The following is a 42,336-nucleotide window of genomic DNA, read 5'->3' on the forward strand; positions in this document are numbered from 1 at the left end:
CGATCACGCCGCTCGCATCGATCCTCTGCTTGACCAGCGACCGGACATCAGGGTCGAAACCGCCCTGCCGCAGTTCCTCGCAACCGTCGAGAAGACTGGATCCCTTCCCAGCAGGCCTGCGCCCAGCACGAGCAAGCAGGCGACCTCGCGCGCATTGGACGTCATCACACGGTTGTCTGGTCGTCGGGGAAGAGCACCATGGCGATCGCGCGAGCACGAGACCGACGCGCGGATACGCCGGCTTGCCGGCCGGCTGCGTGATCCTGCCGCGGACCTCTCGGCACCGATTGATCCCTCTCACGCGTGGGTCGCAATTCGGGGTACGCAACTTCGGCACGTGACAGCAGTGGGTTGGGAGATCTCCGACCAACAGCAACGGACCGATCTGCATCGGTGGGAGTTCGTTCCAGCCGGCCGCTACGGCTTTGCGACCAGCGCAGTTCTGCAATTCGACAACGAGACCGGAACGGTCGTACCTCTTGTACCGGGTACAGTGGCCACTGTTGTCGTGGACGGTGGTCGCGTCACGGCAATGAACTACACCACCGTCACTTCCGGACGTGAAAATCTCGGCCTCAGACGTATGCTCGAGGACTCGCGGGAAAGACTCGCTGTCGTCACTGACGCTGCACAGAACGGCGACATGGCTCCCGCGCTGCAACGGCCCGCTCCCGAAAGAGATCCCAGGCGCAGTCTGGGACGCTCTCACAACCACACGACCGATTTCCTGGTTCACGACATGCTGGAAGCGTATGCGGCGTCCGAGCAAGGAAAGTTCGATGCGGACTTGATCCGCTTGGCTCTAGGCGATCGCATCGTCAGCTTCGACCTTGCACTGCTGGCGAGTCGACCGTCGGCCACGGGCGGTCGATCCCTTTCCTCGCCCTCGATCATTTTCAGCGAACACATTGTTCATCCGTTCACGCCCTTGATGACCAGAGGCTGGCTACTACTCGGGGACAATCCGGCACCGGCACGCCCGTATCACCGGCAACTGGCACGCCATCTCATACCGGCCCTCTACACCACCTTCGACACCGAAGGCGTTGACATCGCGCTCGATATCCTGCTGGGAGGAGCCGACTCATGAGACTCGTGTTCGTGCACGGTCGATCACAACAACGCAAGGACCCTGCCGTGCTGCGCGCGGAGTGGCTCGACGCACTGGGCATCGGTTTCCAGCGCGGTGGAGTGCACGCCTCGACTACCGAGATCAGACTCGCCTATTACGGCGATCTACTCGCCGACCTGGTAGATCGTGTCGAGCAGCACCTGCCGCCCGACATCGCCGCACGCGCAGCGGGCAGCGGCCCGCCGTCCTACGCGTCGACCCAGCGGGCGATTCTGCACGAACTGATAACCGGGGCGGGTATCTCCGATGCCCAGGTCGCTGCTGAGCTCAGTGATGCTCAGGCCCGTGACCCCCAGAACTGGGGGTGGGTGCTCGCGGCGGTGCGCGCCTTGTCCCGGATCCCTGGGCTGGACGCCCGGTTGATCGACTCCTGGCTTCGGGACGTGTCGCTGTATGTGACCAACGCCGCCGTGCAAAGAGCGGTCGACCAAGTCGTGACCGCTGAACTCGACACCACACCATTCGTGCTGGTCGCGCACTCGCTCGGCACAGTGGTCTCCTACAACGTGCTCCGGTCACAGCAGGACACCACACCCTGCCGCGGCCTGGTTACCCTTGGTTCCCGCTGGGAATCGCCGCGATCCGCAACCGGCTCCGACCCCCGGTCACATATCCACCCCATGTCGCGAGCTGGTTCAACGCCTACGACAAAGCCGACATCGTGGCACTGCGCCCCCTCGATCAGCGTCACTTCCCGACCGATCCGGCCATCGAAAACTACCCGGACGTAACCAACTTCACCTCCAACCGACATGGCATTGCCGGCTACCTGGCCGACCCGACGGTCGCAACCAGAATCGCCATGCTGCTGGTTACCGAATGATCAGTTGACGCGGTCGCCAGGGACATGCTGCGCGTGCTCGTGCAGGCCCGGCCATCGACCACACCCCACTCGTGTCACAACTCCAAACCATCTGTCGGCGCGGCTTCGCCCGTCCGCTCCGGGGCGGTGATGTCTGTTGGTTCCGGCGCGTGGTCGTTCGATCGGCGACTCGCCTCTTCGCTGTCACGCTCGGCTTTCGGGGAGCACTGTGCGGCGGCGTTGTTCGGCGTGGAGCCTGGTCGGGAGGCCTGGTCTCGTTGACTGCGGTAGCAGCCAGTGGTGAGAACCGCACGGGGTGGGCGAGATCCTCGTCCCTGCGCTCGGACGGGCCCGCGACGAGTTCGGCATCGCGGCGGGCGTCCTCGGCTGTGTGCCGTGCAGCAACGCCTGCTTCGATCAGCTGCTGTTTGGTGCGTCGCAGTGCGTCGAGGGTGGTCTCGAGGCGCATGGGGTCGCTGGTGGCGATGCGTTACGTCCGCGCGGCGGCGATCTGGCGGCTGATGCTGTGTAGTTGCTTGCTCAGGTCCTCGGCGGCAGTAGCAGACGGATTTCGGCGGCGTGGAGGTGGAAAACCGGCCCGGGCCAGGCGAACCGCCGCGCAGTGATGCGGGCAGGTCCTACGCTGACTTGTCCGAGGATCAGTTGGGTTCGTCAGTTGGGGGAGCCATTGTCCGACACTGCGTTGTTGCTGATCGACCTGCAGAACAGCTATCTCGTCCAAGACGTCCGCGATGCGCTGGGCTGGCCGCCGATCTGGCGGTTGGACCAAGTGGTAACCGAGTGTCGTGAACTGGCCGAATCTGCCCGCTCGATGAGCGTCCCGGTGGTGTATTCCCGTCAACTTCCCAGCCCGGCGGGGTCGTTGGCGCTGAATCCTCGCTCCGCCCGGCATCGACGCTTGCGCGCCCCGCTGTTGCCGCGCCTGACGGCCGAGGATCGGCGCTGGCGATCACAGATCATCGATGCCGTGGCACCGCAGCCGAATGACCTGGTACTCGACAAAACCCGGCACAGCTTCTTCGCATACACCGAACTTGATCCGATCCTGCGCAGTATGGGCGTCCGTCGGCTGATCGTCGCCGGACTGCAGACCAATGTGTGTGTCGAGGCGACCGTCAGGGCAGGTCTGGAACGCAATTTCGAGGTTGCCGTCGCCGAGGACTCGGTCAGCACCGATGGACCCGCCCTGCATGTCGCGGCGCTCAATGCGATGCGGGTGCTCTACGTCGAAGTCGCTCCCTGGCGCGAACTCATCGTTCCCGGCGCGGCATGGGATCTGGCGTACCGGACACCGAACTACGGGCGCGATCCCGACTACTGGTCTGACCCGAACATGCCCATGCCCCGGTAGCCGCCAACTCGCATTCGGCATCCATGAACCACCGCGCATCCAGGGCACGGTCAGCGATCAGCGGCGTGGTGTTCGAGTCCGAGTCGAATTCGGCAGGATGCCGCAGCGCCGCGACGCCGTTTCGGCATGGCGCAGCAAGACGAGTAGACCCCGGCGTACCCGAGCGTGAGGATTTCGAGTACTGGATCGCGGATTCAAGGCGATGTCCGAGCCCGCATCCGCGCCTCGTCGGAGGTGCGCAGAAGGCACCTCAGAGACGACGCGCGATCAGTGACGCTGCCTACAGTCTCGAGCCGTGGACGTGCGAGTCTTCCAGGTGTGGCATAGTGGGACACGAGACCGGGCTCATCGAAGTGATCTGCGCGGCTCACCTACAGAAAAGAATTAGTACAGCATGGCTCAAGGCAGCGTGAAGTGGTTCAACGGCGAAAAAGGCTTCGGCTTTATCGCTCAAGACGGAGGCGGTCCTGACGTCTTCGTGCATTACTCGGCCATTGGTGGCTCGGGTTTCAAGACCCTCGATGAGGGTCAGCGTGTGGAGTTCGAGATCGGGCAGGGCCAGAAGGGTCCGCAGGCTCAGGACGTCCGCGCTATCTGACCCAGCGTGACTTGCAGGCTCCGCACCGAAACGGTGCGGAGCCTTTCTCGTTTCAGCCGCTCGGCTACCGTTGGTCGACACCGGAGGCGGGGACGGATCTGCTCTAACGCACGCGGGCGGGCCTATCGCGCGGAGCGCGCGTTCGTGGCCCCGAGGGCGGCAGCGAACAGAGGCCAGGAGTTGTGCAGGCCCTGCTGCCAGTAAACCCAGGAGTGGGTGCCGACGCCGCGGAAGTCGCATGCCGCGGGGATATCCAACTCCTGCAATCTTTTTCGCAGGTCGTGCGCGCCCTGGTTGGTGATGGCTTCGAGGACACCACCACTGACGATCTGGCTGATCAGCTTGCCGTCGATGCCCGGACCGTCGGATGTGTCCAGCGCTCCTGGTGTGCCGGTGCCGGTGGAGACGTAGAGGGTGGTGCCGCGGAGTTGTTCGGCATGGAGGTAGCGGTCGTTGGCGGCCCATTGGGGGTCGGTGGGCGGCCCCCACATGTTGAGGGTGTTGCCGCGCCATCGTGTGTCAGCGGCGGTGACCACGGTTGGCCTTGCGGATCGTTGGTGCGTACACATCCGCTGTAGCAGCCGTTGGCTTTTGGCGTCTACGGCACGACGGCCGGGCTCGCGGCGACTGCGGGGCCGGTACTCGGAGGCGCGCTCATCGCTTCCGACTGGGCGTGCAGAGGCGGGCTGGTGCGGGGTGGCACCTGCGGTCGATGTGGGTCGTCGGGAATCGACGCAAGGTGCGGTCGCCAGGGGGTGCTCGTGCGGACCCGGCCATTGACTACCTTCTCATCTCACAATTCCAAGCCGTCAGCCGGTGCGGGATGCTGCGGTTCGCCCGTGCGCTCGGGGGCGGTGATGTCTGTCGGTCGCGGCGCGCGTTCGGTCGAGCGGCGGTGGGCCTGTTCGCGGTCACGTTCGGTGTCGGAGAGGGATGCGCGGCGGCGTTGTTCGGCGCGCATCCGGTCGAGTTGCTGTTGCCAGTGTCGGTGGTCGGGAGAAGTAGTGGTCTCTCCGACCGGGGTGGTAGCCGGTGATGAGAACTTTTCGGGGTGGGCGAGGATGTCGTCCCAGTCCTCGGGCGGGCCAGCGAGGAGTTCTGCGTCGCGGAGGGCATTCTCGGCGGTGCGTTTCGCTGCCGCGCGGTCGGTGACCAGGCGCTGCTTTTCCTGACTCAGCGTTTCGCGATTTTCTTGAAGTTGGCGGGCAGTGTCTTTGGCTGCCGCGGCCGCGGTGCGGGCTTGCGAAATCTGCTGGGCGGAGGCACGGGTCTTCTTCGGGTCCTGTGTCAGCCAGGTGAGAGTTGCTTCCAGCCGCTGTGCGGTGTGCGTGGTGGACACGATGTCGGCGCGGTTGCGGGCGATCTTTCGGCTCAGCGTGCTCAGTTCGGCGTTGAGTTGATCAAGGGTGGCAGCGGTGGCGCGGGCGTGGGTGATCGCGGCCTCGATGCCGCGGTAGCGGTCGCTGGCTGCGTTGGGAAGTGCTCCCGCTGGGAGGGTTTCCGCTGCATTCATGTTGGCGCTCAACGCGATCTGACGGCGGATGTGCTGGATGCGGTCGCTCAATTCCGTATCCGACAGGGCACGCAGCGAGTCGGTTGCTTCGGCACGGGCGTGTTCGGCTTCGGTGTTGAGTCCCTGGTCGATCACCCAGGTGCGGATACGGTGGCGGTGAGCGAGAGGGACGCGGCGCCAGTCGCGGTGCAGGAACGCCAACGCGTCCGGCGCGGGCCGGGTTGCGGCGACGTGCGCGCACCTGGCCTCGATGTAGCGGTCGGGGTCGTGGGCAGGAATGCCGCGCACGCCCTGATCACGGCAATCACTGCACAGCCCGTCGTCGGGTTCGGTGTCTCCGGTGACGGGATCGAAGGCCGGTTGGTCGATGAGGGGGCGTTCGAATCCGCAGCCGACGCACGGCAGATCCCGCTGTGGTTCCAGCAGCGCATTCAGGTGCTCATCCCGGCCGGGGTTTTCGTTGCGGTGGCGGGTGCGGCTCGGGTCGGTGTCGTCATCGAATCGGTCATGGTCATCGCTTCGGTGCAGCGTGGGCCGATGGCCAGGGCGGTCGTCGCTATCCACGATCCGAACCGATCTCACGGTCCGGCCTGATGTGCGGGGAAGGTGTTCGTCGTCGCGGGTTCGGTCATCGGCGTCGGGTTGGATGATGTAGTCGATGTCGCGGGTGGTGTAGTTGAAGACGAGATCGGATTCCCCCTGCTGCTGATCGGCTGGAACGCGGCGGGCGGGGTCGATCCATCGGCGGGTGTTTCGGCGGTACTGGGGGTGGCGGGTGCTGTTATCGCGGCGAAAGATCCCAGGGTCGGTGTCGGGGATGCAGGCGCGGATGAGGTCGGCGCGGTCAGGGAATTGTGTGGCGGCGTGTTCCAGGCGTGCGCGGGCGACGGGGAAGGCGTAGCGGCGCAGAGTTTCCTCCACCCGTTGCAGGGTGTCGCGTTCCAGCGGGCTGGCATCCTCAGTGATCCGGGCGATGGCTTCAGCCGCGGAAGTGACCTGTCCGGCTTTGAACAGCTCGGCGACCGCGCGGACCTGCGCGGCCAGCGGCACACGCTCGCGAGGCGCGGTGGCCGGGGTAGAGCTGTCCGGCGGATGCGCGGCGGCGGGATCGGTCACTGGCTGGGGTGCGAGGTCGTCCATGGTGGGCTCCGGAGGCGCGGACAGGGTTTCGGCGATGTGGTCGGGGACCGGGGGGATGTCGGGTTCTGTGGCGGGGTATTCGCCGAGGTCGGGGGCGTCGGTGTAGGGAGGTGGGTCGGGGTAGGTGGGGTCGGCGCGGGTGAGGGCGTCGATGCGCCAGGCCAGGGCGGTGGCGAACTGGTCGGGGCGGAGCCGGTCGCGGTGGTCGGTGCGGCCGCCGACGAGTAGTTCGCTGGCGACTTCGAGTAGTTCGCGAGCGCTCCACCCGGATTCGGCGGCGCGGTCGATGGCGGCGACGACTTTCGGCCAGGCGGGGTCGGCCAGGATCCGGTCAGCGGCGGTGTCGCCGAGCACCGCCCGCAGTTCTGGTGTCCACGCCGGCGTCAGGGGTGTGTCGGGGTGAGGGGTGTCCAGGGCGCTGGGCCCGAGGGTGATGCGGGACCACAGCACAGCGGCGGGCATCTCATGGGGCAGCGGGCGTGCCGCGGCGGCGGTGTCCAGCAGTGCGGGGACGTCGATGCCGGCGCGGTCAGCGGTGTCGAGCCGTTCGGCGAGGAGGGGCCAGAACGGGTCGTCGGTGACGCCGACGGCGATGCGTTTCGCGGTCGCGGACCACTTGTTGGTGGCGAGGTTGACATCGCCGATCGCCTCGGCCGCGCGGGCGGTGAGCAGCTCGTGGTGGTGTCGTTCGGCGGCGACGAACCGGGACGGTCCGGCGGGGCGGCGGTCGAGATCATCGACATGCGCCGCGGCCCGCCACACCGCGAGATCACCCAGCAATCCAGGGTCGGCGCCGACGAGCGGACGCGCCCACAGCGGTGCGCTGGCCGGGGTGAAACCGCCAGCCGCCGCGCGGATTTTCTCGGCGAGTTCGGTGATGACCCGGGCGCGGGCGGCTAGGAACCCCCCGACATCCGGGTCGCTGCGCAGCCGCTCCGGGATGCCAGGGATCCACGGCAGCGGGCCCGGTGGCGCGGAGTGGGCGCCGGAGGCGTCCAGCCGCCAATCCAGTACCGCGGCGACATCGTCGGCGGAGCCGAGTTCGCGGGCTTTGATCGCGGCGGCGAGTTCGGCGATGGCGTCGCGGCCGGCCAGCAGCAGCCGACCCAGATGCTGACGCAACACCCCGTAGCCGGGGCTGCGGGCCAAACCTGGCCACAGCCTGTCGGCGTCGTGGTCGATGCGCGCCAACACCGACGGGCCGAGGACGTGATCGATGGCGACGGCCAGGGCGTCGAGGTAGATGTCGGTGGCGCGCCCGAGCCGCCGCCACGGGTCGAGCGCGTCTCGCAGTTCGGTGTGGGCGGATTTGTCGGTGTCGGCGCGACCGAGGATGCGGGTGAGGATCTCGAGGCCGGTGCGGGGCAAGACCGCTTCTTCGGTCCAGAACGAGGGTTCGTCGCCGTCGACGGTGGTGGTGAGATACAGGTGGTTTCCCGCGCGGCCGCGGGTGACCGCGACATACAGTTGCGGGCGAGTCTCGTGGCCGGTCAGCGCGGTGTGGCAGGTGTCGGCGGTGATGCCCTGAGCGGAGCCGATCGTGGCGGCGTACCCCAACCGCACGTGAGCGGCGACGTAGTCGCCTGGTAACCACACCGTCTCGCCGAGCTGCCGGTGTTCGAGCAACTGCACCGCGCTCAGCGAGCCGTCCGCGTGCACGTGGGTGACGATCCACCGGTAGCCGTTGCGGACATAGTCGTCGTCGCCCACGGTGATGCGGGGGTTGTTGAGTCCGGTGCGGATCGTGTCACCCACCGACGCGTGCAAGGTGTCGGCCAATTCCACCTGCGCGCCCGCCGCTTCGCCGGCGAGGCGGTGAGCGCGGGCGAGCCGGTTGAGGTCGGTGACTACCGCGTGGTTGGCGGCGAGCATAACGCTGTCGCGTCCGGCGGTGTGGTCGGCCAGCCAGCCGGTGAACGCGGCGTCGGCGACGGCGGCGGGGCTGCCGACATGGATGCGGCCGTGGTCGAGGTAATAGGCCAAGCCGGCCGGGTCACCTTCGCGCAGCAGCAGGCTGGCCTCGCCTTCGGCGTCGTCGGCGAAACGCACGATGTGGGTGAGGGTTTGGGTGCTGGGCCCGGCGGCGTGGATCATGTCCTGCACCGCGCCCCCGGCATCGATCGCGGGCAGCTGCTCGGTGTCACCGACCAACCGGATCGTCGCTTTGCGTGAGCGCAGGAACATCAACAACCGCAGCCGGGCGGCGTCGGCGATCTGCACGTGTTCATCGACGATGACCAGCGTGCGGTCATCGATATCCAGAACCCACTGCGGCAGCGACGGCGGCAGCCGGTCGGATTCGAACAGAAACCGCTCACGAGTCGGGGTGTGACGCGACAGGACGTGCAGCAGTTTGTCGACCGTCTCCACCCGCACCCGAATATCTCCGGCCAAGACGGCGGCCGCCCGCGCGGTCGGCGCCAGCCCCAGCACGGTGCCCCCGCTGGCCAGCCAGGCGCCGGTCAGCACCCGCATCGCCGTGGTCTTGCCCGACCCCGCAGGCGCGTTGGCCATCTGCACCCCGGCACCGGAGGTCGCGAACGCACGGACCGTCGCCAACTGGCCCTCGTTCAACCGCCGCTGCCGATTGGCGGGATCCGCACTGAACACCGCGATCGCCGCATCCACCAACGCCGGGGGAACCGCGCGGCCATCGCGGGTTTGGGCCATTTCGATCAGATCCGCTTCGCCGGCAAGCACCTTCGGTGCGGTGTAGAGCTGGGCGTCGGCGGTGTTGTAGACCGAGTGGCCGTCCGCGCGGCGGAACAACCCCGGCACCACCGCGAGTTCGGGATGGGCGGCCACGTCCGGGTCGCCGCGCGCGACCGACCGCGTCGGGGCGAGCGCTTGTTCCTCGATCGCGGCGCCGACACGTGCCCACTGTGCGAGCGGCACCACACCGCGTATGACCCGTTCGACTTCGGCGCGCACATGCGCGCGCCGCCACACCGACCGCTGCGCCGACACCGTCGCGATCACCCGGTCTGCGCACCGAGATATCCAGGCTGCGTCGACCACCGGCCGCACCGGCGCGCCCGGATGCAACGCGGCCGCGATCATCACCGCCAACCCAGCCGGCCCGCCGAGCACCGCCAGGGCTTGACGCCGCCACGCCGCGCGTTGTTCGGCCAAAGACCGCGCCGCCGGTTTGGGTCCGCGGGTATCGAGGATCGCGCGCTGCACCAGCTGATACATCTCCACCGGCAACGGTTCGCGCCCGTAGGTCGCCTGATGTTCGATGGTCAGCTCACCCAGCCGCGCGGTGATCGCGGCATCCCGCTGGGACCAGTGCTCGTTCAACGCCGGGTCCACCCCGACGATCTCCCGGATCGGGCGCTTCCCTGGATCCAGGCCCGCGCGTTCGGCGAACCGCAATCCCAGCAGCCGCTCCAGATGCACTTCCAAGCGGGTGTTGTAGATCTCAGAGGCGGTGACCGCCGCACGGTAGAACACCGCGCCATCCAGCGTGCGCCACTGCCCATCGGCGGCACGAACCTTGTTGGCGCACACCACATGTGAGTGCAGATCCGGGTCACCGGCACGTGATTCGCGGTGATCGAACACCGCGGCGATCAGCCCGTCGACCTCGACCTGGCGCACCCCGTTGCGGCCGATCCGAGTGAAGGTGGCGTGCTGCTCGAGGTAGCGCATGGCGTCACAGACAGCGAGGTGATGGGCCTGCTCGATCAGTTTCGACACGTCACGGGGCGCGACCGCCCACAGCGTCGATACCGACTTCACCGGCGAGAACGTCCAATCGAAACCCGCCACCGCCGTGGTGTGCAGGCGCGAATTACGCGCCACCCATCCCGACAGCTCCCGGGCATCCAATGGAGGGCGCGCGAAGGTCGCGATGAACATCTCCCGCGCCACGGCGGTACGGATCGCGGCCCGCTCCTGGTCCGGAATAGGCGCATAACGAGGAAGCCCGCGGCTGGTGTTGTAGTCGTTGAACGCGACCGCGCACCGTTTGCGGTACTCACTGGCGCCGTTGTAGATCCGGAACGGCGCACCCAACCTCGACGCCTGCGCCGCCGCCCGCTTCGCGTCCTTGCGTTTCGCGCCCCGGCGGATCTCCTCGGCGATCACCGCGGCTTCGATGGTATCGGCCTGTGGGTGGCGACCCAGCCCCAGCAGCGCCTTCATCTGCGACTCGGTCACCACGTCCTCGGCCCGAACCGCCGAGCCTTCCACCACCATGCCCCGGTAATGGACGGCCAACGAGGCCAGCCCCGCACCGAACCATCGCCCCGGCGATTCACCGCGCGCGGAGTAATAGTCCGCCAAGCTCGAACGCCCCCGCTCGGCCGCATCATGCGCCGCGACATGCCGCAGGTAGTACTGGTAGCCGTCGCCAGCGCTGATCTTGGCGAGGGTGACGGTCACCCCTCCATGACAGAACCCACTATGCTCTGTCGGCCAGCCGTTTCGGTGATGCAAACGGCATTAACGCATTCCAGCAATACATCCCCGTTATGAAAAAGTTATCCGGGATGCAAGAGGTATGACGGGCGAAATGGAGAAGAGAAGGGGGAGAAGGCTGTCAGGGGATGGAAGGAAAAAGGGGGGCTTAAAAGATAATCAGGGGAACAGTAGATGCGAGGAGGGCGTTCGTTGGATGCGCGGTGCTCAGGCGCATTGGTCGGCAGGTGACGTGAGCGGATGACAGCGCGAAGCGGTCGAGTTCACCCCTGCCGTCCGCTCGCCGCGCGACCTGTCGGCACGCCGTGGCGATCCGCTGACCGAGCGGATCGCCACGGCATGAGCGGCAGCGGTGTGCTCCACACGTGGAGCACACCTGACTGCTTCCGGCGCAGAACGGCGATCGAGATGGTTTCTCAGGCCGCGGTCTTGGGCGGTGTGAGGAGATTCTGTTCGCCGAGCTTGGTGGCGATGAAGTCGAGGACCGCGTCGCGGTATCGCGCCCCGTCGAACTCGCCGAGGCGAGTCAAGGGTGCGGTGATGGTGCTGGGTCCCCAGCCGGGGATGTCCACCGTGACCTCCGCGGTTTCTGGCGGGAGGTACTCCGACAGGCCGATAGCGCGGATGGACGCTTCCAAATCTCGGCAGTAATCCAACTGTTCGACGCCCACCTTGAGGATGGACCGGACCAACTCACGGCGTGAGGAGTCGACCTCGGTCGAACCGGCCTTCGGGTAGGGCGTGTCGATGCCGCCCCACTCTGCGAGCACCGCATCGACGTCGATCGCGCGGGACTCCCTCTCCACGGCCTCGGCGACGACGTCCCCACCGTAGACCAGGCCCATGTACTCCCTCACGGCCGAGTTGAGCTGCCGCTCGACCGTCTCGCCGACCTCATACCGGTTCGGGATCCCGTCGACCGCATACAGCTTGAACTCAGCCTGCTGCGGCAGCCTCTCCAGGAACCTCGACAGATCGACTGTAAACGGCAGCTCACGACTCGGCATGTACTCGCGCAGCCCCACCCCATCGAACAACCGCTGGACCCTGCTCTCGTTGCTGCGGTACTGCCGCCACCGGAGGGTGCGGGCGACGATGATCTGCTTGTCGGTTTCGATGGTCGGGACGGTCTTTTCGATGGTCACTGATGGTTCACTTCCTGGCCTCAACGGCCACGGTTTCGGGGGGTGTACCGGTCTGGCACACTCCGCAGGCCACAGACTCGGAAGCCTGTGGCCTGCGGGACGTGTCAGAGCACTGGTGGGTGGTCCGCCCATGCGGGACGGCGATGGGAATCGGCATGCCGAGCGGGGCTCCGCGGCCGGGATTCGGCCTCGCGATGGCGAGAGCGGCGTGTCGGCGGGAGGGGCCGACGTCGGTCCCACGGCTTCGAGGTCCGGGGCGAGATCCGCGTGCAGCGCTCGCCCCGGGACGCGTTCGTCAGCAGGGTGCTGGGATTTGCGTCCAGCCGCTGGAATCGCAGCGGTAGAAGCGGTCGTCGATTCCGACGCGATCGTCGACGGACAGTGATCGAAGCCACCGATCCCGATACCGTTCGGCGAAGTACGAAGTTCCGATGTTGAACCGCTCGAACTGCCGTTCAAGGATCACGTCGTCGGGGGTGCCGGGGGTGATATCGGAGTCGTGGTAGCTGAAGACCCGCTGCACGCACAGGCGGGCGGGGAAGCCGAGAAGAGCGTTGAGGAAGTCGTGGTGGTAGATGCGGATCAGCGGCCCGATGGGGCGGATGATGGCGGCGACCACATCGCGGGAAGCGCGAAAGAGGTCGAGCAAAGTGGCGAGGGTGTGGTGGATGAGCGATTTCGGCGACATGCCTAACTCCGTGAGAGGTTGTGAGACAGACAGCCGGGCCGCCACGATGTGCTGTGGCGGCCCGGCTGGTGGGCGGTGAGGATCGTCAGGCGGCGCGACGTGATGCGCGCTTCGCGGGTTTGACGATGCCGATCGTGACTCGGCATCCCTCGCACAAGTTGTCGGCGTTGTGGACCGGCTTGTAGGTGCGGCACGCCTCGCAGAATCCGTGGCGTTGCCCCGCGCCGAGCGCGGGTCCGCGGTTGCGGCGGCGGGTCACCGCGGGCTTGTCAGCCGGTTCGGCCTGCGGGAGGCAGACTCGCAGGTCGGCGTGCTGCTCCAAGAACCGCTGAATGTATTTCGCCTGCGGGTGATCGGGTGCGTTGCGGCGGACTCGATCGAGGAGGTCCCAGGCGATGCGCGGATAGTTGGTCGCGAAGTAGGTGCACCGGGCGAGCAGCAACTCGAGGTTGGTGAACCCGGGTTGCAGCGCAAGCAGTCCGGGGCGCTCATCGAGGCGGCAGGTCGAGCAGAGTCCGTCGTCACTGCGCCAGGTCCCGTCGATGAGCTGCCAGGATCGGTCGTGTACCACAGGCCGTTCGATGAAGCAGGACACGCACGGCCAGCCCGCGACCGCGCCTCGGGCGGCGGCGTGGTCGTAATCCAGCCCATTGCCGCCGAACGGGATTTCGGGGCGCTGATCGAGGCTGATGCGGATCATCGTGCGCGTTTGCGCGAGCCGGTGGGTGTGGTCTTCGGAGACCGGGTGGCGTCCGCGCTCGATCATCTCGTGGTCGATCTGGCCGCCGATGTGGATGACGTAGTAGCGGTCCCAGAACTCACGAGCGACTTCCGCGTCACGCACCTCGCCCCGGCGAGGTGACTTCGGCTTGCCGTCGCCGGGCTTCTTCACCATCGACGCCTCGAGCTCGTACTGGCTGGCGCGGCGACGCACATAGTCCCCGCCGTCGGCGTCGGCGAGTTCGGCGAAGGCGTCGATGAAGGCCCTCTGCTCGAAATAGTCGGTCACCACCTGCGGCTCACGCACTGGTCGGCGCTTTGCCCTCTGCTTCTGCCTCGCGGCGACCTTCTCGGGCTTGAGTCGTTCCCACTGGATATCACCGGGGACCGGCCGACTCAGCACCGACGGGCGATAGCGCATCCGCGTCGGCAGCGGCTGCCACTGCGAGGCATCCAAACCCTTGGGCTGGACGTCGAGTTCCGCGGCGGCATCCGACGCCTGGTACAGCCCGGGGTCGGCGGTCGGTATGCAGGCATCGAGCCGCTGGCGGTCAGCGGGTGCAGCGAGCTTGCGGAGATCGGCGATGCGTTCGAGCGCGGTCTCGTAGGGATAACGCGACAGCAGATCGACCATCTTCGCCAGCATCGCGTTGCACCGCGCGCGATCGGCAGGACCAGTGGGCAGGGGATCCGGCGTGTCTGCTGTAGACCACGTCTGCGGCGGTGTCGGCGACGAATCTTCCTCGGATGCCTGCTCGGGCACCGGGGTGCTCACCGCGCGGCCGTAGAGGTGCGGGTTGGTGAACGGTCGGCAGGCGTCGATCCGTTCACGATCGTCGGGGGAGGCTTTGTCGTACCATGCCTTCAATGCTTTGAGGGCGTTGCGGTACGGGTAGCGGGTGAAGAGGCCGACCATCCGGACGAGGACATCCTGGTCCTCGGGTGTCGCGAACTTCAGCGCGTGCTCGAACTCGAGGCGAGCCTTGTCAGGGTTCTTGGTGAACAGGTAGTCGATCCAGGTGATGGCGTCAAGGAAGCGGCTGTTCACGCTGTAGGTGACGGGTTGAGGTACGGCGCTGTGCACGGTCAAGGCTTTTCCTGTCTCGCGGAGTGCGGTAACGCATCCCCTCGCAAGCGGCATCTTCCGAAGGGATGATCGGCTGGTCGGGTGACCCGCCTGAGGGCGTGAAGCCAGGTCGGAGGCCGACGCGCGGGAGGGAACGCGCCGATGCGGGCGGGAACGAATTTCCGCGCTGAAGGGATGCAGGAGGTTGGCAGCAGGCGCCGCGCCCGGAAATTCGTTCCCGACCGGGCGCGGGCCCGTACGCGCGGCGGAATCCGACCTGGTAGCCCTCGGGCAGGCGGGGCGCCCGGCCAGACGAGCATCCCGGCACTCAACGCACCCCGTCGTCGCACGCGGGCTGGACCCGCCGGCCGCGCACACGCGATGAGCGCATGGCCTCACACGCCCGAACTTCGGTCAGAACTGCCCGTCACCCATCGCAGACCCGCTGCCCCACGGGTCGCTGTCGGCTGCGGCACCGGTGCTCACACCCACCAACGCGTCAGCGCGCTCATTGCCGAACCCGGCGGAGCCGCCGAATCCGCCGTTGGACGCGTTGTTGCGTGAGTTCTTGACGACTTTCGCGGTCGCGTAACGCAAGGACGGGCCGACCTCGTCGACCTCGAGTTCCACGACGGTGCGTTTGTCACCTTCCCGCGTCTCATAGCTGCGCTGCTTGAGTCGCCCGGACACGATCACCCGTGAACCACGAACCAGCGACTCGGCAACGTTCTCGGCGGCCTCACGCCATATACTGCAACGCAGGAAAAGTGCCTCGCCGTCCTTCCATTCATTGCTGTTTCGGTCGAACACCCGCGGTGTCGAGGCGACCACGAAATTGGCGACAGCTTGACCGGCTGGCGTGAACCGCAGCTCAGGGTCAGCGGTCAGATTTCCGATGACAGTAATCACCGTATCGCCGGGCATCATCTACTCCTTCGCGTCAAAGTGCTGTATTCGAGGGATTGGCCGACACGACGCGCCCGGGCAACGGCGTGGCGGCACGACATCGGCGACCCGGCCCCTGACCTGGTCGGTGCCGTCGAGTCATTGCCGCGCTAGCGCGAGCCTGCGCGGTGAGCGCGTCCACGCTCGACCGCTATAGGGGGCGGCGGAAGCGGCGTCAGGAAAGGTCGAGATCGGCGTGCGGGTCGGGGAAGGCTCGTCCTTCGATGTCACGAGCGCGCACGGTCTGCGCGATCCGCTCGCTCCACTGAGTGCGGCGTTGCTCGAGGTGGGCTCCGTGGAAGGTTGCCGAGGCGACGTACCCCTCGACCATCGCGCGGAAATCCGCGCGCTCGCCAGCACCCCTGCCTGCCTGTGCGAGGGCTTTGTCGAGGTGGTCGAGCCCGCGGCGGTAGTCGGCTGCGAATTCGCGGGCGTGTTCGTAGCCTTCTGCCAGGCGGGTGATGTATTCGTCGGCGGCGAGCACCGCGCGCGACTCTGCATCATTCGGCAGCAGGTAGTTGTCGCGGAACGCGTAGTGGTCGTCGTCGAAGTCGTAGATTTTGATGCCCGCGCTTTCCAGCACGCCTCTCATCAACGGTGCAGCGCCCTCACTCACCTTCGCCGGGTCCTTGAAGCTGCGTTGTATGTCGCAGCTTTGCAGGTTGGGCTCGGCCAGGAAAACAAGCTCCGGCAGGGTCGTTTCACCGAGGTCGATGGCTTCGAGGACGTGGTGGGCTTGGAATCGCTCGATCCTCAGCAATCCACCGGGGTGGCGGAGTTGCTGGAGGACTGCGGCGCGGTGGGCACGCAAGTCGTCGAGTTGGCGCCCAACGTGTCTCCGGAAATCGACGACCTCCGAGGCCGGTATCGCGAGTTGTTCGCTGAGGTGCTGCGCGCATTCCTGCAACTCCTTCACGGTGCTCGCGTAGGCACGCAGTGCCGAATCCAGGGCGTGCCTGCTCGCGGTGCCCGGCCACAGCGGTGGGAGATCCGTCGCGCCGTTGAGGATGGCGTCGCGCCTGGCGCGTGCCAGCTGTTGATCGGCCGGTGACAAGACCGCCAGTTCGCCCTCGAACAACGTCCCGGTCAACTCCCGGTCGCGGTCGTAGAAGGCCTCCCAGCGGGCGGGGTCGAGCGCATACTCCAGCTGTTCGCGCAGTCTGCCTCGCTGATCGGCGCCCGGATCGACGAGCACCGGCGCGTCAGTGAGCAGATCCAGATCGGTGGTCTGCCAGCACAGGTAGGCGAGAACGAAAAGCACCGTGAGGCAGTCGCGGTCGTGCACCCCTGCCACGCGAAGCCGGTGCCGCAGCACCGCGCGCTCCGGACGTGAGCGAGGGATCATGAGTATGTCCAGGGCCCGGGTCTTGGTGGTCTCCGGAATCTGGGCCCTAGTCAAGAGGTGGCGCGCCGCGCTCAACGCGGCACATTCTCGTCTCCACCGCAAGGCGTTGTGACGCCAACCCTGTTCGACCCCCGCATCGAACCTCGAGTCCATGGCGATCACCCGCGCATCGAGATCGATGAGCAGCCCGTGCTCTCGCTTGTAGCGGTCGACCAGAACAGTCGCCGCCTGGCGAGCTGGCGCCGAATGCCGCCGCCACGCCACGAGTTTTCCCAAGGTCGCGGCGATGTCGCATTCGAGGTCGGGCCCTTGCGCAGCCTCGCCGAAGTCGTGGGCGGCATCCACCACATCCTCGAGGCTGGGTTTCGTCGCGGGCTGCTCGTCACCGGGTGACAGCGCAGTCCACACGAGCAGACACGCCACCTGCTGACGTTCTCCCGCCGGTCGCCACCCCGGGGCCAGAACCGGCCAGCGGCGTTCGTTGTCGGTGCGCGGGTCACTGGTCATCGCTCGGCGCGGCGTTGGGCTGTCCGCGGTGGAGCTGAGGGGTGAAAGCATGTGAATTCCCTTGATCGATCGGATGCTGTTGCGCTGTTTGCGGGGTGCTCGACGACGGTCTGGCCTGATCGCGCAATCAAGTCGCCGGGAGGATCAGGGGTCCGCGGATTGCGCCGAGCCCACCAGCGCGAGCGCTTCGAGGCCGAGGGTGTAGTGAGGGTGCCTACGAAGTTCCAGACCCCCACCACCAAGGCGGCCGCAGCGATCGCGACGCACACCGCGGCCGTGAGGGTTGAAAGGTGCACCACTGCCCACAGGCGGCGCACCCCACCGTGCTCGAGCTTTGAACGGCGCGCCGCCCGCAGTCGCTGCGGCATCGGTGTTGTGCATTCCGGCGGCGAACGGGTTCGGGGATGCGCAATTGACGCGATGCGCCGAGCGGGAACGACCGTTGCCGTCAGGAGTAGGGCCAGATCGGCGGGACGCGGACACCGACAGGGACTCGATGCGGTGTGGTCGGTTGATGGGTCCGCGGCCGGAGCCGGTAGCGGCCAGGAGGAGGTCAGGCGCGGTGCGCGGCCAGCAGCGACGGCAGTGTCGCGGCCGGTTGCCGACAGTCCCGGAATCGGGTCGCGAGTTCAGCGAGTGCGCCAGACGACCAATCCCCGCAGCTGGCCAGCTGTTCCAGCAACAACGCCTCCCGCTGCGCGTGCCCGTCGACCGGCGCGTCCGCAAAGTACACAGCACGGTGCACACCGACACCGCGCGCGTTGTAGGTCGTGATCTGAAGGTGGTCGTCACGACTATGGCCGAAGCCCTGGACGTGGATGCGGGTGGCGGCGCGCTGATCGTTGATAAAGCGCAGCGCGGCATCGGATTCGCTGCCTTCGTGCCGATGCGCGCAGGTGCCCAACCCGCCGCCGGAGGTCAACGCCACGGCGAATCCCTCATCGGATTCGCGGCGCCAGAAACGAGCGCCCGGCACGATCCCGGTGTCATCGACCGCCAGCGAGGTGAGCACGGTGACCGCGGTGCCGGTGAGCCACTGCTCCACGTAGACAATGGGCCGCTGTCGGCCCAGCAACCGCTCGACACGCTCCCACACCGGGCCCAGCGTGCCCACAGCAGCGTAAGCGGTGAATTCCTGCTGACGCGCCCGGTCGGCGATCGCGATCACCGCGCCTGCCCCACGCCGGGTTCGGCCACGCCGTCGGAGTCCGCGGCATCAGCTGCCGTGGAGATGATCTCGAACGGATCTTCGGGAATCAGCATCAGGTTCCGGCCGTCGTCCCAAGAGACCTCGATCTGACTGATAGCCCCGTATACGGTGCGGATGACGGTTCCGGTCGCGCCGATCGACAGAGGGCAGGGCTCGTCGGGCATGATCCCGGTGATCCGCACGCGGTCACCAACATTGGGCCTGAGCATGATGGTCGTCTCCTTTGGTCGAGCTGATTCATGTTCTGGTGGCCACCGATGAAAGGTCGGCTGCGTAGCGGTACCGGCACCGCAATCCATGGCACAGGGCCGTCGCGGCAGCGCAATGTTCCGCTGCCGCCGTCAGATCGGCCAGACGGTCCATGGAGTGCGGATGGCCGGATGTTCCGGCGCGGTCGGCAACGATCACCAGAAGGCGTCGGCCCTGCCGTTTCACCTACCTCGCAGGCACGCGCTGCACCCGGCGGCGGCGCTCGTCGACTCGCGGTCAGCGGTCATGGAGTGGACGGGCATCGACGTCGGCAGCGCGAGGTCGCCTTCGAGGACGAGCAGGGCGGCGTAGACGGATTCGCTGATCTGCGCGCGGTCCGGGCGCAGGGGAGTGAAAGCCGCGTGTACACGCATGCAGGCAGGTGATCCCCGGTCGAGGTAGGCCGGAACGAGACACCAGCTGCGGTCGCGGTGAGCACCGTGGTTGACAGCGGCCAGCGCATACAGCGGGTACGGGCCCTCGGCGGCGAGTGCCGGGGTCAGCTCATCGAACAGCGGAACATGCACTCCCCGCCCCGGGGGCAGCGCAATGCTGCGCACGTGACCGACCAGCAGGACGTACTCGTTGCTGGGCGTCAGAGTCGCGCGGTAGCGGTCATAGACGTTCATGCAGAAGCTCTCTGTTCCTCACTGCGACATGCTGCGGAGGCCGCGCGCCGGGCGGGCGCCAGGCTGGATCGCGAGTTCGGGGCCGACGGCCTGACTCACGGTTGCCGACCTCGCTACGTGTCGCACTGCTGGTTGTACCGGTCGAAGCGACCTCGGCGTGAGATGTGTTGGTGTGCCGTCCAGTGATGCGGGCGCCGCGTGTGCGCAGTGGCGGGGCGAATCACCGGTCCCGGCGCGCCGATGGGGGCAGGCGGCGGTTGGCCGGGACCGGTGACTCCATTCAGGTGGCTTGTGCCGAGTCGGTCGTCCGCGCCCAGCGTTCGAGGGCGTGGAAGTCGTTGTCCCGCAATCCCACACGCGGATCGACATGATGCAGTAGCGCCTTGCCGTCGTGGTAGTAGCCCACGAAGTCTCGGTCGCGCTCGCTGAGTTCGTCATCGATCCACGCGAACGCCCGTCCGGCGGCATGGGAGATCAGATGCTGGGTCTTCCAGAACGTTCCCTCCGGCCCGGCGGCGTACATGGTGGGCCACTGCACCACCGGCAACTCGGGCAGCCCGAGCTTCGGCGCGATCCACGTGTTCGCCTCCACGCCCCACACCGTCGCCCAGGTCAATTCGTAGAACTCGGCCAACCGCAGTAACTGCTCGCCGTGGGCAGGATTGAGCCAGACCCGCAGAGGCCTGGATGTGCCGCCAGGGCCTGCTGGCCCGGTGGGCGAGCCAGCTGTCCGGTAGTACCGGAAAGTGGTGTAGCCCTGGGGGCGACGTTCGGGCTTGGCGTCGTATGGGTTCAGGGGGCCATCCACGTCGATGTACAACCGCGGTCGATTCATTCGCTGCTCCTTCCTGGCTGGCCAGGTCATGTCCTCGCCGCCGAGCTCGGATGCCTGTTCCGGGCGCGCTGTCGTGCATCCGTGCCAGCCGTCATGACGCCCCTTCTCGAGATGCGACAAACCTTTTCGAGGCAGGCCGAACAGGAAAGGGCGCGGTGATCGGCGCTCGTGTCGCGCGGAGCGTCAGCCGTGAGACGCTGTGGCAAGCCCTGGCCGCAGGTGAGTGGCGTAGCAGCGGTCGGCTACGTGCCTGTCATCGGCGAGGTAGATGATCGCGCGGCAGGATCTGCTCGGAGTCGCCGGACCTCCGGGTGACGCGCGCGATGGCGCCAAGCGGAAAGGCTGATCGCGACATAGCCGCGCCATTCCGGCAGGGTGATCGTCCGCGCTCTTCGTTAGTGTCGATGTCGCTTTCACAGCGAGCTAGCCGGGCCCCTGCCGGTCGGCGAGGTGTTACTCGGGTTGACTGCTGTCTTCGGCGATGACGGATATGCGGGGGAAATAGTGGAAGGTTGGCGCGTTCTCTTGCTCGTCCGGATCGTCGCAATCGTCCACGTACCCGCCTTCGGTGAGGTGGCTCAGTTCATGCCCGGAGGCCCGGGCCAATGCGATCATGAACCGGGTCACCGACTCTGCGCTGTCGGCTGTCACCTCGATACCCGCGGCCTTGTCGTGGTCGTCAGGCAGGATACTGAAAATACGAGCGCCCTCGGTCGCGGACTGTTCCATAGCGCGCCGGATATCGCTGCCGACGATCTTGAGAATCTCCGCTGCACTCGGTTCGGTGGTATCAACGGCCTCTGGACCAGTAGAGCGCTTTGTGAACATCGCGGTGGCATCCTTTCCCGGTGGTCGAAGGTCCACGCAACAGCGGACAACGACAGGTTCGTGCGGCCGGGGCCGATGTGAAGGCCGCGGTGTAGTCGCGGCACACTGGGTATTCAGGTCGGCTGATGGACGGGTGCGCGGATTCGCGGCGCCGCTACCTCTGGCTGGAAGAGGAGGGGCGGCATGCGCGTGGGTGTGCCAGAAACGAGTTCGGGCACACCCACGACTGCCGCACAGAGGTCGAAGACCCACCGCCGCTACGGGCGGTTCCATGCCGGGACTGCGGGCATGCGCGCCGCCCGCCAACAGGAAAGCTACCGCCGCGGCGCGCATCCAGTGTATCCGGAGGGCCGTCCGGCGCGAAGACTGCTGGCTGCGCCGACCGAGGCAAGCAAAATCCTCCCGCGCAGCGATATTCAGCGTCGTCGCCAACTCCGGCCGTCCGTGTCGGCGCGGAATACTGCGGGCAGCCCGCGGCGAAATGCCGGACAGGGCGCTTGGTCCGCTGTCTGCGTTCCCTTCGTCACCGTGCACTCCCGGCTCGGACACTCAGGGTTGGACTGCACCCCAGGCTGCCCGTCATGGCGCAGTCGAGATCTTGGTTTCGGTCCAGGTGAGGCGGCACCGCACCCGGAATGGTCTGCACCTCACCGGGCGCGACCTTGAACTGCGCAGCCGGCGGCGCCAGCCCGAGTAAGACAGCAACCAACGCTGACAACAACATGGACATGAACACTCCTGTCTTGGTCGAGGCATCGAACGTCGGCAGTACTCGCAGCCCTGCCGCTGCCAGCAGCCGCGGAGGTCGCTGCTGCTGGCAGTGTGTGGGGCAAGGCGGGGATCCCGGCCCGATTCGGCGCCGTGAAGATCATGTCGATGACGCGGCCGCGAGAGTTCGGCCACCAGCTCAACAGCTTCGGCGTGGCGTCGTAGGCTGTGTGCAGGGGACTGGCAAGGCAACGATCTGGTCAGTCAGGAGTTGACATGGATGGCACATCAACGCCGCGCCGTGGTGGGCGGCGGCGGTCTGTCGTGGTCGCTGAGGAACTCGAGAAGCGGCGCACTCGCCGCGTGGAGCGCCATGCTGCTGTGCGTGAACGGCAGGCGCGTATCGATGCCGCAGAGAAGCAGTACACAGAGGCATGGACGGGCACCAAAGTTGCCGACAACGACCTCGCTGCCGAGATCGCTGTACTCCAACAGCGCATCGAGGAGGCTCGCTCTCGTACCGCGGCGCAGATCGCTGAGTATCGCCGCCACCAAGCCCTCGCCGCGGCGGCGATCCGCCGCGAAGGCTGCAACGTGGAAGAGGTGGCCGACATCCTCGACGTGAGCCAGAAGGAGGCGCGACAACTCCTCTCCGAAGCCCGCTCGCTCCATCGCGCGGAGGCGGACGCAGTCGAGCCGCGCGCGGACGAGGTGGCGGCTGAGCCCGTCCCCGCGGCAAATAGGGCTACAGCTCCACGTCAAGAGCTGACCGCGGGCCGTGAACTCGATGCAGCCGATCACGCATCCGAGCCGGTGCATAACGAACTCGATTCGACACGCGCACCAGCCGCCCGGGTCAGCATCGACAGTTCACCACGATCTGTCGAAGCGGGCACCGCCCGACAGTGGCAGGCGCCCGCTGCGCGCTGACGCCAATGCTTCCCGGCGTGCTCCTTCCGGCCCGTCATCGTATGCAATGAAGGGCCGGACGAGACATGGGAAAGGTCACGACGAGCGCCCGGGCCTGGGCGTCTACGGACAGTAGACAGCGGCGATCGTGGTCCTGCGGTGAGCGACGTCCACGGTGATCACCGGCATCCCGGAGCAGTAGCGGCGCAACGCCGAGACGGTGCCGCCGCGGGTGATGCGCGGATCCCGCACCGCGACAACAGCTCGGGCATCACCGAGCAGCAGCTGATTGCGGACATCGAAGAACCGACGGTCGGCGTGGTCGGCGACCACCACCAACCGTGTCAACCGTTCACAGATACCGGCGTGATCAGCCTGCTGTGTCTCGGTCCATCGCTCGCTCTGAGTGGGAAACGGCTGGTAGCCCCACACATCGAGACCGGCGGCGAACGCAGCCTCCGCCCACCACGTATCCGCTCCCGTAGCCAACCCTGTCGAGGCTGTATGGGTGCCGTGCTGGTCACGGAGTTTGATCGCGACTCGCTCCAGTTCGGCGCGGACCCAGGGGTGCGCCTCAAGAGATATGAGATGCTCGCGGTGCCCGGTGAGCGCCACGCGTGGCCATCGGTCGGCTGGGTCGCCGCGCAGTTCAGCGCGCACCTGCATCAGGGTGCGCCCGAGCATGTTCGCTCCAGCGGGCGTCACGAGACCAGGCCGCAGGCAGCGGCCCCAATAGTCGTCGTTCCAGTCGTTGCCTTCGATGAGCAGTTGATCACCGGTCGACACCAGCAGGTCGCGAAGTCGAGGATCGCGGGTGAACTTGCTGCGCAGGATCTCGGCCATCACCGTGGGTTTGATCCGGTCCCAATCCGGCCGCAGCGGCAGCTGCCGACCGAGCTTCTTGGCGGCGCCGGGAGTCGCGGCTGCCTCGATCTCCTCCACCCACCTCCGGTCGGTGGTCTTGGCCGCGGCGAAAGCATGCTCAGCGGTGGGAAACCATACCTCGGCGTATTCGGCTGGATGATCGCTGAAGTTCGACAGATACTCGTGTTCGCCGTGGAACCTCTCGATCACCATCGTCTGGCCGTCGGTAATCATGCCTGCACTGTCCTCTCGGTATCCGACAATCTGATGCGTCCGCGTATTGAGTCGGCGCCGGGTCCGGAGAGCCATCCCGCGTGCAGCGCGGCTTCTATCGCAGCGGTCGTCGCAACCGGAAACCGGCAGTACTGCCCCAGACTTCATCCAGGCTTGGGCTGTCATCGGCCACCGACTGTCGAGTGGCCCGTTCCGGGCAGGCGACGGTGTCAACGACTCGTGGGGGCTGACCTCAGTCGAATCGCTGAGGGGTCAGTCTTCAGGAGTTGCCGACAGGCGGTGTCGGCGGTCCCGGCTGGTCGGTGGTGAGGGCCGCAGCCAGCGTCGAGCGGCCTTCACCGACGCCGCAGCTCGCGCCGCACCCACCCCGCTGGTATCCGGATGGTGCTTGGCGTTGCGGGCACGCGGCAAGCTGGGGACAGGGGTGGGTGGGTGACGCCGGGCCGCGAGGACCCTTTTGGGGCACAGCAATCGCTTCTCGTAACGCCTGCCGTAAACGTCTGTGCGCCAGCACCGGATGGTGCGGGGTGCGCCGCAGTACGGGCAGCGGATCTGCAGAGCGAGGTCGTGTGCGGCCTGGTCTTCGGCGCTGAGGCGAACATGGTGGTCTGGCGGGAGCGGGACGGATGGGTCGTCACGGATCATCGGTGTTCTCGCAGTGAAGTAATGAGCGTTCGCTCGGCAGGCGGGCTGGTGTCGACGCCGGTGTTGGGTCGAACGGTCCCGAGGCGGGGCAGATCCGGCGAACGGCGTGCTGGCCTGCGGTCACGAACGCTGGTCGCCTGCCATGCCGCGAGAGGTGGAAGGTAGTGCGGTCCCCGACGCTGCTGGCCGTGGTAGAGGAAGGCGCCGACGAAGGTTGCCGGTCGCCGCAGCCGGCGGGCGAGGGCGTTGATGTCCTGGTGGACTCGCCGGAAGGTGGCGCCGGTGTCGATGAAGTCATCGACGAACAACCACTGGCTGCCGAGAAATCCTTCCGTCCTGCACGAGGTGTGCCGGTGGAGGCCCGGGGTGCGGACGAGGACGAACCCGACGTCGAATTCCCGGGCCAGAGCGGGCACGACGAGAGCGCCGGACAGCCCTGTGCCGACGAGGGTGTCGAAACCCACGGTGTCGCGGCGGAGCTGGCGGCGGGCAGCGGCGAGGATGGGTGTCAGGTCGAACGCGGCCCGCAGATGCGGCGAACCCGCCCAGAGCAGGTCGGCGCCGCTCACGGTGAGACCTTCACCCTCGGCGCGCGCCGCCCGCTGCCCGGCGGCGTCGATCGGGTCGCTGATCTGAAGTCACATGTCACGACTTCGGTCGCAGGCGGGCGGTGGTGCCAGAGATCGTCGTAGAGGGAGGTGTCGATGCCGACGTTCGGTCCCAGCACGATGCCCGTCGCCTGCGTGAAACGCTGATACTCCGGATCACCGTCACCGGCCCGGTATCGGTCCCTGCCGTCGTAGGTGAACGGCGCCGAGGATCGGGGAACCAGAAACACACCGCGCTCGGCCAGCCGCGACGCGGCCGCGATGACGTGGTACTCGAAACGGCGACCGCGGTATCCGCCCGTGGTAGCAGAACCCGCGCCGGCTCCGAAGGGAGGGTTGGCGATCGCGGTGTGGAATTGCCGCGGCATCGAGGCCGCCAAGCGCAGCACGTCCTGGCAATACCAGCGGGCTTCGGGCAGCACTTTGCGGCCGACGCGGACGTACTCGCGGTTGCGCTCCACACACACCAGCATCCTTGGAGGGTCACCGGGCGCAGCGTCGCGATAGGGGAACGTCAAGTTCCCTATGCCGGCGCACAAGTCGATGATGCGTGTGCCATGGACATGGTGTTTGAACTGTGAAGCCAGCGGCAACGGCGTGAAGAATGCGGCGTCACACACTTGGCGCGGGCTGGTGGAGCTGCGGTAGTTGTCGAGGATGAAGCGTTTCTCGTCGTCGGTGAGATCGCGTGAGAGGTCCACCAGGCGCAGGGCCTCGCGGTGAGCGGCTTCCGCCCTTTTGGTGAGTTTGGTCATCGTGGATTCCTCGGTGAGCGGCCGACCTGCCGGACCGTATTTCGCCGCCGCCGCCACCGCCGCGAGCGCGCCGAGCAGGAGGGGACAGTGCCGATTTCGGCCGGTGCCGTAGGTGGCAGACGCGAAAGAGTTGTGGTGGAACAGGGTTCAGCGGCGCCGACGAAGTATTCGGTAGAGGCGGGGAAGCAGCAGGAGCCAGAACGACGGGATTGCGGCAAGGACGAGCCCTACCGGCCAGGTGATTGAAGACATCAGCAACGTGAAGGATGTGAGGACTGCGCCGGGTCGCGGGTCAGTGAGTCGGTATTCCTACGGGGGCTGCTGACGCGGCGCAGACCTCCGGTGCGTGCACCGCGGGGCTCGAAGACTGTGCTCGGCTGGGCACGGCGGTGGAAGCAAGGTGCGGCCGCCGAGTGGTGGCGGCTTACCGGCTACCAGGTCATCCAACCCGCGGTGACGTGGTCGTGGTCAGGGGTGAGGCGAATGCGGCCGGCCGAGCCCATGGAGTGGAGATCGAACGCGTGCTGGCCCAGTTCGCGCAGTGGCGGTCGTCGGGAAGCCGCTCGATCTCGCCGGATGCGCCACCAACAGTCGTTGGAGCCAAACACCTACTATCTCTTGAGCTCCGAGACGCTACGAAGAACTTCGGGTGCCCGTCGTCGAGGTCCGCGCACGTTTGGAGCAGCCGCGGTGCCGGGTCGATGTCGGTGCGAGGGTTCGAACGGCTTTGGGTCGAGCGCCGGGTTGCCGCGGCGCGTCACCGGGTTGTTTGTTCCGACGGCGGCGTAGTCGGTGGCCGAGGTGTTGGCGGGGCAGGCACAGCGGCGGAAGGCGTCGTACATTCACCGACGACATAATCCGCAGGGGGTGACCAGGTTCCGGGTGGGTGTTGCTGGCATGCCTGGCGGATGACCTGCTCGTCCACATCGTGGCCGCCGTGTCGTGCGCGGTGGGCGACGCGTGCGATGCAGGTGTCGAGGGGGGCGTGCACGTCGATCACCATGCAGTGGATGCCGCGCGCGCGGGCCAGGGTCTGCCAGCGATGGACGTGGTCGGGTTCGAGGTTGGTGGCGTCGATGACGACGTTGTAATCCCGGTCGAGATGCTCGACGCACTCCCGCATTTCCATTTCGCTGACAGTGTCTTCTTCGCTGTCACTGAGGCGGCCGTGGAGATGAAAGTGCTTGCTGCGGATCGTGTCTCGGCAGACGATGGCGGTTGTCGGTGTGCTCGAGGCAAGCTGGTCGGCCAGCGTCGACTTGCCCGCGCCCATCAAGCCCCGCAAGACGATGATCAGAGTCCCGCCGGGCGAGTTCAGCGCAACGCTCATCAAAAGATTCCTCCCATCTGGATGTGCGTGTTTCCCTTGGCCCGGGCAGACCCCCGGCACCACACTCAGGGGCCCGATCGCCGACGGTTTCAACCCACCACGAATCGCTAACTCGTTTGTGCTGTAGCGGGTTTCATCATGTTCTGCCACTCTGGACTGCTTTGATGCGGTGGACGGGGCGGTGACGGGCTCGGGGTGGTGGAGGCATTCACCGGGACGCGGCGATCACTGCGGGGCCTGGAAGGTCCCGGCACGGTTGAGCGACACCGACGTCGAGCACGGTCCGTGGCTGACAGGCGGGTTTCTCATCGGCGCAGCGATGGCCGGACGGGGCGAGGCTCGATCTCAGATGAGACCTTGTCGGATCGCGTAGCGGGCGATGGCTGCTGCGGGCAGCTTCGTGGTCGCCCGCGTGCCGATGTCGGGTACCTCGTCGTTACGGAAGTTCTCCGCGATGTGGTCGGCCACGTCGGCGCGCAGCTGGGCGAGGTGGACCTGTGACAGTGATGCGACGACATTCGCGGCATGGTGTGCACTGGTGAAGTCTTCGAAACGCACTGGGCGACGGGTAGGACGCTGGCCCGGCTGATCGTGCACATACAGAAGGAACTCACCGGTGTGATCTGCTCGGATGACAGCGAAAACCTTTCTCGGCGTTCGGTGCCGACGAATGGTCCGTCTCGACGTAGATGGCCGGCCCAGCCGGAGGCGCGCTTCGAAGCGGGAAGGGTTGACTTGCTCGAATACCAGCATGGCGGTGACCTTTCGGTAAGGGATACTGTGACAGCGGGCCTTAACTCCTCGATGCCGAGGGCAGGCCCGAAAAAGAACGGAAGCCGTTGAAAAGTCGGTGTGCGAAGGTCGTTGAGATATACGTTCCTCATCTCGTGCCTCGTGCAGCAGACAGAAGGCGACCGGTGGTGGCTTTTCCAGGATCTCGGCCAATCCGCTTCGGAATGGCAAACCGATACGGCGAACAGGTCGGCTTCAGGCCATATCTGGCACGGATTGTCAGCCTCGCAGGCAGCTGTGAGTGCCAAGCGTTTTCACGTACTGCTGACCATCGACCTCGACCAGCATCACACCACCCTCACCGAAGGCAGCAGCGCCACCAGCGCCTGGGCCGCCTGCACACACCGCATCGCGGAGCCGTCGTCAGGCTTTGCGCCCTCGGCGTGCCAGCACTGCCAGTAGCGCTTGTCGCAGTTGTAGGCCCTACCGAGCGCCCCTTGCATTTCGCCGTGCTCGTGCCGCCCGAATCTAGACCAGTACTCCCCGAACGCAACGGCCTCGAATGCGCCAAGAAACGGGCCGATGTCGTACGCGTACGCCGTCGCCTTCGCTCGCTCGATGACCGCGATGTTCCCGAACATAACCGCCCCCTTCTACTTGTCACCGAGAATGAAAAACGTCTTGCCCAAGGCTTCGATCAGGTCCCGGACCGGTAGGAAATGCTCGAACCCCTGATCGGTCGTGACCCAAAGAAGCGCGTCTCGAACATCGCGCCCGTGGATGTTCGCGCCGTTCTCGTCGCCGATCCGCCGCGCAGTGCCGTACAGCGGCGCGCTACCCTCAACAGTGAATCCCACTCGCGAATTCGACTGCGCCGCAGCGATCAGCCGGCCCAGACTGGCCGCGTCATGAAGAGTCAGAATTGACACGCTGAAACCTCCTACGTTTCGAACTCGCGCCGACTAGCGTGGCAGCTGGGCCACCGCACGTTTGTGGCCCACTGTCACGGCGACACCTTCACCTTTCGCCGCTGAACGCCCCCGAATGGTTGAAACATTGCAGTTCATCCACATTCCATACCCACTCGGTAATGCGGTCGCAAGCAGGGCAGTAGTGCTCATCCACGCTGTCGTACTTACTGACAGCCGACATCGCTGCTTCCTTGCTCGGCAAATCGGAGGCGTATGCGATCACCGTTCCAATGGTCACGCCGTTCCCGGCGGTGTCAGAGACCTGTGATCGGGGCGGATTGATTCGCGAGTCCACGGTCAGGATTTCGTGTCGTCGTCGGGTGCAGGCGCTGGCGCAGGTAGGGCGGATTGCAGTCGGGCGAGATCGTCGGTCGACAGGTCGCTGGGGCCGTCGATCTGTCGTCCCAGCTGCTGCGCGGCCCAACCGAGGACACCCGCCGAGTCGCGCCGCAAGGCGGTGGCGGCCGAATCAAGGAACTGCTGGGCAGGGGAGGGGTCGGTGGTCGTGGCACGTCGGCGAGTCACGGTGCGTGGTGTCCGTCGCACCGCCGGGGCTGTCGCCCCTGCGGTGTCCGCGGACGCTTCCTCGGTCGGAGTGGGATCAGGCTCCGCGGTGGAAGTCGGTGTCGACGCCCGGGCAGCCTGGGTGGCGGTGGGCGTGTCGCCGGTAGCGTCTGCCGTCGCAGCCACGGTGGTGTCCGACGAAATCCGGGGAGCGCCGAGCACTGCGACAGTGTTGCGCGGTGTAGCGGGCTGGGCGAGGCTGTCGGAGTGGGCGCTGGTGGGTTCGTTGGCGGTGTCGGCGCTGTCGGCCAGCTGCAGCCATCCCAGTTCGTGGGGGAACAGCCGCCGCCAGGCGTCGGCCTCGGCGCATTTGGCCAGCATGTGCCGCGGCATCTTCGCCCAACCGCGGGAGGGGTCGCCGCCGATGGTGGTCTTGACGAACTCGTCGTAGTGCACGACACCGACCGCGGTTTCGCGGTGACCGTCGGAGTGCACGGCGGTGATCGTGTACTTCGCCGCCACCGGCGGGGTGTCGTAGGGCCAGGCCTGCACCCAGTCCCGCGCCCGGTCGTCGTAGAACAGCGGTTCGGATGTCTCGAGACGCACGCCGCGGTCGTGGGCGGCGCGGTGTCCCAGGATCCGGAAGCCGTGGATGGAGGTTTCCACCGACCACCGCTGCTCGAGCTTTTCCTGCCCCGACACGGTGGTCACTACTTCTGTGCGGTGCAGCAGCCGGATCTGTTCGCGGAAGGGGTCCAGTCCGCTGGTGACGGCGGCGTGCAACAGCAGGTTGAGCGCGGCTTCAGGCGGATGGTCCCGCCACCGCGCGGCCTGAGCGAGGGCTTGGATCTGGGTGTGGGTGAATGTGGTCTGCCCGGGGGCGATGGCCAGCGGTGAGCGCGGCCCGGCGGGCGGGGGTGCGGACATGGAGCGGGGTGTCCCTTCTCGTCAGTGGCGGTAGCGCAGGTTCGCGCGGCGGGGCAGGCGGATGCGGTGGACGCCGGTGCCGTGGGCGGGCCAGTCGTCGGTGTCCAGGCAGCGGGCATACAGGTTCACCGCGCGCCGGTTCTCCACGGCGGCCTCAGCGACGTCGTCGGGGTACAGCTCGCAGACGCTGACCACATGTGGTGGATGCTTGCTGACGGCCGCGAACAGGAACCGGCGCACCACCAGCCCGCAGGCGCGGATGCCCTGCTGGTACCAGTCCTGTTGCAGGTGGTAGCCGTAGCGCAGGACCGACCAGGCGAAGTCTTCGGGGTCGGCGCTGTCGGTGGTCTTGAGTTCGACGACCTCCACCCCGCCTTCGTCGTCGAAGGGATGCAGCCAGTCCGGGCGTGCTCGCAGCATCAGCCCGGTGAGCGGGTCGGGCCAGTAGAACGACACCTCCTGCCAGCCTTCGGCCAGAAGCGGCACCAGCGCCGGGTGCGCGCGGGTCGCGGCGGCCATGGCGTGGGCCTTGTCGTACCCGTGGGCCAGCAGCGGGATCCGGCCGGTCTGGCGATACCAGCGGCGCAGTTCCTGAGCGCGTTTGGTTTTCCAGTCCCGGAACTCCAGCCGCATCACCGGCGGGCCGGAACCCAAGGTGAGGGTGTGCACGGCGCGCCCGAACTCGAGGGTGTCGGTGTCGGGGGCGCCGTAGAGCTGTTCGTAGTGGAACTGGCGTGGGGTGATCCCCGACCACCACAGTCGTCGCGCTCCGGAGCTGGACAGGGAGGTGGGGTGATAGCGGTGATAGACCTGGTCGGGCAGGTGTAGGTGGATGCCGGCGGTCGGGGTGGTGGTGTGCAGGAACTCCGATGAAGCCCTGCCGACAGCGACGCAGCGTCTCTGGGGCCGGTGGCGCGACAAAGCGCTGGCCGCAATAGATTTCACGTAGAATCCTGTCTCGCGCCCCTGGGGACCAGTGCAGTGTGTCTGCGTGTGCGGTGGCACCGTTGGCAGTCTGTTCGCCCAGAGGATCCAGCGGCGGACAGACGGTCTCACTCGGGATCGGCTCGGATCGGCTCGGCGTGTGACGCAGCGAAATCAAAGGTGCCGTTCACCGCGAAGCCCGTAGTGGGCGCTGACTAGCGGGGGTCGGCTGTAGATCTTGTGCCGCAACCGGCTGGTGCGGCTGTGTGATGTATCCGGCTGGTAGGCGCGTCGTCGGGCTAGGGCTGTCAGTGCAGGTTGATATGGCGGGGGTGGGCGATGCCGAAGTCGAGGCCGTCGCTGATGACGCGTTCGGCTTCGTGTTCGGTGAACTCGTCGATGCCGATGTGGCTGTCGGCGGCTGCACTCAGGACCCGGTGCGCGTCGTCGCGGGTGAGCAGCCCTGCCCCGACGAGGCGCCCGATGGAACCAGCGGCTGAAAGTAGGGTGTCGTGACGCTGGCCCCGCGGTGCGGCCATGATCCGTTCGACCTGTTTGACCAGCGCGGCGCGCACATAGGCGTTGACGCGCACTTCGGCAAGGTTGACCGTGGCCGGGGACGGGAGGGGTGGTGGGGTGAGGGCGGTGATCAGCCAGTCCGGTGGTGGAGCAGGTGGCCGGTCATCCAGTAGTTGGTAGGGGTGGCCGCTGCGCGAGACCGATCCGGCGCCGACGACGTAGCCGCCGGCGCCGCGGGTGTCGATGCGCCACCCGAGCCGCCCTGAGCTATTGCCCAATTCGGGTGTCTCGGGAGCGGCGAAGTAGAGGTGCTCACCGCCTGACGGTGTGGCTACCCGGTAGGTGTGGAGTGGGTAGGGAACTTGGCGGGCGGCGGTCAGGCGGGCCAGGACGTCGCGGCCATGGCGAGCGCCTTCCCATTCCGGAGGTGGCCGGTCGCCGTGGCTGGGGTCGAGGTCGAGCACGAGCAGTCGACTGGGGCCGCAGGCGATGCCGATGTTGAACGCCGCCTTCCGCCACGCGCGAGCGATCACTTCCGGGTCGCGAGTGGCCAGGTGCTGCCAGTTGATTTTGGGCAGCGCAGGCTTTTTGGATCCCGGGCCGAGTGGAAACACCCAGAAACCGCGGTCAGCGGCGGCGAGCGCAGCGCGCATCAAGCGTGGCGCCGGTGCCCTCCGCGCTCCAGCCATGTGCCCAGGGTACGGCGGAATAGTAGGTAGGCGGCGGGCCGGAGGGAACCCCGCCTTCTCGGCAAACTCGATCGAACCCCGGGGCGACGGCGGGCGCTGCGGGATGCCGGATCCGGCCGAGTCAGAGGAATCGAACCTTGGCACAGATTATCGAGATCTCCTTAAGATCAAACGCTGCTCCCTTAGGGGCCGCGATGCGGGAACTTCGCGGGGCGTGAACCCGTTGGACGGCGCCGGGACGCAGCGCGGTATAGGGGCAAGGGCACGGTCAGTCGGCGACCTTGAACAGTGCGGCGAGCTGTTGCTGGACCAATTGCAGCGAGAACTCTGTTTCCCCGAGGCTGGTCGCGAGTCGCTGGGAGTACTTCTCGGTCTGGGCCTTGACGGCACGATACCGGTCGTGGAGCGCGGTCAGTTTGTTGCTGCTGACGCCGCCGCGGCTGGCGGCGGCGATCTCGAGGGAGAGTTTCTGCAGTTCGTCACGCGCGGAGGTGACGAACGACTGGATCACCAGTTGACGCATCTCGGCCTGATCGGCCAACGGGATACGGGCCAGCAGACTGCCATCGCCGACTCGATCGGTGAACTCACGCAGCGCGGCGAGAGTATCGGCATGCTCGGCGGTCACGAAATACACCCCGCCGGTGGGGCGCAACGCGACTGCCTCGAGCGCACGCATGTACTTCAGCAGGATTGTCCGCACGCGGTCGGAACCGAGATACGTGCACTGCCACAGGTAGCGTTCATCGATCTTGCGGGCCAGGGCGTGGACGCGGGCCTGCTCGGCCGCGGGCAGGGAACCGACCGCGGTGTAGTCGAGCGTGACCGACAAGGTGCCGGATCCGTCGTGGCCGGGGGCGCGGCGGAACTCGACTTCGCCGAGGTGGGTGTCGTAGGCGAGTTCGGAGGCGGTCTCGTCGCGGACTTCGCGAACGATGTGCCGCATGATCCTGTTCTGGCTGCGGCGCACGTGACGGATCATGAGGTTGGCCGAGCGGACACCGGTTCGCGCCGAGCTTTGCGCGGCTGGTGCGGCGGCGACGGTCGGGCTGGGCTCTTCCACGTCGGCCAGATCGTAGGTGTCGTGGACGCCGTCGCTGCCGGTTACTCGTTCGAAGGCGTTGTCGGCGCGTAGTTTTCCCGGCAGGAAGGACTGGTCCAGGCGCAGCTCGCGAAACCAGGCGGCGGCGGTCTCGGGCGTGACCTCTCCACCGAACACGCTGTATAGCACGACGAATCCGAGGCTGGGGGCCTGGTCGGCTTGCTGGGAGTAGGCCGACAGACGCTCTCGTGCACTCGCGTTGTCGGGGGGCAGCGGTGTGGGTGATGCGGTGGTAGTGGTCATGTCGGCTGTCGCTTTCGGGCCGGAGATCGAGGTGGTCAGATGGTTGCGAACAAGTCGGCGGTGGCGGTCGGGGTGAGTTCGTCGATGACGCGCAGGTCATCGCACAGCGTCTGGAGGGTGGCTCCCGGTGCTGCTTTGATGGAGATCCCGAAGACGCGGAAGCCGAGAGTTGCTTTGCGGTTTCTCCAGTCGGTGAGCCAGGTGTCTTCGACGGTGGCTTCGCCATCGGTGATGAGCACGATGTCCCCTCGTGGGGTGTGCTGGCGGTTGTAGTGCTCGGCGATGACTTCTGTCGCGGCACCGAGTGGGGCTTGGAAGTCGGTGCCGTTGGCGGGGAAGCAATCGGCCATGGCCAGCACGCGTTCCAGCGGTGGGGGTTCGGTTGCGGGAAATCGGAAGGTGTCGATGTCGGTGGCGTCGGAGAACAGGATGGCGACGAAGTCGCGGCGTTGACGGCGGGCCTGGTCCAGCAGTGCCAGCGCGCATGCTTTGGCCCACGCTTCGCGGGTCACCGTTCTTCCTCGCGAGTCTTGGTGGGGTCTGTTCATCGAGCTCGAGCAGTCGATCGCGGCGATGATCGCGCCGAGCCCTTGTCTTTCTTCGCCGATGATTTCGTACATCGTCAGGTCCGCCTCGGCGTAGCGGGCGGCGAACTGTGCGCGTAACGCTGGGACAGCAAGCGCGGTCAACTCGCTGGGAAGCAGGCGTGACAAGTCGTCGCCGCGGGTGATCCCGGCGAGTTCGTCGTGTCCGTGATCGCAGCGCTGGGCGTGTTCTGCCTCGGCGACCATGCGGAATCGGCCGATCAACTCGGCGTACTCGCCGAGTCGACCTGAACGCAAACGGCGGGCGAGGTCGCTGCGTTCGGAGAACGACATGCGCTGCAGCTGCGCAGGCGGCAGCTGCCAGGCATCCATCAGTACCTTCCCGGCATGCGCCTGACCTGCGGCTTCGGTCATGGCTTCCCGCAGGCTGGCGCGCAGACTCGACGCCAGCGCCGCGGCGGCGTCACGGGCCTGCGCCACCGCGGCCTCGGCGGCCTGCTGTGCGGTGTCGGCGGTATCGACCGCCTGAGTGACCGCCTGGAGGTGGTGATCCGGCACGGCTTGCTGGCCGTCGACGGCGGCGTCGGCTTGGGCGAACGCGTCTGCGGCCGCGCCCGCGGCGGCCTGCGCGGCTTGCTCGCGGCGCTGCGCCTCCTCAGCGGCGCGTTGCGCGTCGTCGGCGTTGTCGAGCATGGCGCGGATCGCAGGCGCCTGGGCCAGGACCGCCATGGCCGCGGCGTAACGATCTCCGATGGTGTGTCGGTGCAGCTGCTGGAATTCCGGGGTCGCTGAGATGGATTCGATGATGGCGCGGTTGGGCAGCCTGGAGGCGACCATGTCGTCGGCCTTGCGGATGGCGGGGCTGTGTTTGATGGCCAGCACGAACATGTCACGTAGCAAGTCGTCGGCATGAGGCAGCCGCGGTGTCAGCTCGGCTTGTAGATCGGTGAGCGAGGCGGCCTCGTGCAGTGTCTGGACCCAGGCGTCCTCGTCGTAGCGGTCGCTGATGACCGCGTGCACATGGCGCGGCGGGGGGTCGGTGAGCCCGAGCCAGTGCCCGGCTTTGCGCGCGAGTTGCGCGATCGTTGTCACGGTTCGCGAGTTCATCGCACCGCTCCCGCGGTCACCGGCGTCGCAGGGACATGCAAGACATCTCTCATGATCCGCTCGTGCAGCGCGGCGTGTTCCGCCATGACCGAATCGACGGTGTCGGTGGCACGTCCGGCGTCCGCCGCCTTCTGCCGCAATGTGACCAACTGGCCTCCGAGGTCCCGGAGTTTGTCGAGGGCCTCTTCGACGCCCCATCTGGCGAGTTCCGCAGGGGTCAGGGTGTTCTGTTTCTGATCGAGATCAGCCATCAGCTGCCGGATGGTTTCTTGAGCGTTCAAGGCCTCGGCAGCATCGGGATTGATCATCTTCACCAGGGTGGTCTGCACGGTCTCGCGTTGGGCCAGTGTGGACCAGAGCACGTGAGCGAGGATTGCCAGATCGTTGTCGTTGACCTGGTCACGGCCATCCAGCCACGCGGAAGCCTGCAGCAGCCGTGCGCATTGGCGCCAACGACGGTCGGACACCACGATGTCCTGGCCGGCGAGGGCCGAGCGCAGTTCGCGCAGTGCATCGATGATGCCGTCGGGCAACATGACGGCGGGGACATCGACGTCGACGGCGTGCTGTAGTTCCGTGAGGTCGATTGTGGTGGGCTGGGCCGGTGCGGCAGCCGGTCGCACAGCCGAGCGGATCAGCGATTCGAAGTTCCCCGGTTGGGCCAAGTAGTCCACCACCAAACGCACTGTGAGCCGGTCCCAGATGGCAGCGGACTCCTCGCCGACGGGCAGCTCGTTGCTGGCGGTGACCGCGCTGATCAGCGGACAGACCACGGGGTCTCCGCCCGATTCGGGAACGTAGATGCGTTCGTTGAGCCAAGAGAGGGTCTCGTTGAGCGCTCCGAGATTGCACTTGAAGATCTCGTCGACGAACGCGATGTGCGCGGTGGTGGCGCGACCGTCGAGGATTTGCCGGTACTCCCCTTGGGTGAGCGCGGCGACGTCCACGGGGCCGAACATTTTGGTGGGGGAGGTGAACTTCGACATCTGGATCTCCCACCGGCGCGCGCCGGTGATGCGTGCGGTCAAGGCACGCGACAGTTCCGATTTCGCCGTCCCGGGCGGACCCAGCAGAAAGGAGTGCTGGCGGGCGAGCATGGCGATCACGATGGAACGCACCACCTCGCCGCGTTCGAGGAAGTCATGCGACAGCTCCTCCACGATGGCCCGCATGCGCGCGGCGACGGGATTCGAGATTGCTGTCGCGGCTGCGGGTGCAGGCACAGGGGTGTTGCTCATAGGTGGTGTTCTCGCAATCACAGGATCAGGTGGTGAACAGGGGTTACAGGCGGCCGAGGACTGGTGGAAAGCGGCCACTGGGTGTCGGGCGGGCCGACTGCCACCGGCGTCGGTGCGGATCGAAATCGGGACTGGTGTGCACGCTCGGCGCGACCGCCGGGACACGACGGCGGGTGGAGCGTCACGGTGCTGGTAGCTGGGCGCCTGTGGACGCCGCACTACCAGCGATGTGGCCGAGCCAATCCGTTGCGCCTGCGAGCTGTTGCGCTTCGCCGTCTGCCTGCCATTGGGCGGTCTCGACATCGAAGGACAGCTGGATGCCGCGGTAGTTCGGGCTGGCGGTGGCCAGAGAGTTGAGCAGCTTCGCCCGCCATCTCAGTGCAGCTTGTAGGCAGTTGGTGCATCGACGGTGGTGGCATCCCGGCAGTGGCGGTGCATGCAAGGCGTTCTTAGACCAGGCAAGCGAATCGCTTGAAGCCAGCAGTGGCCCGTAGGCAGTCAGCCCGGCTTGTTTCACGCCGAAACCGTGTAACCGTATTCCAGGAACGGCGTCGATGAGGGTGGCGAAGATTTCGGCGGCTTCGCGGGTGCCTTGTCGTCGGCAAATGGAACCGACGCCGACCCGCGGCTGTGTAGCAAGATCGACGCCGGCGTCGATATACATTTGCGTGCAGCGCAGATAGTCCGCGACGCTCCATCCTTGGATCACCGGCATGATCGGGAATTCCGGGGCCAGTGACCGCAGGTGGAGAAAGTTCTCCACGGTGAGGTGCTGGTGGCGGCGAACCGAAAGGTGAGTTCCAGCGTAGCGGATCCGCCCGTAACGACCACCAGTAATGATTTCCTTCTCGCACGGCCAGTCCTGGGGCCAGACCGCGACAAGATTTCCGATCTCGGCGCTGTAATGGCGGACTCGCTCGACATACTCTGCTGGGGTAGGCCCGTGCTGCCAACTGCCGAAGCGCTGGAGCTCGGTGAAGGCACCGCTGTCGAGCATCCATCGTGAGCGCGCGGGACCTGGTCGCCTACCGCGGCGAATTTGCCGATCGCTGATGCACAGCGGAACCGGAACGATCGACAACCATCTCTTGCAGTGAGTACCCAAGAATATTTCCAACTGGCTGCCTCCGCCATGCTGCTGTGCCCGGACACTCGGGGGTCTGGTGCGCGACGCGGCAGCCGCGCGGTCCACGAACCCGTCTCAATGTCGGACGCGTGTCGGTGAAGGACTTGATGGTGGTGCGGTGTTCGATGGTCGGGCGTCGTTGGCGGTGTGGGCCCAGCGGGTGGACACGCTTTCGGGGATCCGCACGCCTTGGTCGCGGGCTTGCTGGTGTCGCGCGATGAAATCCAGCAGTCGGGACGCCTTGGCGATCGCGTGACGCGTGAGCTGGCGGGGGCAGTCGTACGCCAGCTCGGCGGTATCTGTGCGAAGGTTGAGCAGCAGCGTGGTGGGCACGACGACCGCGAATGCGCCCTCCATGCGGACGAACAGATGCATCCGTGCTTCGATGAAGGCCGCATCCAGCCCATAACGGGGCAGCAGTGACACGTATTCGTTGTTCCAACTGCGGTGCTCGACGTCGGGAGAAACACGGACAGAACTCGCGCGGAAGCACGCCGACTTACTGGCCTGTCCAGCCTTTATGGGTTGGAAGGGCCATAGTCCGCTGCCATAGGCGATCGAATAGTCATCGAGGATGTAGCTCCAGCGTCCAGCAGGTGTGGGGAGGCCGTGGGAGTGGAAGGTGCTGCCCGCCGGATCGGACGGCCGCAGCGTCAAACTCATCGAGATCTACCTTTCGACTAACCGTTGCCACCGGCAGACCGCCGCCGGTGGCAGTCGCTGCTGTAGTGGGCGAGCGCCGGGCAGCTCGGTGTGCGCTCGGGGTTCGAGGCGCCGCGACAGCGGTTCTGCTGGCGGCCGCATCGATCGCGATGCGGCCGCCACCAGTGGGTTACGCGGCGTGGGCTTCGGTGGTGTAGTCCACGGTGTTGTCGTCGACTTCGGCCACGGGGGTGCTCGGCCCGGTGTCGGTGACTTCCTCGTCGGTGTGATCGGGGTTGCCTGTCTCGGTGCTGTCGAGAGCCTCGTCGGTGTCGTCCTGGCCTGCGGGCGGGTCGTGGGGGCTTCGGCGGCCGGCCAACACCTCGTCGGGGGTCAAGTCACCGGTCAAGGTGTATTCGATCGGCGAAATAGCATGGCCGATGGTCTTTTCCAGCAGTTCCATATACAGCTTGTACAGCGGGTTGGGACGTTCGTAGGTCTTGCAGTCGTCGCTGGTGTCGCTAGCCTGGATAGCGGCCTCGAGCGCGGCCACGGTGTTCAGCAGCGCGCGCATCCCGCCGTGATTGTCACGAACTTTGATTCCGCCGCCGGTCGGTTCGGCGGGCACCTTTGCGCCCAGTCGGCTACGCAGGACCTGGGCGGCGAATCGTGTGAGCAGGGCCGGTTGATCGGTGACTTTGCCGATCAGCTCCATCCAGCCGGCAGGAACGGTTTTGCGGTCGGTGAACAACTTTGCCTGGATGTTGTCGCGGCGACGGGTCGTCTGTGACCGCATCTGGTTGTTGAGTGCGGTGGTGCGCTGGATCGCTGCGAGCCGTGCGGCCTCTTCGCGCTGCTGGCGTTCCCACTCCTCACGCTTCTTGCGCGCGGCTTCGGCGCGCGCGGCCTGCTGCTCGGGCGAGTCCTCAGTGGAGGTGATGTCGTCGTTGTCGGGCTCCGTGGCGTCATCGGCCAGGTGAAGGTTGACAGAGTCCCGATCGTGGCAGAGGTAGATCGGTACGAACTCTTCTTCCTCGACCACCTCACGAGCGTGGTAGAGGCCCGAGTTTGCGGTGGCGTCGGGGTAGTGGCGGGTGACGTCGTCGACTTCCTCCGGATGGATCAGCTCACCGGTCTCCGCGAGGGTGGTCTTGCGGACCAGGAACACCGCGAAAGCGTGCGGATTGTCCTCGGCGAAGTCCGCGGTGACCGCCTGGTCGTCGCCTGTCCGCAGCGCCGCCAGCGGCAGGTAGTCGGGGTCATCGAGATCTGGTTCGAACTCGAGCACTTCGAATCCGCGCTGCTGGAACTCTGCGCTCGTGGTCGCGAGGATCTCCCGCAGCCGCTCAGCGACTTCGGCTGCGGCGGCCTCCGCGGCTTCCTGCTCGGCGCGGCGCTTGCGCTCGTCGACCAGTTGCTGGAAGACGACCTCGAACATGCCGTCGCGCTCGGCGTCGAGCAGCTCACGCATCGCTTCCGGATCGTCGGCGAACTGTTCGGCCATCCCGGCGTGGATGATGTCGAGCTGGTCGCTGGCGACTGCCGCGGTGGCACGCTCGGACTTGACGACGATGCGTGCGTTCTTGACCGTCTCTTTCGACAGTTTCAGTCGCTTGGCGACCTCGGTGTTGCTGAGGTCGATGTCGAACAGCATCTGCATCGCGTGCAGCCGATCGGCCTCGGTCTGGGCGAACCGATGTTTGCCGGTGGAGAACTGGCGGTGGACACGGTCGATGACGCGGGTCTTGTCGTCCTTGCTGAGATCCTCTGGCAACACCGCCACCCATGCCAGATGATCGGTCTTTTGCAGCGCGCGAGTGCGGTGCCAGCCATCTTCGACTTCGTAATCTCCGTCGGCGTTTCGCGATACCACGATCGGCACATGATTGCCGTGCTCGGCGATGTCGGCGTCGAAATCCGGGTCCTCCGGCTTCTCCGGCCGGTTGGGTGCACGTACCAGCCGGTTCGGGTTGATGAAGATCAGTTCACCGGCATTCTGTACGTCATCGTCATCCGGTGGCTCGGTCGCGACCGGTTCGAGCGGGTCGAGTGCCGCGGTATCGGTGGGGATAAGGTCGGTGACAGTCATGTTGATATCTCTCCTATCGACAGAGGTTGGTTGGACACACCGCATTTGGGAGCTGCTTTGCGCGGCGGCGTTGATGGTGCGCGCCTTCGGGCGTGCGAGATATGCAGGCCGACAAGGGGTATCGGGCAAGTGGTGCTGGCTCCACGTGGGTCGTGACCCGTGGGCTGGCCCGGGACAGCGCCGATTCACCGATGGGTGAGGGAGGTGGCATTCTCGACACGGTCGACGACGCGTCAGGTGGCGGCCGAGCCGAGACGGTACAAGCGCTTCGAGCGCAGACCGATGAGTTCAGCACGAGATCAGACGCCACCCGCGAAGCGAGGGCGTCGGGGAGCGCGACAGCGAGGCTTCAGTACGAGCTGCCGACGGGTGCGCGAATCGGCAACGGCCCCGCCACGGGATAGCCGAGGATCTTTTCGAGCACCTCGGTGAAGGCGTAGTGCTCGGTTCCGGCGTACGCGCCGGTGAACACACAGTTGCTGCGGCGCGTGATACCGGTGAGGGTCAGTGTCACCGCTTCCAAACTGACCTCGGGATGGATATTGCCCTTGCGCTGCCGAATGTGGACAACGACGGCGCTGCTGCGTCCATCGAACACCGGCTCCTGTTGCCAGGCGTCGATTTCCTGAAGCGGCAGATCACCGCGGGTGTCAGCGATGCCGACGACAAATAGCCTCGGCTTCGCGGTGCACAGCGAGATGGCGCCCCGATCCGCCAACGCGGGCCGGAACACGGTGACAGGCAAACCCATGATGCCGTCGTCGAAGACCCGCCGCGTGGCGGGGGGAGGTAGCAGGGAGATGGACATGTCGAGAGGTTCCTTCCCCTGAGCCGACGGGATGCCGCGCAACCCTCGGGCATATTCGAGACCGAGGCGCACCACCACTTCCGGCGGCCCGCTGGTGCACTGCGCAGCGGTGTCGGCGCGGCCGCGTCAGCGAGCCTGAGCCGGAAAATGCCCACAGCGCAACACGCTCAGTCAGCGCGGGGCGAGCGAATGTGCACTCGTTGGCGATCTGCGTCGGTGTCAGTCTTTGATGACTTCTCAGTTCCGAAGCCGGCGTGGCTGGAATGCGCGGGTCGAGTGCTGGTGAATGGTGTTGGCCAGTGTGTCGTACAGGTCAGTGCCGACACCTTCGGCGAGCACGTACTCGCGATCGTTCATGGAGCCGACCAGCTGAACACGCCAACGATCCGGCGTTCCGCTTTCTGGCAATTCCAGATCGTCACCGGTTCCAGCATCGACCATAAGCGTCAGTTCGTCTGTGTACGCGGCATCGATATGACTGCCGGATGCTGAACCCCATTGGAACTGAATGTCGTCAGGGTAGCCGGCGCCGATGTCGATGAGATATCGGGCGATGGTTTCGCGCGCGGGTGCGTATGTGCGCTCTACCCCGGGGGGAGTGTTCATAGGTTTCCTTCCTTCTCGTGACCGAGTCGCGGCATGGGATTGAGAGGAACCGACGCGACAAGTCACATATTCGGCTGTAGCGCCTGATGCAGACTGTGCTGACACCGGGGGGATCTCGATGGTCCAGGACACCTGGATTCCTCGCCTTCGGCCGGGCACCCAGGTGGGAGCCCGTCGTGGCGTGGATCTCGGCACGGGGTGTTCCCGCCGAGGGGATCTCGAACTGAAGGGGGCTTCGCTCGAACTGAAGGGGGCTTCGTTGGAGGTGTCCTAGTGTGTCGCGCCTGAAATTAGGCCAGTAAGTACGTAGTCTGTTTCCGTGTCGCATCGTGGGCCTTCTGCTGTCGAGATTGTGTTGTCGGATG

37 protein-coding genes (1 of these 37 only partly in view) are annotated in these 42,336 nt (G+C 66.4%); 6 read left to right on the forward strand and 31 right to left on the reverse strand.

The features are described 5' to 3' along the window. The 5 genes from ABZ803_RS24760 to ABZ803_RS24780 all read left to right on the forward strand — a co-directional run. Positions 1-1,090: the 3' portion of a caspase family protein gene (locus ABZ803_RS24760; protein WP_357042578.1), read on the forward strand. The gene continues 743 nt to the left of window position 1, outside the view; the window shows 1,090 of its 1,833 coding nt (coding positions 744-1,833); its start codon lies off the left edge, out of view; it ends in the stop codon at positions 1,088-1,090. Next, entirely contained in the window at positions 1,087-1,863 is a 777-nt protein-coding gene (locus tag ABZ803_RS24765) for a hypothetical protein (RefSeq protein ID WP_357042581.1), read from the forward strand. The genes ABZ803_RS24760 and ABZ803_RS24765 overlap by 4 nt, the downstream gene beginning before the upstream one ends. 387 nt (positions 1,864-2,250) lie before the next feature. Beyond that, positions 2,251-2,466, forward strand: a complete 216-nt coding sequence (locus tag ABZ803_RS24770; protein WP_357042584.1) for a hypothetical protein — start codon at positions 2,251-2,253, stop codon at positions 2,464-2,466. Continuing rightward, entirely contained in the window at positions 2,467-3,306 is an 840-nt protein-coding gene (locus tag ABZ803_RS24775; RefSeq protein WP_357042587.1) for an isochorismatase family cysteine hydrolase, read from the forward strand. A 394-nt stretch (positions 3,307-3,700) separates the two neighbouring features. After that, a complete protein-coding gene (locus tag ABZ803_RS24780; protein ID WP_011209970.1) occupies positions 3,701-3,904 on the forward strand; it encodes a cold-shock protein in 204 nt (67 codons plus the stop codon). Positions 3,905-4,026: 122 nt separating this feature from the next. On the opposite strand, the gene ABZ803_RS24785 is transcribed toward ABZ803_RS24780, so the two are convergent. The 12 genes from ABZ803_RS24785 to ABZ803_RS24840 all read right to left on the reverse strand — a co-directional run bounded on the left by ABZ803_RS24785 (position 4,027) and on the right by ABZ803_RS24840 (position 21,146). Beyond that, positions 4,027-4,440 (reverse strand): alpha/beta hydrolase-fold protein, encoded by a 414-nt coding sequence (locus ABZ803_RS24785; protein WP_357042591.1) that lies wholly within the window; start codon positions 4,438-4,440, stop codon positions 4,027-4,029. A 257-nt stretch (positions 4,441-4,697) separates the two neighbouring features. Then, complete coding sequence (gene mobF, locus ABZ803_RS24790) at positions 4,698-10,943, reverse strand: MobF family relaxase (RefSeq protein WP_357042594.1); 6,246 nt, start codon at positions 10,941-10,943, stop codon at positions 4,698-4,700. Between the two features lie 452 nt (positions 10,944-11,395). Continuing rightward, complete coding sequence (locus ABZ803_RS24795; RefSeq protein WP_357042597.1) at positions 11,396-12,124, reverse strand: hypothetical protein; 729 nt, start codon at positions 12,122-12,124, stop codon at positions 11,396-11,398. 295 nt (positions 12,125-12,419) lie between these two features. Beyond that, positions 12,420-12,812 carry a hypothetical protein gene (locus tag ABZ803_RS24800; protein WP_357042600.1) on the reverse strand — a complete coding sequence of 131 codons (393 nt, stop codon included), beginning with the start codon at positions 12,810-12,812 and terminating at the stop codon, positions 12,420-12,422. An 85-nt stretch (positions 12,813-12,897) separates the two neighbouring features. After that, complete coding sequence (locus ABZ803_RS24805) at positions 12,898-14,622, reverse strand: hypothetical protein (protein WP_357042603.1); 1,725 nt, start codon at positions 14,620-14,622, stop codon at positions 12,898-12,900. A gap of 390 nt (positions 14,623-15,012) precedes the next feature. Then, positions 15,013-15,522 carry a single-stranded DNA-binding protein gene (locus ABZ803_RS24810; RefSeq protein ID WP_357042606.1) on the reverse strand — a complete coding sequence of 170 codons (510 nt, stop codon included), beginning with the start codon at positions 15,520-15,522 and terminating at the stop codon, positions 15,013-15,015. A 196-nt stretch (positions 15,523-15,718) separates the two neighbouring features. Then, positions 15,719-17,446: a hypothetical protein gene (locus tag ABZ803_RS24815; protein WP_357042609.1), complete on the reverse strand. Its 1,728-nt coding sequence runs from the start codon at positions 17,444-17,446 to the stop codon at positions 15,719-15,721. 502 nt (positions 17,447-17,948) lie between these two features. Continuing rightward, positions 17,949-18,563 (reverse strand): hypothetical protein, encoded by a 615-nt coding sequence (locus tag ABZ803_RS24820; protein WP_357042611.1) that lies wholly within the window; start codon positions 18,561-18,563, stop codon positions 17,949-17,951. Further along, positions 18,560-18,787, reverse strand: coding sequence for a hypothetical protein (locus tag ABZ803_RS24825; protein WP_357042613.1), 228 nt, complete (start codon positions 18,785-18,787; stop codon positions 18,560-18,562). Before ABZ803_RS24825 ends, ABZ803_RS24820 begins: the two co-directional genes overlap by 4 nt. A gap of 249 nt (positions 18,788-19,036) precedes the next feature. Beyond that, on the reverse strand, positions 19,037-19,483 hold the full coding sequence (locus tag ABZ803_RS24830) for a hypothetical protein (protein WP_357042616.1): 447 nt from the start codon (positions 19,481-19,483) through the stop codon (positions 19,037-19,039). Between the two features lie 280 nt (positions 19,484-19,763). Further along, the gene (locus ABZ803_RS24835; protein WP_357042619.1) at positions 19,764-20,318 is read right to left on the reverse strand and encodes a hypothetical protein; all 555 of its coding nucleotides are present in this window, start codon (positions 20,316-20,318) and stop codon (positions 19,764-19,766) included. A gap of 453 nt (positions 20,319-20,771) precedes the next feature. Further along, a complete protein-coding gene (locus tag ABZ803_RS24840; protein WP_357042622.1) occupies positions 20,772-21,146 on the reverse strand; it encodes a hypothetical protein in 375 nt (124 codons plus the stop codon). 1,032 nt (positions 21,147-22,178) lie between these two features. Between ABZ803_RS24840 and ABZ803_RS24845 the strand changes: the two genes are divergently transcribed. Then, a complete protein-coding gene (locus ABZ803_RS24845) occupies positions 22,179-22,784 on the forward strand; it encodes a hypothetical protein (protein WP_357042625.1) in 606 nt (201 codons plus the stop codon). A 102-nt stretch (positions 22,785-22,886) separates the two neighbouring features. Here ABZ803_RS24845 and ABZ803_RS24850 read toward each other — a convergent pair whose 3' ends face one another. From ABZ803_RS24850 to ABZ803_RS24940, 19 genes are all read right to left on the reverse strand, one after another. Then, a complete protein-coding gene (locus ABZ803_RS24850) occupies positions 22,887-23,861 on the reverse strand; it encodes an NADAR family protein (protein WP_357042628.1) in 975 nt (324 codons plus the stop codon). Between the two features lie 641 nt (positions 23,862-24,502). Further along, positions 24,503-25,075 (reverse strand): phosphoribosyltransferase, encoded by a 573-nt coding sequence (locus ABZ803_RS24855; RefSeq protein ID WP_357042630.1) that lies wholly within the window; start codon positions 25,073-25,075, stop codon positions 24,503-24,505. Further along, positions 25,072-25,869, reverse strand: a complete 798-nt coding sequence (locus tag ABZ803_RS24860; RefSeq protein ID WP_357042633.1) for a methyltransferase — start codon at positions 25,867-25,869, stop codon at positions 25,072-25,074. Before ABZ803_RS24860 ends, ABZ803_RS24855 begins: the two co-directional genes overlap by 4 nt. A 757-nt stretch (positions 25,870-26,626) precedes the next feature. Beyond that, positions 26,627-27,199 (reverse strand): AAA family ATPase, encoded by a 573-nt coding sequence (locus ABZ803_RS24865; RefSeq protein ID WP_357042636.1) that lies wholly within the window; start codon positions 27,197-27,199, stop codon positions 26,627-26,629. Positions 27,200-27,544: 345 nt separating this feature from the next. Continuing rightward, complete coding sequence (locus ABZ803_RS24870; RefSeq protein WP_357042638.1) at positions 27,545-27,757, reverse strand: hypothetical protein; 213 nt, start codon at positions 27,755-27,757, stop codon at positions 27,545-27,547. Positions 27,758-28,278: 521 nt separating this feature from the next. Then, the gene (locus ABZ803_RS24875) at positions 28,279-28,572 is read right to left on the reverse strand and encodes a hypothetical protein (RefSeq protein ID WP_357042641.1); all 294 of its coding nucleotides are present in this window, start codon (positions 28,570-28,572) and stop codon (positions 28,279-28,281) included. A gap of 12 nt (positions 28,573-28,584) precedes the next feature. Beyond that, positions 28,585-28,860 (reverse strand): hypothetical protein, encoded by a 276-nt coding sequence (locus ABZ803_RS24880; RefSeq protein ID WP_357042644.1) that lies wholly within the window; start codon positions 28,858-28,860, stop codon positions 28,585-28,587. Positions 28,861-28,948: 88 nt separating this feature from the next. Beyond that, positions 28,949-29,140: a hypothetical protein gene (locus ABZ803_RS24885; protein WP_357042647.1), complete on the reverse strand. Its 192-nt coding sequence runs from the start codon at positions 29,138-29,140 to the stop codon at positions 28,949-28,951. 59 nt (positions 29,141-29,199) lie between these two features. Then, on the reverse strand, positions 29,200-30,333 hold the full coding sequence (locus ABZ803_RS24890) for a recombinase RecT (RefSeq protein ID WP_357042649.1): 1,134 nt from the start codon (positions 30,331-30,333) through the stop codon (positions 29,200-29,202). A 21-nt stretch (positions 30,334-30,354) separates the two neighbouring features. Next, on the reverse strand, positions 30,355-31,278 hold the full coding sequence (locus ABZ803_RS24895) for a PD-(D/E)XK nuclease-like domain-containing protein (RefSeq protein ID WP_357042652.1): 924 nt from the start codon (positions 31,276-31,278) through the stop codon (positions 30,355-30,357). A gap of 287 nt (positions 31,279-31,565) precedes the next feature. Further along, on the reverse strand, positions 31,566-32,429 hold the full coding sequence (locus tag ABZ803_RS24900; RefSeq protein WP_357042655.1) for a bifunctional DNA primase/polymerase: 864 nt from the start codon (positions 32,427-32,429) through the stop codon (positions 31,566-31,568). A gap of 304 nt (positions 32,430-32,733) precedes the next feature. Continuing rightward, positions 32,734-33,810: a DUF6744 family protein gene (locus tag ABZ803_RS24905; RefSeq protein ID WP_357042658.1), complete on the reverse strand. Its 1,077-nt coding sequence runs from the start codon at positions 33,808-33,810 to the stop codon at positions 32,734-32,736. A gap of 35 nt (positions 33,811-33,845) precedes the next feature. Next, complete coding sequence (locus ABZ803_RS24910; protein WP_357042660.1) at positions 33,846-35,462, reverse strand: hypothetical protein; 1,617 nt, start codon at positions 35,460-35,462, stop codon at positions 33,846-33,848. Then, entirely contained in the window at positions 35,459-36,700 is a 1,242-nt protein-coding gene (locus tag ABZ803_RS24915) for an AAA family ATPase (protein WP_357042663.1), read from the reverse strand. Before ABZ803_RS24915 ends, ABZ803_RS24910 begins: the two co-directional genes overlap by 4 nt. A gap of 181 nt (positions 36,701-36,881) precedes the next feature. Then, positions 36,882-37,697, reverse strand: a complete 816-nt coding sequence (locus ABZ803_RS24920; protein ID WP_357042666.1) for a hypothetical protein — start codon at positions 37,695-37,697, stop codon at positions 36,882-36,884. 204 nt (positions 37,698-37,901) lie between these two features. After that, positions 37,902-38,489, reverse strand: coding sequence for a hypothetical protein (locus ABZ803_RS24925; RefSeq protein WP_357042669.1), 588 nt, complete (start codon positions 38,487-38,489; stop codon positions 37,902-37,904). Between the two features lie 169 nt (positions 38,490-38,658). Then, on the reverse strand, positions 38,659-40,557 hold the full coding sequence (locus tag ABZ803_RS24930; RefSeq protein WP_357042672.1) for a ParB N-terminal domain-containing protein: 1,899 nt from the start codon (positions 40,555-40,557) through the stop codon (positions 38,659-38,661). A gap of 349 nt (positions 40,558-40,906) precedes the next feature. Then, complete coding sequence (locus ABZ803_RS24935) at positions 40,907-41,365, reverse strand: hypothetical protein (protein WP_357042675.1); 459 nt, start codon at positions 41,363-41,365, stop codon at positions 40,907-40,909. A 237-nt stretch (positions 41,366-41,602) separates the two neighbouring features. Beyond that, positions 41,603-41,971, reverse strand: coding sequence for a hypothetical protein (locus tag ABZ803_RS24940; RefSeq protein WP_357042678.1), 369 nt, complete (start codon positions 41,969-41,971; stop codon positions 41,603-41,605). Positions 41,972-42,336: the final 365 nt, after the last annotated feature.

It is taken from the genome of Nocardia sp. NPDC047648 (genome assembly GCF_040642815.1).
GTDB classification, from domain to species: domain Bacteria; phylum Actinomycetota; class Actinomycetes; order Mycobacteriales; family Mycobacteriaceae; genus Nocardia; species Nocardia gamkensis.

What these genes read in the sequence shown, in the direction of transcription:
- ABZ803_RS24910 (WP_357042660.1), bottom strand. Translation starts at nt 35,462, where the DNA reads ATGAACTCGCGAACCGTGACAACGATCGCGCAACTCGCGCGCAAAGCC.
- ABZ803_RS24780 (WP_011209970.1), top strand. Translation starts at nt 3,701, where the DNA reads ATGGCTCAAGGCAGCGTGAAGTGGTTCAACGGCGAAAAAGGCTTCGGC.
- ABZ803_RS24850 (WP_357042628.1), bottom strand. Translation starts at nt 23,861, where the DNA reads ATGATTACCGACGGCCAGACGATGGTGATCGAGAGGTTCCACGGCGAA.
- ABZ803_RS24940 (WP_357042678.1), bottom strand. Translation starts at nt 41,971, where the DNA reads ATGAACACTCCCCCCGGGGTAGAGCGCACATACGCACCCGCGCGCGAA.
- ABZ803_RS24890 (WP_357042649.1), bottom strand. Translation starts at nt 30,333, where the DNA reads ATGTCCGCACCCCCGCCCGCCGGGCCGCGCTCACCGCTGGCCATCGCC.
- ABZ803_RS24925 (WP_357042669.1), bottom strand. Translation starts at nt 38,489, where the DNA reads ATGAGTTTGACGCTGCGGCCGTCCGATCCGGCGGGCAGCACCTTCCAC.
- ABZ803_RS24860 (WP_357042633.1), bottom strand. Translation starts at nt 25,869, where the DNA reads ATGACCAAACTCACCAAAAGGGCGGAAGCCGCTCACCGCGAGGCCCTG.
- ABZ803_RS24800 (WP_357042600.1), bottom strand. Translation starts at nt 12,812, where the DNA reads ATGTCGCCGAAATCGCTCATCCACCACACCCTCGCCACTTTGCTCGAC.
- ABZ803_RS24830 (WP_357042616.1), bottom strand. Translation starts at nt 19,483, where the DNA reads ATGAACGTCTATGACCGCTACCGCGCGACTCTGACGCCCAGCAACGAG.
- ABZ803_RS24765 (WP_357042581.1), top strand. Translation starts at nt 1,087, where the DNA reads ATGAGACTCGTGTTCGTGCACGGTCGATCACAACAACGCAAGGACCCT.
- ABZ803_RS24900 (WP_357042655.1), bottom strand. Translation starts at nt 32,429, where the DNA reads ATGCGCGCTGCGCTCGCCGCCGCTGACCGCGGTTTCTGGGTGTTTCCA.
- ABZ803_RS24865 (WP_357042636.1), bottom strand. Translation starts at nt 27,199, where the DNA reads ATGAGCGTTGCGCTGAACTCGCCCGGCGGGACTCTGATCATCGTCTTG.
- ABZ803_RS24935 (WP_357042675.1), bottom strand. Translation starts at nt 41,365, where the DNA reads ATGTCCATCTCCCTGCTACCTCCCCCCGCCACGCGGCGGGTCTTCGAC.
- ABZ803_RS24930 (WP_357042672.1), bottom strand. Translation starts at nt 40,557, where the DNA reads ATGACTGTCACCGACCTTATCCCCACCGATACCGCGGCACTCGACCCG.
- ABZ803_RS24835 (WP_357042619.1), bottom strand. Translation starts at nt 20,318, where the DNA reads ATGAATCGACCGCGGTTGTACATCGACGTGGATGGCCCCCTGAACCCA.
- ABZ803_RS24915 (WP_357042663.1), bottom strand. Translation starts at nt 36,700, where the DNA reads ATGAGCAACACCCCTGTGCCTGCACCCGCAGCCGCGACAGCAATCTCG.
- ABZ803_RS24810 (WP_357042606.1), bottom strand. Translation starts at nt 15,522, where the DNA reads ATGCCCGGCGATACGGTGATTACTGTCATCGGAAATCTGACCGCTGAC.
- ABZ803_RS24840 (WP_357042622.1), bottom strand. Translation starts at nt 21,146, where the DNA reads ATGTTCACAAAGCGCTCTACTGGTCCAGAGGCCGTTGATACCACCGAA.
- ABZ803_RS24875 (WP_357042641.1), bottom strand. Translation starts at nt 28,572, where the DNA reads ATGTTCGGGAACATCGCGGTCATCGAGCGAGCGAAGGCGACGGCGTAC.
- ABZ803_RS24920 (WP_357042666.1), bottom strand. Translation starts at nt 37,697, where the DNA reads ATGCTCGACAGCGGTGCCTTCACCGAGCTCCAGCGCTTCGGCAGTTGG.
- ABZ803_RS24815 (WP_357042609.1), bottom strand. Translation starts at nt 17,446, where the DNA reads ATGCTTTCACCCCTCAGCTCCACCGCGGACAGCCCAACGCCGCGCCGA.
- ABZ803_RS24905 (WP_357042658.1), bottom strand. Translation starts at nt 33,810, where the DNA reads ATGACCACTACCACCGCATCACCCACACCGCTGCCCCCCGACAACGCG.